This window comes from Peptacetobacter hominis, assembly GCF_006861675.1.
Classification (GTDB): Bacteria; Bacillota; Clostridia; order Peptostreptococcales; family Peptostreptococcaceae; genus Peptacetobacter; species Peptacetobacter hominis.
The window spans coordinates 57,672-115,342 of the sequence record NZ_SGJB01000005.1 but is presented as its reverse complement, the minus strand read 5'-3'; the positions used below and the strand labels follow the sequence as shown (position 1 = coordinate 115,342).

The following is a 57,671-nucleotide window of genomic DNA, read 5'->3' as shown; positions in this document are numbered from 1 at the left end:
GAATCTAAAAAAACAGTTTTTTTCATATCTCTTGGCGGTGATGGCAATATTGCATCAGAGAGAAATATGAGTCTTGCCGGAGAACTTGGAGCTGTAGCTGCAAATGAACTTGGAATATCCATGAAAAATTTTGATACAAGCGAATTTGCAATGGCATTTCTTCTTCCGGAAAACATGATGAGAGACAGACTGAAAAATTCAAATGAAATAGATGAATATCTGAGTATAGCTTCAGAATGGATTGTACCTGTATATGCAGTAGTTACAAGAGCCTTTTCACTTGGGATTATATCGTATAGAAAATATATATTCCTTATGGAAGAAATTGAAAAAAGAAAATGGTCTGAAAAAGATCCTGTATCTGTAATAATAGCTAGACCACCTTATATTTTAAGAGAAGGGATGAATATGCTTTTAAAAGAAGTTTTTACTCCGGAAACTATTATAGAGGCGCTGGAGTCTGATAATATATATATTTATCCAAACGAAATAGAAAAAATAATGGGACTTGATCCAGGAAAGCTGGGTTCTTCGAAGTCTAAAGTTGTAAATATAAATAAATTTAGAGATAAGCAAATGAATAAAACTTCTGAAAAAAATAAAAGAAAATCTGAAAAGAAAAATAAAAAAGGAAAGAGAAAGTAGCATATTTATAAGGAGTGATATATTTGGAAAAACTTTATTATACTGATAAATACTGTAAAAATTTCAGAGCGAAAGTTATGGATATAAAAAATGATGGCGAAAGGTATTATATAGAGTTAGACAAAACGGCATTCTTCCCGGGTGGAGGTGGACAGTTCTGCGATACCGGATATGTAGGAAAAGCGTATGTATCCGATATGATGGAAAAAGATGGAAAAGTTATCCATATAACTGAGAGTATACCTGAAATAGACAATGATGGATATGTAGATTGCAGTATAGAATGGGATAAAAGATTAGATGGTATGCAGCAGCACCTGGGACAACATGTTTTATCAGGATGTTTTTATACTTTATTTGGGAAAAATACATGTGGCTTTCATCTTGGAAGAGAAATAAGCACGGTAGATATAGAAGGTAGTGTAGATGAAGAACAGATTATAAAAGTTGAATCTATGGCAAATGATATAATATCTGATAACATAGAAGTAGAAGTATATACTCCATCAAAGGATGAACTAAAAAATACATGGACAAGAAGAAAGCTTCCGGATACCGATTCCGAAATAAGGATAGTAAAAATCGGAGAATTGGATACCAATGCCTGCTGTGGATGTCATCCTGATTATACTTCAGAGCTTAGGATGATAAAAATTAAAAGAGTTGAAAAACATAAAGGAAATAGCAGAATAGAATTTCTTGCAGGCAAAAGAGCAGTAAACTATTCATTAGAAAGAGATAGAGTTATGTCAGATGTATGTAGACATCTAAGCTGCAGTGAAGAAAATCTCAAAGGATGTGTTGATAATCTTGAATTTAGAATAAAGGAACTATCTGAAAAACGAAAAAATCTTGAAGATAAATTAATGGTATACAGAATAAAGGAATTAAATGATAAAATAGAGAATATAAATGGTATAGATGTAATAAGTAATATCTTTATAGGGGAAGAAATAGAGTATGTTTCCAGAATAGCAAAGGAGATATTGACATCTGAAAATATTATTATTTTATTTGCGTGTATAAACGAGGATAAAGTAAATGTTATCTTTTCTCGTTCTGATATAAAAAATGATATAAATATCTCAGAAGTACTGAAAAAAGTAATGCCGATAGTAGATGGAAAAGGTGGCGGAAATAATAAAATGGCCCAGGGAGGCGGAATTAATTCAGAAAATGCAGAAAAGATGCTTGAAAAAGCAAAGACAATAATAGAAGAAATGCTTTATTAAGTTAAAAGGAAGGTGTGGCAAATGGAAAATCTGACAACTATGATGTATGTATTTCTTGGGATTGATATATTCTCAATAGCAGTTCTGCTTCTTATGAAAAAAGTGGGTTCAAACAAATTTGTATATAATGCAATAGGTGTTTATATGTTTGTTGTATGTATACTTCTGTTCATGGCAACTCCTACAGAAAAATTTGTGCTTAAAGTACTTTCAGGGGTTCTTTTTATACCTGGTATAGTTGCTACTATGAACAGAGAGAAAAACTTTGAGCTTGGAAGAATACTTATGATAGTTACAATTGTACTGGGAACAGCAGGACTTTTTTTACTTGGATAGGATATATTTTTAGAGCAGGTGTAAACCTGCTTTTTTTATTTATGCAGAATTAAAAAAATAGTTATTTATAACAAAAATCAAAGTAAACTTCTTGAAATCGAACATATGTATGGTATAATAATTACAAAAGAACAAATGTTCTAGGAGGAGTGATGTATTATGATGTCTAGAGATAGAAGTATAAAAGATATAACTTTTGCGAATATTGAACATGGTGATGTAACCTTGATAGAACTTGATGAAATATATAGAAAACTTGGTTTTTATTTTGAAGTAGGGGAAGGTAAATTCAGAAGAATAAAAAAAGAAAGAAAGAATTAACCCCAGAATTAGCGATAATAAACAACCTCTGAGATATGGCAAAAAAAATACAAGTGTGATAAAATATAATGACATGATTATAAAACTGCCGTTTAAAGCTTAATATGCAATAAAAGAGGTGAGAGATATATACATGGGTGCAAATAATGACAGAAAAAATAAGATGACTTCAAAGTCAGATAAGTCATCTACATCAAAATTAAAAGAGAAAAAATCGGAATCCATGTCTGTAAAAGACAATATTGATAGAAGAAGAAAAAAGAGAATTTCACGTAAAAAGAAAAAAGAAATGAGAAGGAAAAAGATCATTGCATCTGTTATAGCTGTTCTTGCAGTGATAACACTAATAATACTGATATTCAACAGTATATTTGTATATAATGGAAAAATCGCAAATAATATATATATACAAGGCGTAAATGTATCAGGTATGAGCAGAGATGATGCAATTGAAGAATTGAATAAGAAGTTTAAAGTTGATAATATAACTTTTTCTTATGGAGAAAAAAAATATACAGTGAAATCTGAGGCGGTTGATCTTAAGTATAATATAGAGGATGTAGTAAATGAAGCTTACGACTATACAAGAGAGGGAAGCTATTATACGGATCTTTATCGTTATTTTTCACTTAATAACAAAACTCTGAAAAAGGAAATCTCTGTTGTTTACAACGAGGGAAAAATGAGAGATGAGATAGAAAAAATAGCTAAAGGTATAGATAAAGAACCTGTAGATGCTACTATTTCGATAGACGGTAGTATAAAGACAACAAAATCATCGGATGGTAGAAAGGTCAATATTGATGATACCATTATGCTTTTGAAAAAAAGTATAGATAACAAGAAAAAGGAAACTATCCCATTAAAAGTAGAGGAGTTGAAGGCTGAAGTACAGACTTCTGATGTCGAAAAAATAGATACTGTTTTGGGAGAATATAAAACTTCATTCGAATCATCTAATGAACAAAGATCATATAATGTAAAAAAATCAGCAGGTGTTACAGATAAAATACTTTTAATGCCAGGAGAAACTTTTTCATACAATAGCCTTACAGGTAAAACAAACTTTGAAAATGGATATCAGGAGGCTCCGGTTATAGTAAACGGAGAACTGAAGCCGTCTGCCGGTGGAGGTGTTTGCCAGACATCATCGACAATATTTAATGCAGCGATGTATGCAGGAATGGATATAGTTTCTGTTACAAATCATTCATCTACTCTTACATATGTGCCAAAAGGAAGAGATGCAACTGTAAATGATTCAGGACTTGATTTTAAATTTAAAAATGATTATGAAAATCCGGTATACCTAAGAAACTATATAGAAGGAAAAACATTAAGAACAGTTATATATGGCGCAAAATCAGACAAGAAAAATATAGAAATAAAAGTAGAAGAAACTGATGAAGATAAAAATGATGGAAAAATATCATTTAAAACATATAGAATATATAAAGATTCCAACGGAAAAGAAATAAAAAGAGAATATATTTCTGGGGGAGAATATAAACCTATAAAAAAATAATCAGACTTAATAGAACAGGTAAGGAATATTTAAATTGTAAAATATATTCCGAAAATACCTGTTCTTTTGTTATAATAAGGGTATAGTATTTTTATAGGTGGGATTAAAAATGATAGGGAACAGATATATATTGGATGCTCGGGAAGAATCTATAGATGAGAATAGATTGTATCAGGCTAGAGATGTACTTGAAGAAGAAAAAGTTTTTTTGAAAATTATAAATGCCAACAGGTATATAAAGAAAGATTTCATAGAGAATCTGATCGATATATCAACTACAGTAAATGATCTTGGAAACAGATATATTTTAAAACTTAAAAATATAGGGATTCATTATAAAGATAATGGAGAATATTGTTATTATATGGCTTATGAGTATATAGATGGTGTTGAGCTTTCAGAACTTATAGCAGGCAATTATCTTCATCCTGAAGCGATAATGAATATATCAGTTGAAATATTAAAGGCACTTGAAAGTATACACTCTATAGACTGTGGAATGCATGGTATGTATGATTTTGGTTATCATGGTTCTTTAAAAATGAATGATATAATAGTAGATAAAAATTATAATGTAAAAATAGCTGATTTTGGTATTACAGCTGCTAACAGAGGTGAAAATATAAGAGCAAAAGGTAATTATCAATATATGTCTGCACCGCAGATATGCATTAATTATACCGATAAAGAAAGCGACCTTTTTGCCTTTGGAATAATACTTTATGAGATGATTTTCAAAAGAAGACCTTTTGGAACAGCAAAAAATGAAAAAGATATGCTTTCGAGAATTGACAGAGGGCCGGATTATAGAAATATAAAAGTACAAAAGAGTTATGAAAAACTTGTAGAGATAGATAAAAGGCTTCTCAGCAGAAAAAATAAGTTCAAAGACTGTAAAGAAGCTATCGTGGAGCTTACAGGAGTTCTTTATCAGAATACAGTAGAAACTGAAAGAATTGAGGTTCCTGAAAATACAAGCATAATAGATTTGAGACTTATAGAAAATGAAAATAAACTGATAAAAGAAGAGCAGTTAAGACAAATGAATAGAAAAATAGGAGTTATAAAGAGAAGTGCAGCTGCAATGATAATAGTAGCAGCTATATTATTGGCTGTTGGAATGTACTAAATGCAATAAATATTTATATATATACTTATTAAAATAATTTAAAAAATATATTGAAACAGTATATCTGTTATGATATAATCGTATAGGTGAAAAAATGAATAATCACACACAGAAACGCGATCCTTAAAAGGTGCCTAAAGGGTTTTTTAGGGAGATGACCGTTCTGGAGGAAAACAAAAACCAAGGAGGACAAAAAATGTCAGTAATATCAATGAAACAGTTATTAGAAGCTGGTGTACACTTCGGACATCAGACAAGAAGATGGAACCCTAAAATGGGTAAATATATATTCACAGAGAGAAATGGAATATATATAATAGACCTACAGAAAACAGTTAAGAAAGTAGAAGAAGCTTACAACTTTGTTAAAGAAGTTTCTGAAACTGGAAAACCAATACTTTTCGTAGGAACTAAAAAACAGGCTCAGGAAGCTATAAAAGAAGAAGCTGAAAGATGTGGAATGTTCTATGTTAACGAAAGATGGTTAGGTGGTATGTTAACAAACTACAAAACTATCAAAACTAGAATAAACAAATTAAGAGAATTAGAAAAAATGGAAGAAGACGGAACTTTCGATGTACTTCCAAAGAAAGAAGTTATAAAATTAAGAGCTGAAAAAGAAAAACTTGAGAAAAACCTAGGCGGAATAAAAGAAATGCCTGAACTACCAGCTGCTATGTTCGTAGTTGACCCAAGAAAAGAAAACATAGCTATACAGGAAGCTCACAGATTAGGTATACCAGTAGTTGGTATAGTTGATACAAACTGTGATCCAGAAGAATTAGACTTCCCAATACCAGGAAACGATGACGCTATAAGAGCTGTTAAATTAATAACTGGTGCTATGGCTACTGCTGTTATAGAAGGAAGACAGGGTGCTGAAGAAGCAGTTGTTGAAGAAACAGAAGAAGCTGTTGAAGAAGTAGAAGTATCAGAAGAAAACTAATACTAAAAATTGAATGGTAAGGGATTCCCTTACCATTTATAATATCAAATGCAATAATTAGTAAAAATTAGGAGGAACAAAAAATGGCTATAACTGCTGCAATGGTAAAAGAGTTAAGAGAATCTACAGGTGCAGGTATGATGGACTGCAAAAAAGCTTTAACAGAAGCTGACGGAGATATGGCTAAAGCTGTAGATATATTAAGAGAAAAAGGTTTAGCAAAAGCTGCTAAGAAAGCTGACAGAATAGCTGCAGAAGGTCTTGTTGCTATAGAAATGAATGCTGACAATACAGCTGCTGCATTAGTAGAAGTAAACTCAGAAACAGACTTCGTTGCTAAAAACGACGATTTCAAAGATTTCGTTAAATTAGTTTCTACAATGGCATTAAACACTGAAAAAACTACTGTAGAAGAATTATTAGCAGAAACTGCTGAAGGTGGAGAAGACTTACAGACAGTATTAAACAACAAAGTTGCTAAAATAGGTGAAAAACTTGACTTCAGAAGATTCGTTAAAGTAAACACTAACGGACAGTTAGCAGGATATATACACGGAGCTGGTAAAATAGCAGTTTTAGTAGAAATGGAAACTGAAGGAAGAGACGAAAGAATACTTACATTAGGTAAAGATGTTGCAATGCAGGTTGCAGCTATGAACCCTAAATATGTTTCAAGAGATGATGTTGACGCTGAATACATAGCTCATGAAACAGAAGTATTAACTCAGCAGGCATTAAACGAAGGAAAACCAGCTAACATAGTTGAAAAAATGGTTAAAGGTAGATTAGAAAAAGAATTAAAAGAAGTTTGTCTATTAGAACAGCCTTTCGTTAAAGACCCAGACTTCACAGTTAAGAAATTAGTTGAAAAAGTAGCTAAAGAAGTTGGAACTGAAATAAAAGTTGTAAACGTTGTTAGATTCGAAGTTGGAGAAGGTATAGAGAAGAAAAACGAAAACTTTGCTGAAGAAGTTGCAAAACAGATGCAGTAATTTTTTATAAAAACCAAGAAGAGAACACGTAAGTGTTCTCTTTTTTCAAAAACAGAAGAAACAGAGTAATTATTTTGGGGGGCAAATAAAATGGATAAACCAGTATACAAAAGAGTACTATTAAAACTAAGCGGTGAAGCCTTAGCAGGAGAACAGCAGCGCGGAATAAACAACGACATAGTAAACCAGATAGCAGTAGCTATAAAGGAAATAAATGAACTTGGAGTTGAAGTTGCAGTTGTTGTTGGTGGAGGCAACTTCTGGAGAGGTAGAACAAGCGAAGGAATGGACAGAACTACAGCAGACTATATAGGAATGCTTGCGACTGTAATGAATGCGATGGCACTTCAGGATGCGCTTGAGAATATAGACGTAGCTACAAGAGTTCAGACTGGTATAGAAATGAGACAGGTTGCTGAGCCTTATATAAGAAGAAGAGCTGTAAGACACCTTGAAAAAGGAAGAGTCGTAATATTTGGTGCAGGAACAGGTAACCCATACTTCTCAACAGATACTGCAGCAGCACTTAGAGCACTTGAAATGGAAGCTGAGGTAATACTTCTTGCTAAAAATGTAGATGCAGTATATGACAAAGATCCAAAAGTACACCCTGACGCTCAGAAATTTGAAAAACTTAGCTACATGGATGTTATACGGAAAGAACTAAAGGTAATGGATTCAACTGCAACATCTTTATGTAAAGATAATAACATTCCAATAAAGGTATTTGAGCTATCAACAGAGAATATTATAAATGCGGTTAAAGGTGCCAGATTAGGTACAACAGTAGAATAATAAATTTATTACAATCGAAAAGACGGGAGGCGTAATTATGAGATTAGATGTACACGATCAGTTAGAAAAGAAAATGGACGGGACAATAGATGCCTTAAAATTTGAATTCGGAACAATAAGAGCAGGAAGAGCAAATGCAGCTATGCTTGATAAAGTAAGAGTTGACTATTATGGAACAATGACTCCAATAAACCAGATGGCAGCTATATCAGTTCCAGAACCAAGAACTCTTATGATAACTCCATGGGATAAATCATCTATGCATGAAATAGAAAAAGCCATAGCAAATTCAGATGTAGGACTTACTCCATCAAATGATGGTACAGTTATAAGACTTTCAGTTCCTGCACTTACTGAAGAAAGAAGAAAAGAACTTGCAAAAAAAGCAAGTAAAGCAGCAGAAGATTTCAAAGTAAGAATAAGAAATGAAAGAAGAGAAGCAAACGACAAGCTTAAGAAAATGGAAAAAGCTGGAGAACTTACAGAAGACGAATTAAAAGGAGCTACTGACGAAGTTCAAAAAATAACAGACAAATACATAAAAGAAATAGATGCATTATTAGCTGTAAAAGAAAAAGATATAATGGAGGTATAATATTTTGAATAAATATTATAGTCTTCTTGGACTTCATATAGATGATGTGAAATGCTATTTTGATAATGAAAAAATAGAGTACAGCATAAATTTTATTGAAGGAAAAAAAGATAGAGATAAACTTATCATTCCCAGAGTGATAAAAATATCCGAAAAAGGCGATAGTGTAGAAATTACTGCAACATACTTTTCTGACTCCTTAATCTAAGGAGTCAGAATTAATATGGAGGAAAAAATGAAATACGATATAAATATGGAAAAAATGCCTGCTCACATCGCTATAATAATGGATGGTAATGGAAGATGGGCTAAAGCCAGATTTCTACCTAGAACAGCAGGACATAAAGCAGGTGTGGAAACAATAAGAAAAATTGTAAAGGAAGCTAATAGACTTGGAATAAAATATCTGACTCTTTATGCTTTCTCTACAGAAAACTGGAAAAGACCAAAGCTTGAAGTAGATGCACTTATGAATCTTCTTGTAACATATCTTAGAGGAGAGGTATCAGAACTTGATAAAAACAATGTAAAAATCAATGTTGTAGGTGACTATAAAAAACTTCCTGAGGCATGTGTAAATGAACTTGAAAAAGCGATGAATATAACAGGAGATAATACTGGTGTAAATCTAAATCTTGCTCTTAATTATGGTGGAAGAAATGATATAAAAAATGCAGTTGTAGAAATAGCGGCAATGTGCAGAGATGGAAAACTTAATCCTGAAGATATAACTGAAGATATAATCAAAAATCATCTTAGTACAGCGGAAATACCGGATCCGGATCTTGTTATAAGAACAAGTGGGGAACAAAGACTTAGTAACTTCCTTTTATGGGATGTTGCATATTCAGAGTTTTACTACACAGATATTCATTGGCCGGATTTTGATGAGGAAGAGCTTCAGAAAGCTGTCTACTCATATCAGAATAGGGATAGAAGATTTGGTGGAGTAAAATAGGAGATTAATATGAAAACCAGAATAATATCAGGAATAATACTTCTTCCGCTTTTACTTCTTCTTGTAATAGGTGGAACACCTCTGTATGTAGCTGAGATAATAATGATTTCAATAGCAATGCATGAATTTTATTATGCTTTTGAAGCAAAGGATATAAAACCGATATATCTACTTGGTTATATATTTGCAGCATATCTTGGAGTTAAACATATTCTAGGATTGCCGACTGCAGCCATATATATAATGACATATGTGCTATTTGTAGTGGCAATTATATATATGCTCTCAGGTAAAAAAAATATAATAGATGTCTCTGTAACATTTTCGGGATTTTTCTATGTAGGAATATTCTTTGACTGTGTTATAGCAACAAAGAATGGGCTTGCAAATGGAGATATATACGTATGGCTTATATTTATAATAGCATTTGCAACTGATATATTTGCATATTTTTCAGGGTATTTCTTTGGAAAACATAAGCTTATACCTTCAGTGAGTCCCAAAAAGACAATTGAGGGAAGTATAGGTGGTATACTTGGAAGTACTGTAGGATGTATGATATTTGGACATTTTTTCGGACTTGATATTGTACACATGCTTGTTATAGGTCTTACAGGAAGTGTAATAGCTCAGTTCGGGGATCTGTTTGCATCATCAATAAAAAGATATGTAGGTATAAAAGATTATGGAAAACTTATACCAGGGCATGGTGGAGTGCTTGACAGATTTGACAGTGTTATACTTGTTGCGCCATTTGTCTATAATGCAATAAAGTTATTTGGAATGTAAAATTAAATATAGAATAGATATTGCGTATTCTACATCTGATGTAGGTACGCAATTTTTTTATGAAGTTTTATATGCAGAATGGAAGAATATAAAATTATTTTTATATAACAGTATATAACAGTTGACAACAGTTCAATACTGTTATATACTGTTTGTATAAAGAAGGAGAGGTGATGAGATGAATATAATAATAAATAATTCATCTATGATACCTATATATGAGCAGATAGTAGAGAGAATAAAACTGCTTATAAGAAATGGAGAACTCAAAGAAAATGACGCACTTCCATCAGTGAGAAGTTTATCAAAAGAATTGAGGATAAGTGCACTTACAGTAAAAAAAGCATATGATACACTGGAATCCGAGGGATTCACTGTGACTATACATGGAAAAGGAACATATGTCGCTGCAACAAATAAGGAACTAATATTTGAGGAGCAGAGAAAAGAAATAGAGTCTGACCTTGAAAAAATAATTCAGAAGGGAAGACGATATGATATAAGTAATGAAGATTTGAGGGCAATGTTTGAACTTATTCTTGAGGGATAAAAGTCTGGAGGGATAATTATGATAAGAACAGAAAATCTTAAAAAAGTATACGGGAAATTTGAACTAGACTGTACTATGAGTGTAAAACCTGGATATATAACAGGTCTAATAGGAAAGAACGGTTCAGGAAAGACAACTTTATTTAAGTCAATTCTAGGGCTTATATCTGTAGACGGGGGAAAGGCTGAAATTCTAGGAAAAGATATAAGAAAAATAGGGGAAAATGAAAAACAGAAAATCGGAGTTGCCTTATCTGATTCCGGATTCAGCGGATATCTTACAATAAAAGATATGATAATAGTTTTCAGACATCTGTATAAGGAGTTTGATGAAAAAGAATTTGTATATCAGGTGAATAGATTTTCGCTTCCTATGAATAAAAAAATAAAGGATTTTTCAACAGGAATGAAGGCAAGGCTTAAGGTTATAGCGGCTATGTCGCACAATGCGGATATCCTTATTCTTGACGAGCCTACAGCGGGACTTGATGTTATTGCAAGAGATGAGATAATAGATCTTCTTAGAGACTATATGGAAAAAGATGAAAATAGATCAATTCTTATAAGTTCACATATATCAGGAGATATAGAAAATCTATGTGATGACATATATATGATAGATGATGGGAAAATAATTGTTCATGAGGATACAGATGTACTTTTAAGCGATTATGGAATACTTAAAGTAGATAGTAGTATGTTTGAAAACATAGAAAAAGATTATATTCTTAGATATATAAAAGAAGGATATGGATACAGATGTCTAACAGACCAGAAAATATACTACAAGGAAAATTATCCTGATGTAATTATAGAAAATGCTGGTATAGATGATCTTATGACAATGATGATTAGAGGTGAAAAACTATGATCAAAGGATTATTTATAAAGGATTTAAGATTAATGATGGTACAGAGGTCATTTTTTCTACTTATTGTATTGATGGGACTTTTTATAGGGGTATTTACAGAAAATGTATCCTTTATAATAGGATATCTTACATTCGCAGGGGGAATATTCACTGTAACAACAATGAGTTATGATGAATTTGATAATGGAAACGCATATCTATTTACACTTCCTATTACCAGAAAGGGTTATGTTGTTGAAAAATATATATTTGGTATGACTATAGGTATAACATCGTGGATAATCGCCATGATTATGAGCATAACTATATATATGATAAAGGGTGGAAGTATTTTCAATGAGATTGTAATGTCCGGATTATCAGTTATACCGGCTATGATTTTTATCGTATCAGTTATGATTCCTATACAACTTAAATTTGGCGGAGAAAGAGGAAGAGTAGCGGTTCTTGCACTTCTTGGAGCAATGATGGCAATAGGAATAAGTATAGTAAATATACTTACAAATAGTGGAGTCTCAATCAGTTCAATAAATATATCTGATATAGGTATGAATATGGCAATACTATTATTTACAATTATATCATTTATAATAATGGGTATATCATACATAATAAGCGTTGGTGTAATAAAGAGAAAAGAATTTTAAATGAAGGTGGATCAGATGAAGAATATGCTGAAGGGATTATTTATAAAGGATTTGAAATTTATGAAACTACAGATACCTATTTTAATAATATCAATTGTATGTGCGGTATTTATAGGTGGTACTACCTTTGTAATCCCATATATGACTATATTTTCGGCAATAATAGGACTTTCATCAATCAACTATGATGAGTTTGATAATGGTTATGCATATCTGCTTTCACTTCCTATAACAAGAGAAAAGTATATATTTGAAAAATATCTGTTTTCTTTGTCAATAGGGTTGGCAGGATGGATATTATCTATATTGATTGTTTTATTAAGAGGAGAAATTTTATCTGAAAATGATATGCTGCAATTAATTGATACAGGATGTATATATATTACAATACTATTTGTAATTATCTCAGTTATGATTCCTGTCGAAATAAAATTCGGTAAAGAAAATAAAATTATAAGTATAATTCTTGCAAGTGTTATAGGAGCTCTTATAGGTTTTGTAGTATTTGCAGGCGGTGAATATCCCGGAGGCATATTGCCTGATATGGGAATAGTTGCTACTATAGCAATAAGAGTTTTTAGTATATGTATTATGTTTGCTATATCATATAGGATATCTGTATCTATTATAAAGAAAAAAGATTTCTAGAAAAAATTGAGTAGTTATATAAAAAGGCGGATTTAAATTCCGCCCTTTTTATTTATAAAAGTAACAGCATTGAAACCTCAATATACGAAAAAATTCACTATAAACACCAGAATTAGTGATATAATATCAAGAGGTAGAAACAAAACGAATTGAAGAAGAGAGGAATCGAAATGAAAAATATATCACTGCTTGGATCAACTGGTTCTATAGGAACACAGACTCTTGATGTAATCAGAAAAAATCCAAATGATTTCAGAGCTGTTGCAATAGCAGCAAATAGAAGTGTAGATATGCTTATTGAACAGATAGAAGAATTTAATCCGATATATGCTGTTGTCTATGAAAAGGATGCATATGAAAGTCTTATGAAGAAACTTCCTGAAGGATGCCAGACGGAGGTTCTTTATGGAATGGACGGTCTTGTAAAGATAGCATCTATGGATGAAGCGGATACAGTTTTAACTGCTGTTGTCGGTATGATAGGGCTTGTTCCAACTATGGCTGCAATAGAAAATGGAAAGGATATAGCTCTTGCCAACAAGGAGACTCTTGTAACAGCAGGAAAACTTGTAATGGATACAGCTAATAAAAAAGGAGTAAAAATACTTCCGGTAGACAGCGAACATAGTGCGATATTCCAGAGTCTAAACGGTGAAAATAGAAGAGATGTGGAAAAGATAATTTTAACTGCATCAGGTGGACCTTTTAGAGGAAAGAAAAAAGAGGAACTTGTAAATGTAACTAAAAACGAGGCCCTTAAACATCCAAACTGGGATATGGGAAGAAAAATAAGTATAGACTCTTCTACGCTTATGAATAAAGGACTTGAAGTTATAGAAGCAAAATGGCTTTTTGGAGTAGAGCGGAAAGATATAGATGTCGTTGTACATCCTCAGAGCATAGTTCATTCCATGGTTCAGTACAGAGACAGCTCTGTTATAGCACAGCTTGGATGTCCTGATATGAGACTTCCAATACAGTATGCACTTACTTATCCTGATAGAATGAAAACAGATTTTGAAAGACTTGATTTTATGAAAGCTTCAACTCTTACATTTGAGAAACCTGATATGGAGACTTTCCCATGTCTTAGACTTGCATATGAATGTCTTGAAAAAGGTGGTACATATGCTGCGGTTTTAAATGCAGCGAATGAAGTACTTGTAGGAGAGTTTCTTGATGATAAAATAGGATTTTACGATATTCCTAAATTCATAGAAATGACACTTGATGCACATGAAAGCAAAGAAGATGCTACACTTGAAGAGATACTGGAGATAGATAAATGGGCAAGAACTTATGTAAAAAGTCTTCTTGAAAGTAATATATAAAAATTTTATAAATCATAAAGTATATGAGAAAATAGAATGCAAAGGAGTGAATGTATGAGAATAATACTGATAATACTTTTATTCAGTTTAATAGTACTTTTTCACGAACTTGGACATTTCATATTTGCCAAGAGAAGTGGAATAGGAGTTATAGAGTTTGCTGTAGGGATGGGTCCTAAAGTATTCAGCATTGAAAGAGGTGGAACAGCATATTCTTTCAGACTTATACCAATTGGTGGATTTGTTGCTATGGAAGGTGAAGATGGAGCTGAAGCAGAAGTTGAAGAAAATTCGTTCGGCTCAAAAACTGTATGGCAGAGAATGCAGACAATAGCTGCAGGTCCGATATTTAATATAATACTTACTGTTATACTTCTGATACCAGTATTTTTCTATATGGGAAGTCCTACAAATAAAATCGACAGCGTAATGAACAATATGCCTGCATATGAAGTAGGTATAAAAGCTGGAGATGTTATAGAAAAAGTAAACGGAAAAACTGTTACAAATGGAACGGAAGTAAGTGAGGCAATAACTGCAGCAGGAAATAAAGAAATGAGTATAACTCTGGATAGAGATGGAAAAACAGTTGAAGTAAAGGTTACTCCTAAAGAGCAGGATGGAAGAAATATGGTTGGTATCCAGTATGTTATGGAGAAGAGTATATTTGGATCTATAAAAAGAGCCTTCAGTGCTACATATCAGATGACTGTTCGGATGCTACAGTTTATAGGACAGTTATTCACAGGGAATCTTCCTATGAAAGTTACTGAAGCGGTAAGTGGGCCTGTTGGAGTTATATCAATAGTAAACGATGCAAGTCAGGCAGGTGCTATAAATGTAGTGTACGTTATGGCGGTAATAAGTCTTAATCTTGGTATACTTAACCTTTTACCGATACCTGCGCTTGATGGATTCAGAATTCTTATGCTTATAATAGAGCTTCTAAGAGGTGGAAAGAAATTCAACCCTGAAAAAGAAGGAATGGTGAATTTTATAGGATTTATGCTTCTTATAGGATTTACAATTTTTGTCACATACAATGACGTACTAAAACTTATAAAATAAAATTTTTATAATTGGGAGATGAAAATTTTGAGTTATACAAGAAAGAAAACAAGAGCTGTAAGATGTGGAAATGTCATAGTTGGAGGAGATAATCCTATTTCTGTTCAGTCTATGACAAATACAGATACAAGAGATGCAGAAAAAACCATAGTACAGATAAAAAGACTTGAAGAAGCCGGATGTGATATGGTAAGAGTTGCGGTTCCAGACATGGAGGCAGCTGAAAATATAGGAAAAATAAAAGCGGGTATAAATATCCCGCTTATAGCCGATATACATTTTGATTATAGACTTGCACTGAAAGCAATAGAAGAAGGTATAGATGGTGTAAGAATAAACCCTGGAAACATAGGGGATATAGACAGGGTAAGACAGGTTGTAGAAAAATGTAAAGAAAAAGGCATTGGTATAAGAATAGGTGTAAACGGTGGATCACTTGAAAAACACCTTCTTGAAAAGTACGGAGAACCTACTGCAGAGGCAATGGTTGAGAGTGCAATGGGGCATATAAAAATACTTGAGGATTTAGATTTTCATGATATAGTAATCTCTCTTAAGAACTCTGATATATTCAGAACAGTAGAGGCGTACAGACTAATGTCAGAAAGAGTAGATTATCCTCTACACATAGGAATAACAGAATCTGGAAGTGTAAAAAGAGGAACAATAAAATCCGCAATAGGCGTAGGTTCAATGCTTATGGATGGAATCGGGGATACTCTTAGAATATCTCTTACAGGAGATCCTGTTGAGGAAGTTCATGTAGGAAAGGAAATTCTAAGAAGTCTAGGGCTTTTAAATGATAGAATAAAGATAATATCATGTCCTACATGTGGTAGAACACAGATAAATCTTATAGAAATTGCAGATGAGGTCGAAAAAAGAATCGGAAATATGGAAAAAGATATAACCGTAGCTATTATGGGTTGTGTTGTAAATGGACCAGGAGAAGCTAGAGAAGCTGATATAGGTATAGCTGGTGGAAAAGGAGAAGGTCTTCTTTTCAAAAAAGGAGAAGTAATAAGAAAAATACCGGGAGATATGCTTGTAGAAGAGCTGATAAAAGAAATAGAAATGATGTAAAAATAAAGGACTGATATTTTATCAGTCCTTTTTGATGCAAAATTATTAGCGGAATCTATCTCTGTATTTTTCCATAACGCCAGAGAATATCTCTCCTATTGAAGGAGGAGTGTATGTTATTGCATTTGCTCCGGCGTCTATAGTTTCTATTATGGATTCGGGTGTATTACCACCCGTAGCTATTATAGGGATATATGGATATTCCTTTCTTATTTTTCTTACAACCTTTGGAGTATTTTTACCTGCAGAAACATTTAATATAGATGCTCCGGATTCAATTCTTGAAGATACATCCTCCCGTTCATGACAAACAGTTATTACTATTGGAATATCTATAGTTTCCTTCATGTCCATTATAAGCTCATCTGTTGCAGGTGCATTAAGGACAACGCCGAATGCCCCATGAAGTTCTGCATCAAGAGCTATATCGACAGAACGTCTGCCTGAAGTAAGTCCACCACCTACACCGCAGAATACTGGAGTAGGAGATACATCCATAACAGCATCGTTTATAGACCGCTGGGGAGTGAATGGATATACTGCAAATACTGCATCAGCATTGTTGTTTTTTATTATAGAAATATCTGTAGAAAATATAAGAGATTTTATTTTTTTCCCAAATACAACGATACCGCTGGCTCTATCTATTTCTTTTGGAACATTTACTATTCTCTGTTTAAGCCTGGACTCTATAACAGGTACTACAGTTTCACCGGCGGTATTTATTTTATGTACGACATTGTGTTCATGCTCAAATTTTATTTCTTTCATATAGAGCCCTCCTTAAAGTATAATAAACATAATAAATAAACATCTAAAAAATTTTTCTATGTAAAAGTAATCATATCATAAAACAAAGCTTAAATAAAGATAGTTCACAATAAATTTATAATTTTCGGAAAAAAGGCAAAGATTAAGAAAGATTAAAGAAAATAACAGTTATATACGATAAAAACAAAATTAGTGATATAATAGATACAGCAATATATATTTATGGAGGTAATATGAAAAAATATACGTTAATATCGCCATGTTTCTTTGGTATGGAAAAGATGCTGGCAAGAGAAATAAAAGAACTTGGATTTGAAATAATAAAAACTGAAGATGGAAGAATAACATATAGAACTGATGAAGATGGAATAGCAAAAGCTAATATGTGGCTTAGATGCGCTGAAAGAGTAAATCTTAAAGTTGCAGAGTTTGAGGCAAGAACATTTGACGAGCTTTTTGAAAATACAAAACGAATAAATTGGGCAAAATATATACCTTTTGGTGCACAATTTCCTGTATCAAGAGCATCATCTATAAAATCAAAGCTATATAGTACACCGGATGTACAGTCTATAGTAAAAAAGGCTATAGCAGAAAGTCTGAAAAAGAATTATCTTGAAAGCGGAATGATAAGAGAAGATAAAGAAAAATATCCTATATATGTATTTATACATAAAGATAAGGTTACTATTTCTATAGATACCACAGGTACGCCTTTATATAAGAGAGGATATAAAGAAAAGGCAAACAAGGCACCAATAAGAGAGACACTTGCTGCAGGACTTGTGTATCTTACTCCATGGAAACCTGGAAGAACTCTTGTTGATCCTATGTGTGGTTCAGGGACAATTCTTATAGAGGCTGCGATGATAGGGCTTAATATGGCTCCAGGGCTTAATAGAGAGTTTATATCGGAAAAATGGAGAACAATAGATAAAAAAATATGGTGGGATGTAAGAAGAGATGCATTTGATCAGATAAGAGATGATTTGGAGTTTAAAATCTATGGATACGATATAGATCCGGAATGTGTTGAGATAGCCAGAGAAAATGCTGAAATAGCAGGAGTAGAAGATTATATAGAATTCAATGTGGGTGATGCAACTACATTTTCGAGTGATGAAGAATACGGATTTATAATAACAAATCCTCCATATGGAGAAAGACTTGAAGATCAGGAAACAGTAAAACTTCTATATAAAGAACTTGGATATGCATTTAGAAAGCTTAAAAACTGGTCATATTATCTAATAACTTCATTTGAAGAATTCGAATATGAATTTGGACAGAAGGCTATAAAGAAAAGAAAACTTTATAATGGTATGCTAAAGACATATTTTTACCAGTATCCAGGTCCTAAACCTCCAAAAAACAGAGACGAGAATAATTAATTAAATAGTAATCTGTGAAAATGGAGAGTGATATTATGAAACGAATAGTAGGTATTTTTCTATTGGGTATTTTATCAGCGTTTTTTCTTTCGGGTTGCAGCAGTAGTAGTGCAAAAACACCGGAAAAACTTCTGACAAAACCAAACTATGATGAGGAAAAAGCAATTCTAAGTAGTGGAATAACAAAGGTTATGTTCCAGAATGTTACACTTATTTTTCCAGATAATACAAAGGATGTAGGAAAGATAAACTATGTTGATCTTGATGAGGATGGAGTAAATGAAGTTGTAGCTTTTCAGAAAAAAGACATTACTGGAAAAGATACTGAAGTAGGATTTATGGTTCTTAGGGAAAATGGTGAAAGCTACAATTTCCTGGAATCGGGTGAAACTCTTGAAAAAGGTAAAAAAATAGAATATGCAGGATTTTATGATATAGATTCTGATGGAAATAAAGAGATAATCATGCAGTTTAAGGACAATAACAATCTGTCAAAAATAGGAATATATTCTCTGAATGGGAATGAGATAAAAACAGAAGGTATGATAGAGCCTGAGGATGCGTCTGGAAAACCTAATGAAAAATCTCTTTCAATAAAAATAGGATATATAGATGATGACAATATATATGATATTGTAGTTCTTACATATGATTCTGAAAACAAAAAAATGACAGTAAATCTTGCTGATATGACTGATGGAGAACTGAAAATAAAAGATTCTGTAGTATACGACAACCCAAGAGGACTTTCGGAAACCAGAGTTTCGATAGGTAATATATCGAAGGAGAAAAAGGGTGTTGTCATAGACATGCCTAATGATACTGATCAGGGTATGATGACATCTGTTTTATATGTGGAAAATGATAAATTTGTAAAAATAACATCTGATGATGATCCAAGGATGATAACATCTTATTATATTCCTATTACAGATATAAATAATGATAATGTAATAGATATACCATGTATAGTATCATCTTCAACAGTTGATAAATCATATGCTTTTATAGATTATTATCAATGGTCTGAAGATAGAGGATTCTCGAGAATAAATGAAATATACTATAATTACAGTTATAATTTTAGAGTAAATGTTCCAAAGGAATTGTATGGACTTTTGAGTGTTGAGCAGAATTATATAAACGAGGATATAATATTTACGTTTAGAGTATACTCTGATATGGGTATTCCAGAGGATATATTTACTCTGACTGCAAAACCAAAAACATCTAAAATAGATGACAATCAGAGTCTTAATAAGGAAAAAGCAACTGTAATCGTTATGGAGACGGAAGATTATACATATCAGGTTACAATAAATAATGCTGAAATTCTGGAACAATATAATCTAAATACAAAAAACATAAAAGAAATATTTGCGAGAGCATATGAATAAAAAATCTGTATAGTGAGAGGTGGGATTTATTATGAAAGAAAAAATACTTGTTCTGGAGGACGAGATAGGTATAAGAAGTTTTGTAAGTATAAATCTTAAAAGAGAAGGGTATGAAATTATAGAGGCTGGAACAGGTCAGGAAGCTATAAACAAGATAGATTCAGAAGAGGGAATAACAATAGCGCTTCTAGATGTAATGCTTCCAGATATGAGCGGTATAGAAGTATGTAAGTATATAAGAGAAAAATACGATCAGGTAGGTATAATAATGCTTACAGCAAAATCACAGGAAGAGGACAAAATAGAAGGATTTATGTCAGGTGCTGATGATTATATTGTAAAACCATTTAGTATAAAGGAATTAATGGTAAGAGTCTCTGCTCTTATAAGAAGAGTTAAAAAAGAAGCAGTATCCAACAAACAGTCTGAGATAAATATACCTCCATTCTTACTTGATCTTGACAAGAGAAAACTTTATAAAAATGGTAAAGAGATAGAACTTACGCCTACTGAGTTTTCTATAACAAAATATCTTATGTCAAATGCTATGCAGTCTCTAAGCAGAGAAAAAATACTTGAAGAGGTATGGGGATCAAACTATTTATATGATTTTAAAATAGTAGACGTAAATATAAGAAGAATCAGAAATAAAATAGAGGATGATCCATCTAAACCTAAATACATACGGACAATATGGGGTTATGGATACAGTTTCAGAAAGGAAGAATAGAGTGTTACATTTTGAAGGATTAAGAAAAAAGATAATAAAAAACTACTTTGTAATAATAATACTTGTAGTTGCTCTTTTTGAAGGATTGTTTCTATTCTACATAAGAGGTTATTACTATAATTCTGTAATACAATATCTTGATTCCAAAGTTGAATATGTAAATGGTGCATATAATGCTGTTTCAATGGACTCTGTAAGCTTTGAAAGCAAAATAAACAGTATATATGAAAAACAGATAACAGATAAAAATAGTAAGTATGGTATATCCATTATAGACAAAAACAGAAATATGATTCTGGACCAGTACGGATTTAAGACATATGAAAAGGTGAACTTTGTAGATGTCAACAATGCGTTGAGTAATTCAAAAAACCTTGTGCCATATACATATAGGATAGAATCTACCGGAGAACATGTAATGAGTATATCAGTACCTATAAAAGTAAATAACTCTATAGAGGGTGCAGTCAGATACACAGTATCGCTTGATGATATAGACAGTGAAATCATAAAGCTGATGATATGGATGATTGTTATAGGTATAGCTATTCTTCTGATAGCCATATTGATAAGTCTGAGATTTGCGGAAACTCTGATAACCCCTCTTACAGAATTAAAAAGATTTGCAAATGAACTTTCGCAGGGTAACTACAATGTAAAAATGAGCAGCAGAAACATAGTAGACGATGAAATCGGTGAACTTGCAGAAACTTTTGAAAAGATGGCAATAGAAATAAACAACAATGAAAGATTAAAAAATGAGTTTATATCTTCTGTGTCACATGAGCTTAGAACACCTCTTACATCTATAAAAGGGTGGAGTGAAACTTTAGGATATGACGATATAAGCAGAGATGAACTTAATGTAGGTCTTGGAATAATTCAGGATGAGACAGAGAGGCTTATAAATCTTGTCGAGGAATTGTTAGATTTCTCAAGGCTTTCATCAGAAAGAATAAGACTTACAATAAATACGGTCGATATTGAAAATCTTGTTGTCGGAGTTGTAAATCAGTTAAAGGTAAAAGCAGGAGAAAAGAACATAAAACTTATGTTTGAATTTGAATGTGGAGAAGTGAATGAAATTCAAGGCGATAAAAACAGACTTAGACAGGTACTTATAAATCTTGTTCAGAATTCACTTAAATTTACTGATCCAGGAGGATTTATAAAAATAACTGTGAATCAAAACAGTGAAAATACTTTTATAACAGTTACGGATAATGGTTCTGGAATAGATGAGCAGAATCTTGAGAGAGTATTTGATAAATTCTTCCAGGAGGATTACAATAAAGCAGGAAGTGGTCTGGGGCTTGCAATAAGTAATGAAATAGTCAAACTTCATGGTGGAAAAATGAGTATAGAAAGTATTAAACACAAGGGTACATCTATTGAATTCAGTCTTAAAAACAAGCTTACAGAAAGTATATAAAATATAGTTTGTTTGAAATTTTCAAAAAATAGTGTTGACAAAATAATTCAAATAAATTATTATAAGAACATAAACATTAATAAAGACATTTATCGATGACGAAGAAAGTAGGATGAAGTAAGCCTATAGAGAACAGTGGATGGTGGAAGCACTGTGGTGTAGATCATTTGAAAAGAGCTTCTGAGATTGTCACAGGAAGCCTTATAGGAAAAGTGGCAGGTAATCCCGCCTTAAGGGAAAGAGTGGATAGATTTTCTATCAATAAGAGTGGTACCGCGGATATATTCGTCTCTCAGCTGAATGCTGAGAGACTTTTTTATTTACCAGAAAAGCCATATAGATATACAACAGTGTAAATGGAATATATTTAGGTAAACAGATTACATAAAGTTAAAAAACAGTTCAAAAAAAGGGAGGAAATTTAAAATGAAAGAAAAAGTAGTATTAGCATATTCAGGAGGATTAGATACATCAATAACAATACCATGGCTTAAAGAAAACTATGATTTTGAAGTAATTGCATGCTGTGGAAATGTCGGACAGGACGATAAAATGGAAGATGTATATAATAAAGCACTTGAAAGTGGAGCATCAAAAGCATATGTAGATGATATATCTGAAGAGTTTGTAACAACAACAATATATTCTGCAATAAAAGCTGAGGCAAAATACGAAGGAAAGTACCTTCTAGGAACATCTCTTGCTAGACCTATAATAGCAAAAAAACTTGTTGAGGTTGCTCATAAAGAAGGAGCAAAATATATATGTCATGGATGTACAGGAAAAGGAAATGACCAGGTTAGATTTGAAGCTACAATAGCAGCCCTTGACCCATCTATAAAAGTAATAGCTCCTTGGAGAATCTGGGATATAAAATCAAGAGAAGATGCAATAGACTATGCAAATGAACATGGAATAAAAGTTAAGGCTACAAAAGAAAAAATATATTCTGAAGATGCAAACTTATGGCATGTATCTACAGAAGGTGGAGATATAGAACATCTTGAAAATGAACACAAAGAGGATATATACAAGGAATGTATATCACCTGAACAGGCATGCGATACACCTGAATATATAGAAATATACTTTGAAAAAGGTGTTCCAACAAAAGTTGATGGAAAAGAAATGGCACCGGTTGAACTTGTTCAGTATGTAAATGAAAAAGGTAAAAAACATGGAATAGGAATAATAGATATAGTAGAAAACAGACTTGTTGGTATGAAATCAAGAGGTATATATGAAACTCCTGGTGGAACAATATTATATGAAGCACACAATGTACTTGAAAGTGCATGCATAGATAAAGATACACTTCACTTCAAACAGAGAGTTTCAATAAAATTCGGGGAATTAATATACGATGGTTTATGGTATTCTAAATTAAGAGAAGCTATAGAAGCATTCATGGATGTAACTCAGGAAAATGTAACAGGATCTGTAAAACTTAAACTTTACAAAGGAAATATAAAACCTGCAGGAATATTTGCAGAGACTCCATTATACGATGAAAGTATATCTTCATTTGGAAATAGTGAATATTACGATCATCACGATGCTGAAGGATTTATAAATCTATTTACGCTTCCTCTAAAAATAAGAGCCATGAAAAATGGAAAATAATAGACAAAACTATAGAAGCTACTGTAAATTAAACAGTAGCTTCTATTTATTTTATTTATTATGAAATATTATTAAAAAATAGATGAAAATTAAAATAAAATTCAAATCAGCAGGAAATGAAATTTAACAAAACTGTAAATATTATTACTCTTTATTGTATGGATAATAAGATACTTTTGAGTTATAATAGTATGAGTGAAACGATTTAACATTGTTTTAAAATTCAGGAAGGGAAGGTAGTAGTACATTGTCAGGAAAAAAAGACGTTTTTAAAAATTTATCCGTGAAAAAGACTGCTGCTATAGTGATTGGCTGTTTAGTTATTATATATATAGCATTTTCTCTTTATTTTACAAATCACTTTTACTTTGGAACAAAAATAAATGGAGAAAGTGTATCAGGGAAGACTATAGAGCAGGCCGAGGAGTTATTTGGACGAAGCTCAAAGGAATATTCTCTTACTCTTATAGACAGAAGAGACAACAAATATACTATATCTGCGGATGATATAGACCTTAAGCTTAAAAGTGGAAATGAAATAGAAAAGATAAAAAATCAGCAAAACGCATTTTCATGGCCTATATCTATATGGACAGACAAGTCATATACAGCCGAACTTGTCGAATTCAATCAGGAAAAACTTGAGAAAAAATATAACTCATTTGAATGTTTCAAAAAAGAGTATATTATAGAGCCAAAGAGTGCATATCCTGAATATGTAAGAACAACTAATTCGTATGTTATAAGAAAAGAGGTAAATGGTAACAAGCTTAAGAAAGATGAACTTCTAAAAGGTGTTATTAATGCCATAAATTCAGAAACACCGGAAATAAACCTTGATGAAGCTGGCTATTATGAAAAACCTAAGAACACATCAGATGATAAGAACCTTGCAAAAGCAGTTGAGGAATTAAATAAAAAAGTAAAAATGAAGGTTACATATGACTTTGAAGACAGAAAAGAGGTTCTTGGAGGATATGAACTTTCAAAAATGCTTAAATGTGACTCTGAAGGAGATTACAAGGTATCTATAGACAGAGATGTTATGATTGAATATCTGAGAGGTTTAAGTAGAGAGTATAGTACATATGGTGATGCAAGACCATTTACTACAGCGTCAGGAAAAGAGATAACAATATTTGGTGGATCTTATGGATGGCTTATCGATAAGGAAAAAGAAGCTGACGAACTTACAAAGGTTATAGAAAAAGGTAAAAGTGTTACAAGAGAACCGGTATATTCTCAGAAAGCACTATATCGTACAAAAGATGATATAGGAAAAACATATGTTGAGATAAGTCTTAGCGGTCAGTATTTATGGTACTTTAGAGATGGAAAACTTGTTACAAGCTTCCCTGTAGTTACAGGAAATGTAAGCAAAGGTCATGGAACTCCAGGTGGAATATATCCACTTAACTACAAAGAAAGAGATACTTATCTATCTGGACAGGGATATAACTCTCATGTAAATTACTGGATGCCGTTTAACAGTAATATAGGTCTTCATGATGCTACATGGAGAAGTTCTTTTGGAGGAAGTATATATAAATCAAATGGTTCTCACGGATGTGTAAACTGCCCTTATAGTGGTGCAGCTACAATATATCAGACAATAGAACCTGGAACACCGATAATATTATATTAATAGCATAAAGAGGGAGCAGAAATACTGCTCCCTTTTGAATTATATATAAAAATAAAATGCATTTTTAGTGAACTTTATACGATTCATGTGGTAGAATCTAGATAAGAAGATTAAATATTCACTTAATAGAGGTGAGACGCATGAGAAAAAAATATTACAACGAAGACATAGAAAATGTAAGATTTGCAGAAAGTAAATCAAAAGCAAGTCAGAGATATGACCCTGCAATAGACTATAGTTATGAAAACAAGACCTCTTTTTTTTCAAGAAAGCTGAAAGAAAGAAGGGAAAAGGAGATTATTGAAAGTGGTCATGCTCCTAAAGATGAAAACTCTGAAAGAAATATGCATAATTCATATAAAGAAACACATAATCAGGAGTATGATTATAAGAAAATACAGAAGTCTACAGATAAAAAGAAAACAAAAAATATAATGGAAAAAATCGGAATAAATGAATCTGATATTCAGGGAACCATGAAAAAAATATATAATGGTTTAAATGAAAATGATTTTGAAAAAATATCATCTACAATGTCCTATGCATCAGATAAACTAAAGGAATACGGTTCGTCAAAATCAGGCAAAAAATGTAGTGTGTGTGGAACAGAGATGCCTAAGAATGCAAAAAGATGTCCTAGATGTGGACGGAAAAAGAGAAGTATTAAAAAGATAGTTTTTATAGTTGTGCTGATTGCTATTCTGGCGAATGTAATTCCTGTAATAATAGGATTAATTTCAGTAAAAAAATTTGGAGAACGGATTCCGGAATATGTCGGTGTTGATAATGGAAACTATATAGATTATAGTGAATATTATGAAGCAGTACCGGTTGTTATAAAAGATGGATTTACTGAGGATAATATATTCAAACATGATTCTGAAGGAGAAATACTTGTTGGAAAAGATATTCCGGCAGGAGAATATTTGATAGTTACTGGAGATAATGATTATGGAGTAGTAAGCGTTTATGAAAATGAAGATGATTTTAATGAAGATATGGCGTTTTTCTCATCTTTTGTACAAACAGACTGCTATGTATCTCTAAAAGATGGACAGATTATTGATAAAGAAGACCTTATAATGTACAAAACATCCGAAGTTTCGCTTGATATGAATAGTGAAAGAGCGAGAAAAGGAGGCATGTATAAAATAGGAACTGATGTAGGTAAAAAAGTAAAAATATCAGGGAAAAAGGATACTACAGCCTCTGCAGTTATGGATAAGGATATGAATGTGATTGAATATATAAGTGAATTTAAAAATGGAGAAACAGATATAGATTTAAGCGAAATAGAGGGAGCTTATTATATAGAGATAAGCGATGGAGAATTAATACTTTAACAAAAAACAGTGCAGTATAATCTGCACTGTTTTTTTATCTATAAAGATCAAATACGAAATAGTTCATATCGCCTCTGTATTTAGATATAGAGTATTCTATAATTCTTCCGCCATTTCCATACCCATATGAATGAAAATAAAATACAGGTTCACCGATAGCGATATCAAGGAGATCTGATACAGTCTCATCAGCTTTTATTGTTTCAAGCTTTCTCTTTATTCTGGATACTGGATTTCCCTGACTGGAAAAATAATCATAGAGTCTGTTTTTCTTGAAATCGACGGATTTAAGTTCAGGGAATAATTCATATGGAATGTATGTAGTAACAAGAACATTTGGTTTTTTATCTATGTATCTAAGTCTTACAAGCTTATATACTTTTTCGGATGACTCAATAGACAGTGCCGAGCAGACATCATCCGATGGATATTCAACCTTTAGTGAAATTACATTCGTATCTGTAACAAGTCCTTTTTCAGACATCTCAGTTTCAAAGCTTGATATTTTTTGAGTAAATTCCTGTTCAATCTTTCTTTTACATACGATGGTTCCTCTTTTTTTTCTTTTTTCAAGATATCCATCATCAACAAGTAACTGAACTGCCTGTCTGATTGTAGGTCTACTTACTTTATAGAAATCTGCCAGTTCAAGTTCAGTAGGAATTACATTTCCTTCTTCGTATATACCACTATTTATCTTTTCAAGTATATCATTTTTTATATCGATATACATGGCAGCCATATAAATTCCTCCTCGATTATATAATGATTATATTATATCATTAGAGATAATTGTAAACAACTTATATTACATATAATGCATATAACATTACATAACAAAGAATAAAACATTACATAAATCTAAAAATATATTGACATAAACATTACATAATGATATATTATAATCGAAAGAAACATTATAATATATAAAAAAGGAGATATAAACTATGAAACTTACAAAGGAAACACTTGCGAAATATTTTGATCACACATTCTTAAAGGCTTATGCTGTTGATTCAGACCTTAAAAAACTATGTGATGAGGCAAAAGAAATTGGTGCAGCCATGGTAGCAATAAACACTGAATGGACAGCATTCTGCAAAAAAGAACTTGAAGGAACTGATGTGCATGTAGGTGCAGCAATAGGATTCCCATTAGGGCAGTGTGGACTTGAAACAAAAGTTTTTGAAACAAAATATGCTATAGAACAGGGAGCAGATGAAATAGATTATGTAATAAATATAAGTAAAGCAAAAATGCATGACTGGGATTATATAAAGAATGAAATGGAGTCTATAGTAAAAATATGCAGAGAACAGAATATAATATCAAAAGTCATATTTGAAAACTGCTATCTTGAAAAAGACGAGATAAAGAAACTTTCTGAAATATCAAAAGAAGTAAAACCTGATTTTATAAAAACGAGTACAGGATTCGGAACTGGTGGAGCGACTTTTGAGGATGTAAAGCTTATGATAGATACAGTTGATGGAGAAGTTGCTGTAAAGGCTGCTGGAGGAGTAAGAGATCTTAAAACAGCAAAAGAAATGATAAATCTTGGTGTTAAGAGAATAGGTACAAGTTCTTCTCTAAAAATACTTGATGAACTTGAAAAGGAGATGGATATATAATGTACAGTGGACCGGCAATGAAACCACTTCTTCTTGAAAGCGTAAAAGTGGAAACAATATGGGGAAGTGACAATATAAGTAAAAAAAGAGGTTATGATAAAAGTTATGGATCATGGTGGGAAATTTCAGCACATAAAAAAAGTGCAAATACAATAAAAAACTATGATACAGACAAGAATTTCTATGAATTTGTAATGGAAAATGAAGATGATATACTAGGCCCGGGATATACAATTCATGAAATGCTTAGGCTGGGATTTCTTGACACGAAGGATACATTAAGTATACAGGTGCATCCAGATGATGAATATGCCATGAAAAATTCTGATGACTTCGGTAAAAAGGAAAGCTGGTATATAATAGATGCAAAGCCGGGAGCAAATCTTGTTGCTGGTACTACCATATCAGATTCTGAGCTTATAAGAGATGGATTAGAGGATGGAAGCGTAGAAAAATACCTTCAGAGGTGGGAAGTATCAAAAGGTGATTTTATAACTATACCGATGGGAATGCTTCATTCTCTTGGACGGAATATACTTGCACTTGAAGTGGGAACAAACTCTGATACAACCTACAGATTCTATGATTACAACAGAACCGATAAAAATGGAAAGAAGAGAGCGCTTCAGGTAAAAGAATCATTCGATGTAACAGATTTTTCAAAAGAACCGGAGTTTATTAAGGCAGAGGAAAAAACTCGCAGGTTAATAGAATCAAAAGAATATATAATAGATGAAATATATGCAGATGAAAATATAGAGTTAACTCTTGACAAACATTTCTGTGTAGTATCAAATATAAGTGAGGACAGTACTGTTATAAAATGGAATAATGAAGATATTGAACTTAAATCATATGACAGTATGTTTGTACCATATGCTTCCAAAAGTATAAATATAAAAAAGGGAGCACATTTATTGTTAAGTCAGCCGGGAAAGGAGCTATAAAATGAAAAAAACAATACTTGTAACAGGTGCTGGCGGTTCAGTTGCCAGCCATATATTAAATATTAATAAGGATAATTTTAACTGGATAAAAATGACAAGAAAGGATGCTGACCTTTCAAACCCAGATTCAGTTGAAAAGTTTGTGAGAAGTCAGGATTTTGATATATGTTTTCACACAGCGGCAAGTGCTGCAACCGCAATATGTCAGGATAATCCCGAACTTGCTGAACTTATAAATGTGGAATCTACAAAGCGTATAGTAGATATATGTAAAGAAAAGAATGCAAGACTGATATTCTGTTCTACAGAACAGATTTTCAATGGAAAAGAAAACTTTGGACCGTTTAAAGAAGAGGAAGCAGCAAAAGCTGTAACTGTATATGGACAGAATAAGATTGACTGTGAAAAATATATAGAAGAAAGTGATATAGATGCAGTAGTGCTTAGATTCTCATGGATGATAGGTCTTGATTATCCAGGGGTAAAAGGAAATCCAAATATAATAAAAAATGTAATGAACGCTATAATGTATCAGAAACCAGCTTTATTTACATGTAATGAAAAAAGAGGTATGACATATACAAAACATCTTGCAGAACAGTTTGAAAAGATAACTGAGCTTCCAGCAGGTATATATCATGTATCAAATAGAAATGATATGACAACTTATGAGGCTGCGTGCTTTGTAGCGAAAGAAATGGGAGTATCTGAAGAGTGTATAGAAAAATATATACTTCCAAATAGAGAAAGATACAGTGATAGATTCAGAGATTATAGACTTGATTCATCAAAACTTGAAAAATACGATATAAAATTTGGAACATTTGAAGAAGATGTAAAAGAAGTATTAAAAGATTTCTCAATTTAAAGATAAATTTTATACTGAATAAAAATAAGTGGCCATTCCTTTTTATTAGAATAAGGAATGGCCTTTTTACTAAACTATAAGGTAACCGTCCTGAAGGTGTTCTTCTATTTCCAGAAATTCGGAAACTGATACAAAATCGTCTGCAGATAGTTCATATGATCTGATATAAACTTCTGCAAATTTTTCAACTGATCCAAAAAGAGAGACTGCTTTTTCAGTTTCAAAACTACTCATAGAAGTTATTAGATTTTTTATATTTACAGTATTTTCCATCAATATCACTCCGTTTCTTTTATTTTATAATTAAAGTATAATTTACAACCACGCAGTATATGGTGATGAATATAAAATATTGAAAGAAATTTTATAATAGGTTAATATAGAACTGTATAATTACAGATATAATTTAGGAGAGATATGATATGGGTAAGGTTGGTTCAGCATTAAAAATGATGATGATGCTTCAAAGCAGGGGAAAGATGAAAATAAAAGAAATTGCATCAGAACTTGAAATATCTGAAAGGCAGGTTCAGGAATATAGAAATGAACTGGAACAGGCGGGGGTATTTATAAACTCACAGAGTGGAAAATACGGAGGATATTCTTTAGGTGGAAACTACAGATTATCCCTTCCTATAACCAGCATGGATATGAGTATACTTGATAATGTATCTGAATATCTCGAGTTATCAAATAACATGTATTCAAAGGAATATAAAAGTATACTTGATAAAATAGCATCTAAATGCAATGTGAAACACACAGATGATATGGGAGTAGATTACTTTCATATACAGTCCAGAGGAAGTATAAGTCCCGAGGAAGAAAGAAAAAGATGTTTTAAGATATCCGATGCGTACATAACGAAAAGAAAACTTGTAATAAAATATAGATCTGTAAACTCTGATATGACAGAAAGAACAGTACATCCATATGGACTTTACACATATAATGGGGATACATATATGGTGGCATTCTGTGAATACAGAAATGAAATGAGAGATTTTAAGATATGCAGAATAATAGATATGGATGTAACAGATGAAAAATATGAAAGAGATAAAAAGTTTGATTTCTCAACATATACAAAAAACTCAATCGGTAATTATAAAGGCGATGAATATGATGTACATATTATAGTCAAAGAACCATTTGCAACGATTGTAAGGGAAAGAATTATAACTGAAAATCAGATTATAACAGAACTTGAAAATGGTTCAATAGATTTCAGAGCACGAATAAAGGGATATCCTCAGATAAAAAGCTGGATATTGGGTATGGGTTCATGTGTAAAAGTAATAGAGCCTGAAATTCTTAAAAAAGAGATAATAGAAGAAATTGATACTCTAAAAAACGAATATAGTAAATAGAAAAATGGCAGAGTTAAAAGCTCTGCCATTTCTTTTATATAAGGAATTTTTTACAACATAGATTTTCTACAGCCTTCCAGGCATATTCAGTATCTTTTTTGAAATCACAATCAACCCAGTTTTCAGGTTTTTCACCTAAATAAGGAATAAAACCAAATTTTGAGTATATATTAAGAGCTTTATAACTTGAAACCTGAGATGTTAAATAGATGAATCCTTCAAAACCAAGTTCATTATATAAATCGAGAACTTTTGAAACAAGTGTTTTTGCAAGTCCATATCCCTGATAGTCAGGAGAAACTGCAACCCAGTGTATTCTCTGAAGAGTCTTTCCAAAATGATTCCCATTCCATAAAGATGCTGTTGCAACAGGTATACCATCTGAATTAAGTATAAACAAACACTTTTTATAAACATTATCAGTTCCGTCAAAAAAAGTATCTTTAAAACAATTAACGGCATCATCATAAGATTTAAACTGATTTAAATCTACATGTATTTTGGCCCAGTATTTTTCAAAACCGTCTTTGTATGTAGAAAGAGAAAACCCATCTGGAAGATTGTACTTAGGATACACAGAAGTATCCTCTTTAAACATCAAAACTTTTACGTCCCTAAAATTATTTTCCATATAATATTAAATCTCCATTTCAATATGAGGTATTCCAGCTTCCAGATATTCATCAGAAACTGCATTAAAACCGCATTTTTTATAAAGACCTGCTATGTAGCTCTGTGCAGAAAGAGAAGCGTGTTTTTCACCCAGTTCATCGTTTATAAATTTTACTGAAGCGTTTACCATTTTTTCAGCTAGTCCCTTTCTCCTGAAATCTTTAAGAACTAAGACTCTACCAAGTGCTGTATATTTATAGTGGCTGAATTCCTGTGGAATTATTCTAAGATATGCACATACCCTATTATCAGATTTCATAAAAACATGATATGATACTCTGTCGTCATCATCAAAATCATTTACCTCGAATATATGTTGTTCGCAGGCGAAAACTTCGTATCTTGACTTTGCTATTTCATAAAATTCATCTAAAGTAAGTTCGTCGAATTTCTTTATAGTAAACAAGTTATTTTCCCCCTTTATACTGTATTATAAAATAAATTATATCATATGATGTTGAAAAAAATAAAAAATAATTATACTATTATACTAAAAGACTTCTGGAGGAGAAAGGTATGAATCTTTACGATATAATAACAGATAAAAATTTAAAGGGTGTAAATAAAAGAACAAAAGTTATTGAATATATTGTTTCCAATAATGTAAAAATAGACGAAATTGAAAGCGTGTGTAGTAAAATAAATATTAAACAGACAGCGGTCATTCTGGAGGCGATTGAAGAAATAACAAATAAAAATATTATGGAATTAGATATAGAATATCTGCATTTTGCTGAGAGATACATAATTTCAGAAAATAATTCATGCATAAGAGAATCATCACGTATAATAGGGAATATGGCAAAATATTACCCGGATGAACTTGACAATGCAATAAAATATCTTCTTATAAACACTGAAAATGAAGGCAAGGTGATTAGATGGAGCAGTGCATACGCTCTATCTAATATAATAGTTTTAGATAGATTTTCAACATCTGAAATTGTAGAAAAAATATATGGGATTGCTGAAAAAGAGGAAGACAGCGGTGTAAAAAACAGATACTTAAAAGCATTGAAAAAAATTTCAAAAGATAGAAAATAAGATAATATTAATTATGAAGGGGAAGTAATATGAATAAGACTAGAACACTTACGGAAGCATCACTTCTTACAGCAATTTTTATAGTTGTTACGATGATTTCCATAGGTACTGGAATAGGATACGGAATGTATCTGGATTATATTGTGCCTATATTTTATCTTCTTATATACCTAAGATGTAAAATGAAATACTCTCTTATATCGGCAGTTTCAAGTGTTACAATAATACTTTTTGTACTTGGAAATGTTGGTACAGCAATATGGGCGAGTCAGGGAATTATAATCGGTCTTTCATGCGGATTTTTTATAGATAGAAAAACATCACCTATGAATGATCTTATGATTTGCACCGCAATAGCATCGATAATAATGGTTTTTGTAGATGTATATGCATCGCAACTTATAGGTATAAGCTTTATACAGGAGTTTAAAACATACTCTGCACAGGCTATGGAGATTATGGCAAAGTATGCTACTGTTCCAGCAGGATATGAATCTGTATATAAAGATATGATATTCTATGTATGTATATCTCTTCTTCCAATCGGAACAGTAGTTGTTGTATATGTTGTAGGTCTTCTGGCTGGAAACAGACTTAGAATGCTTTCAAAAGAAGCAAAAGACAAATATATAATGATAAGAAACTTTAGACTGACAGGAAGAATGCTTTATTCTTCAGGAAGAATGTTTTATTCGGTTTTATTATTTACAGTATTATTTGGAATATTTAAAAGGACAGGGCACAAAATTCCGATACTTTATCTGGATGTAATATTGAACTGTATATACTACAATGGAATTTATTTTATGCTTAGAGAAGGAATATCTGGTATACAGGGATTTATGATGATATCAGGAAAAAGTTCCGGAACAATAAGAATGCTTACAATATTTATGCTGATTTTACTTTTAATGGCATATCCGGTGGTTATACCTGTAATTATAATTTATTTTGTATATATAGATATATCATACAAACTAAGAATCAGATTTACAGAAAGACTTCATGAAATAGTAGAGGATAAAAACTCTGAAATTATGAAAACATATATGAAAAAGTAGATATTGACATGGAAAAGGATGTATTATATATTAATTATTAGATATAAAAGTCATATAATAAAAACTTTGAAGGGAATAGTAGGATATATGAAGCTTACAGAGAGCTCTGGGTTGGTGTGACAGAGTAGCAAAGTATTTCTGAATACATCCCGGAGTTTCGTATCTGAAACAAGTAGGATGCGACGTGAGCACACGTTATAGTGCAGAGTTTCAGACTCGATGAGGTCTGTATTGAAAAATACAGATAAAATAAGGTGGTAACACGTGAGATATCTCCCGTCCTTTGTCAAGGGCGGGATTTTTTATTGTATGAAAATATTAAAAACAGGAGGTAAAATATGAGCGTATCAAAAATATCTGTAGATGAGCAGATGAGAATCATAATGAAAGGTGTGGACAGTCTTATAGATGAAAAAGATCTTAAGGCAAAACTTGAAAAAGCACAGAAGGAAGACAAACCACTTGTTGTAAAACTTGGACTTGACCCTAGTGCTCCAGATATACATCTTGGACATACAGTTGTTCTTAGAAAAATGAAACAGCTTCAGGATTTAGGACATCAGGTAGTTATAATAATAGGAGATTTCACAGGAAAAATAGGTGACCCTACAGGAAAATCAAAAACAAGAAAAGCTCTTACAACTGAGCAGGTTCTTGAAAATGCAAAAACTTATCAGGAACAGATATTCAAGGTTCTTGATCCAGAAAAAACTATAGTAAAATACAACAGCGAATGGCTTGGAAAACTTAACTTTGAAGAAGTTATAAAACTTGCTGCTACAATAACAGTTGCAAGAATGCTTGAAAGAGAAGACTTCAAGAAGAGATATGAGGGACAGATGCCTATATCTGTACACGAATTCTTCTACCCACTTATGCAGGCATATGACTCTATAGCAATAGAAGCTGATATAGAGCTTGGAGGAACTGACCAGAGATTCAACCTTTTAATGGGAAGATCTCTTCAGAAGGAATTCGATATGGAATCACAGGTTGTTATAATGATGCCTCTTATAGAAGGTCTTGACGGTGTAAACAAAATGTCAAAATCTCTAGGAAACTATATAGGAGTAGACGAAGAAGCTGGTCTAATGTATCAGAAATCTATGGAGATACCAGATGAGCTTATAATAAAATACTACAACCTTGTAACAGATGTTCACCCTGACGATGTTGCAAAAATAAAAGAAAGACTTGAAAACGGTGAAAACCCTAGAGATATAAAAATGGAGCTTGCAAAAGAAATAGTAAGACTTTACCACGGTGAAGAAAAAGCATTAGAAGCTGAAAACAGATTCAAAAGTGTATTCCAGAAAGGAAATATACCAGATGATATACTTACAGTAGAAGTTTCAGCTGATGCATTTGATATAGCAGGAATAGCAGTTGAGAATAAACTTGTTCCAAGTAAGAGTGAAATAAGAAGACTTGCAAAACAGGGTGGAGTAAAAATAAACGGAGAAAAAACTGAAAATCTTGCTGAAGTAAAAGCTGAAGGTGAAATAGTTGTACAGATAGGTAAGAAGAAGTTTATAAAGATAGTTGTAAAATAATGTAAAAATAAAAAAATATCTCCCTTATACAGGGAGATATTTTTTATACGAATTATACTAGTAAAGAAATTGGACATTGTCTTATTCTATTTAAGAAATCTTCATTATCTGAGAACTTCTTCCGCATTTCTTCATCATTTGCTTTATATATTCTACATAGTATTCTAGACATCTCTATTGAGAAATCAAGAGAAGATTTGAAAGCATCTTTGTTCTTTAGATAGAAAAGAGTAAATTCCTTTCTCATACCTATATCAGCAAGGTATATAAGTCTTCCTTCTCTTTCAGAATCTGACTTAAAAAGAGCTTTGTAGCTGAAAGTAAATTCTTCTGGATCCATTTTCAGGAATATCTCATCAAATAATGAACCGTTAAGGATTATACCTTTTGTGAATTCAGCTGTTTTAGGATCGTTAAGTATCTTATAATTGTATATAAATACAGAAATAAGGAATTTATCGAAAAAATCCGGATACTCATCAGTATTCTCTAAAACAAATTTATCAAGAGCTTTTATATAATCTGAATATATCTTGCTTAGAAGCTCCCGTTTTGTATTGAAATAATATGTGAAGTTACCTAATGTAATATTAGCACTATCGCATATCTCCTGAATAGTGGTCTTAGAATAGCCCTTTTCATAGAACAGTTCTTTGGCACACTCAACAATAGTATTAAGCGTATGCTGACCTTTTGGATATCTGCTCATAATTACCTCCTAAAGAATAGTTCTGATTTTGAGAACAACTCTTATTTTTACGTTTATGTAATTATATCAAAATTAAACGATAATAAGTAGTAAAAAATAATAAGTTGGAAAATTCTGAATAATAATTGTATATGAAAAACATATAAATTTATCGCGATAATACCTTATATAATAATATATCAGAGGTAAAAAAATATTATTAAAAAACAATTTTACAAAATATTTTAAATATAAAAAATATACAACGTAATATATGTAGAGATGAAAAATATATATTATTATGATATACTTTTATATGTGATTAAACAGAAAAAACTATTTTATTTAAGCAAGGAGGGATATATTGAAAAAGTATATCGGAGAAATCGGTCTTTTTCTTGTGGCTATAATATGGGGTGGAGGATTTGTTGCAACACGGGCAGCTCTTGATGGTGGACTTACTACATCTCAGATTATGACACTTAGATTTTTTCTTTCAGCTCTTGTAATGAATATAATTTTCTTTAAACCAATTAAAGAAAATTTTACACCTGGACTTATAAAATCAGGAATAATACTTGGAATATGTCTTTTTGCGGGATTTTTCCTTCAGACTATGGGGCTTAACTATACAACACCATCAAAAAATGCATTTCTTACATCTGTAAATGTTGTAATTGTACCTTTTATAGGAGTTGTTTTATACAAGAGAAAAATAGATAAATTTGGTATTATAAGTAGTTTCATGGCTATAATAGGTATAGCTATATTATCATTAAGTGCAGATTTTTCTGTAAACAAAGGTGATATACTTACACTTCTTTGTGCGTTTGGTTTTGCTTTTCAGATTTTCTTTACAAGCGAATTTGTAAAAAACCAGAATCCAATGGCACTTACTGCAATGCAGTTTACAGTTGCATTTGTTTTATCATTCATAGTTCAGATTTTTATGGGAGAAGTACGTCTTGAATCTACTATCGGCGGTTATATGGGAATTGTTTATCTGGCGCTATTTAGTACAGCATTATGTTTTCTTCTTCAGACTATATGTTCAAAAATGGTCGATGGGACACGTGTTGCCATAATACTTTCGACAGAGGCTGTATTTGGTACAATATTTTCGATAATAATTTTATCAGAGCCTATAACTGCAAGAATGATAATAGGAAGTATAATAATATTTGCATCAGTTATAACAGCAGAAACCAAGCTTTCTTTTCTTAGAAAAAAAGCATAAATTCAAATTTCAGATACATAAAATATTTCTGATATAGAATATCGTATGAGAGTGAATAAAAAATGAAAAAATATTTATAAAAAATTTTTAAAATATGTTTTAAAGATTACTCATAGGGTATATAATAGTCGTAAAGGTTAATAAAGATTAGAAAACAAGGTCTTAAAGGCTAATTAAATTTCAGGAGGTATTTTTACAATGAAAAAATGGGTTTGTACAGTATGTGGATATATACATGAAGGAGAAACTGCTCCAGCAGAGTGTCCAGTATGTAAAGTAGGTGCAGATAAATTCGAAGAAATGGCTGGAGAAAGAGTTTGGGCTGACGAGCACAGAATAGGTGTTGCAAAAGGTGTTGACGAGGAAGTTGTTGAAGGATTAAGAGCAAACTTCACTGGTGAATGTACAGAAGTTGGTATGTATCTTGCAATGTCTAGACAGGCAGATAGAGAAGGATACCCAGAAGTAGCAGAAGCTTACAAAAGAATAGCTTTCGAAGAAGCTGAGCATGCTGCAAAATTTGCTGAATTACTAGGAGAAGTTGTTGAGACTTCAACTAAGAAAAACCTTGAATTAAGAGTTGACGCTGAGTACGGAGCTACTGATGGAAAATTAAAATTAGCTAAGAGAGCTAAAGAACTAGGATTAGATGCTATACATGATACAGTTCATGAAATGTGTAAAGACGAAGCTAGACACGGTAAAGCATTCCTAGGATTATTAAACAGATACTTTGGTAAATAATAAATCTAAATTATAGATATTTAGGGACTGTATACACTATGTATACAGTCCTTTTGCTTATCTTGAAATAAACTTCTCAATAAAGTATTATAAATATAAGAAATATATTGTTATAGAAAGGGAAGAAAGGAAAAATATTATGCTTATAAAAAACGGTAGACTTATAAACCCGGCTACAAATACAGATGAAGTTGTAGATATAGCCATAAAAGAGGGTAAAATAGAAAAAATAGGAAAAATAGATGAAAATGGGTACGAAAAAATAATAGATGCAGAGGGAATGATAGTTGCACCAGGTCTTATAGATGTACATGTTCATTTCAGAGATCCGGGATTTGAATATAAGGAAGATATAATGACAGGTGCTGCATCAGCTGCAAAAGGTGGTTTTACAACTGTTGTATGTATGGCGAATACTAAACCTGTTGTGGACAACGAGGAAGTGCTTAGATATGTCCAGAATAAGGCTGAAAATGCTCCTATAAATGTACTTCAGGCAGCTGCAATAACAAAAGGATTTATGGGAAAAGAGCTTGTAGATATGAAAGCTCTTAAAGAAGCCGGTGCACCTGGATTTACAGATGATGGACTTCCTATAAATGATACAGCACTTGTTATGAAAGCTATGGAAATGGCGAAAGAGCTTGATGTGCCACTTAGTTTCCATGAGGAGGACCCTTCTCTTATAGGAAATCCTGGAGTAAATGCAGGAAAAGTATCTGAAGAAATGGGGCTTCCAGGAGCTTCAAATGCAGCAGAAGATGTTATGGTTGCAAGAGACTGCATGATGGCTATAAAAACAGGCGCAAAAGTAGATATACAACATATAAGTTCAGGTGTATCTGTAGATATGGTGAGATTTGCAAAATCACATGGAGCAAGGGTTTATGCAGAAGCATCTCCTCACCATTTTACACTAACAGAAGAAGCAGTCAGAGAACACGGTACATTTGCAAAGATGAATCCACCTCTTAGAACTGAATGGGATAGAGAAAAAATAATAGAAGGTCTAAAAGATGATACAATAGAGATAATAGCTACAGATCATGCACCTCATACAAATGAAGAAAAGAATGTGGAATTCAGAAATGCTCCAAGTGGAATAATAGGGCTTGAAACATCTCTTGCACTTGGAATAACATCTCTTGTAAAACCAGGACACCTTTCATATATGAAACTTATGGAGAAAATGTCTGTAAAACCGGCGGAACTTTATAATCTTAAAACTGCATCCATAGAACCTGATATGCCTGCAGATATAGTTATTTTCAATCCGGATGAAAAATGGACAGCAGGAGATTATGCTTCAAAAGCTGAAAATACTCCTTTTACAGGAATGGAACTTACAGGTAAGGTAAAATACACAATATGTGCGGGAAATATAGCATATATGGATAAATAAAGAGTACTGGATATTTGGGAGGTATGGATATGTTTTTCAGAAAAGATATTGATCCTGTCAAAAGAGAACTTACAATACTGGAATCAAAAGAAAGAAAGTTGGTTCAGAAAAGAACAAATGTAAAAGAATCATACATTAATCGTCTACTGGAGGATAAAGTACCTGAAAAACTTCGGAACACACTTGAGCGTGCTTTTGAAAAAGCATTTGAACTTGTTTTCACAAAGGGAAATATTATAATAGAAAAGACATATAACAAAGATGATTATATGTATGAATATGAAAATAATGAGTACATACACTCTGAACAGAACAACAGAAAAAGTCTAAAGCAGTTTTCCAGAAAATCAGGAGAATCAAAAAAGAAAAATATGATTATATCGGGAATAGAAGGAGCTGGTATGGGAGCTCTTGGAATAGGAATACCAGATATACCTGTATTTACAGGAGTGCTTTTAAAAAGTATATATGAAATAGCGATGAGTTATGGATACGAATATGAAAGTAAGTATGAAAGATTTTTTATCCTGAAACTAATAGAGACTGCTATGGACGAGGGAGAATCATTTATTTCCAATAATAATGGTATAAATATATTTATGGAGTCTGATGTTTATGTATCAGATGATGATATAAGCTCTCAGATTAAGCGTACAGCTATGTCTGTATCAAAGGGAATGCTTTATATGAAATTTATACAGGGGATACCTGTAGTTGGTATAGCCGGTGGAATTACAAACACTGTATATTTGAAGAAAATTTCAGAGTATGCTGATATGAAGTACAAAAGAAGATTCTTAATTAATAAAAGCAGATAAAAAAAGTGTACCCTTTAGGGTACACTTTTTTTATTATTTATCTTCTTCTATATTTCCGTCAACGTCCGGTATTTTAAGATCTTCAGAATCTACTTTTGTAGATTTATCTTTAAGAGCTTCTTTAGGGATTGTATCCCCTTCTTTCATAGTCTTGTCCGGAGCTTTAAGTATCTGGTCTCCAGGTTCAAGGTTTGCGGAAATTGTAACTGTATTTTTAGCTTCTTTAACAATTGTTACAGTCTGTTTTTTAAGTATTCCGTCAAGATTTTTCATTACATATGCTTCGCTGCCGTTTTTTATTACAGCAGTTGAAGGTACAGTATATTCATTTGAAACTATTTCTAAATCTGCAGCTACATGATAGCCGTTTACAAGATTTTCCTGTTTTTCAAATGTTACATAAACATCATAGTATGAAAGATTTTCTTTCATATCTTTTGTTTTGTCTGATGTAGGTCTGTCAGATACAAAGCTTACTCTACCAGTCATTTTTTCAGAAGTAGGACCAACTTTAAGACTTACAGTCTGGTCTATCTGAATTTTAGAAAGATCATTTTCACTTACATATCCCTTCATATAGAACTCATTGCTTACAAGAGATATAAATGATTTTGACATATCTTCTGAATTCTGGTCATTTATATAAACTTTTCCAGCAAAAGGAGCTGTATTCTTAACATAGGCTCTGCTGTTCAGAGAAGATATCTGAGATTCAACAGAAGATATCTGAGAGTTTATAGATGCTATTACAGAAGCATCAGAGTTGTTCTTGCTTGCAGTGACCTTCTGAGAATTAAGGCTTGAAAGCTGAGATTTAAGACTGTTTATCTGATCTACAACTGAATTGTCCTTAGTTGTAAAAAGTAAATCTCCGGCATTTACTTCCTGGCCGTTTTCTACACTTACATCACTAAGTGAATTATCTTCAGGATATGCATACTGCTTACTTTCTTTTGGAGTAACCATACCACTTATATCTACCTTCTGATATTCAGGTACCTTATAAAGTTCGTATTTCTTCCGAACTTCCTCCGCCTCTTTGTTTCTTCTAATATAATCAGTACCAAACATAAAACCAAGTACGATTACCACTACAAGAAATGCAAAACAACCTTTTTTGTGTTCAGCACAAAATGCAGCAAATCGTTTAAATGGATTTTTTGAGGTAGAAAAATCCTTTTTATCTAAATCCGCCATATTATCCTCCTTTCAAAAAATATCAATAAATATATAGCCACAATCTTATTATAATGAAAAAGGATGGTATAAGTCAAAGGAATTTAATTAAATATTATCAAATAATTATAATATTGATTAAGTTTTAAGTATGCGTATAAAAGGATATTATAAATAAGTTATAGAATACTAAAATAAATATGTGTAAAGAGGTGAAAGTGATGAATTTTAATGTACTTGAAAATAGATATCCTTCAATCAGGAATGTTATGTATGCTCCAAGAGGTGCTGTGGCAACATCAAATCCGCTCGCAGCTCAGGCAGGGCTTGATATGATAAAAAAAGGAGGAAATGCAGTAGATGCAGCGGTTGCTACTGCTGCTGCACTTTCAGTTGTAGAGCCTACTAGTAATGGCATAGGTGGAGATGCATATTCACAGGTATGGATAGAAAGTGAAAAGAAACTTTATGCTCTTAATTCAAGTGGATTTGCTCCTGAGCTTATGAAGTCCGAAAACTATAAAGATATGGATAAAATGCCTCTTTATGGTTTTGATGCAGTAACAGTTCCAGGAATTCCGGCATCGTGGGGGGAATTGAATAGAAAATTTGGAAAGCTGAGTCTTGAAGAATGTCTGAAACCTGCAATTGACTATGCTGAAAACGGATATATAATATATCCGAATGTAGCCAAGCTTTGGAGAGAATCATTTGACATATATAGTAAAGAATTTAAGACTGAAGAATTTGAAGAATGGTTCAGAGTATTTGCTCCAGATGGAAAATGTCCAGAGGCTGGAGATATGTTTAAATGTAAAGAACAGGCTGAAACTCTTAGAGAACTTGCAAAAACAAACTGTGAAAGTTTTTATAGAGGAGACTTGGCTGATAAGATAGATTCTTTCAGTAGAAGATACAACGGAGCGATAAGAAAGTCAGATCTTGAAAAATTCAGACCTGAATGGGTTGAACCTATAAAAACAGATTATAGAGGCTATACTATATCAGAACTTCCTCCAAATGGACATGGGATAACAGTTCTTATGGCTCTTAATATAATGGAGGGTTTTGAAACCGGAAATGAAAGAGATACTGATATAAATATACATAGAATGATAGAGTCAATGAAACTGGCTTTTTCTGATTCTAAAAAATATGTAACAGATAAGAATGAAATGACTGTGTCAGTAGAGGCAATGCTCAATAAAAATTATGCATCAGAGAGAAGAAAACTTATATCTGAAAATGCGATATATCCTAAATCTGGAGAACCTTTCTGCGGTGGAACAGTGTATCTATGTACAGCAGACAAAGACGGAAATATGGTATCACACATACAGAGCAACTATATGAATTTTGGATCAGGACTTGTAGTTCCGGAAACTGGAATAGCTCTTCACAACAGGGCAAATAATTTCAGCACAGATCCTGAACACGACAATTTTGTAAAGCCGTTTAAAAAGCCATATCACACAATAATACCGGGATTTATACTTAAAGATGGTGAGGCTATCGGGCCTTTTGGAGTAATGGGTGCATTTATGCAGCCACAGGGACAGTTCCAGGTAATTACAAATTTAATCGACTACAATATGAATCCACAGGAAGCTTTGGATGCTCCTAGATGGCAATGGATAGATGGTATGAGAATCGAGGTTGAAAGCGATATGCCTCAGAATGTTATAGATGGACTTATAAAAAGAAATCATGATGTAAAAGTTGTAGAAAATAAAATTACAATGGGAAGAGGACAAATTATAATGAAGAATAAAAATGGCGGGTATATTTGTGCTACAGAAAAAAGATGTGATGGACATGTAGCAGTATGGTAAAATAAATTTATTGAGAAAATTAAACAATAAAATTATTTGACTATATAAGGAGGAAATCAGATGAATCAAAATTATAAAATTCTGGATAAAGTAGATTATCCATCGGATTTAAAGAAACTTTCTATTGAAGATATGAATATACTTTCGGAAGAAATAAGAGATGTACTTATAGATAAATTAAGTAAAACAGGTGGACATGTAGGGCCAAACCTTGGGATAGTTGAAGCTACAATAGCGATGCATTATGTTTTTAATTCACCAAAAGACAAGATAGTATTTGATGTATCTCATCAGTGCTATACTCATAAGATACTTACAGGAAGAAAATATGGATTTACAGACCCAGAAAAATACAATAGCATAAGTGGATTTACTTCAAAATATGAGAGCAATCACGATATATTTTCAGTTGGACATACTTCAACATCTGTAAGTCTTGCCTGTGGACTTGTAAAAGCAAGGGATTTAAAGGGCGAAAAACACAATGTAATTGCTGTTATTGGAGATGGTTCACTTAGTGGAGGAGAAGCGCTTGAGGGTCTTAACAATGCAGCTGAGCTAAATAGTAATCTTATAATAATATTCAATGATAACGATATGAGTATAGCTGAAAACCAGGGTGGAATATATAAAAATCTGAAGATGCTTAGAGAAACCGATGGGAAATCAGAGTGCAATATATTTAAATCATTCGGACTTGATTATACATTTGTAAAAGATGGAAATGATATAGAAAGCATGATAAATGTTTTAGAAAAAGTGAAGGATACTGATAGACCTGTTGTTGTACATATATGTACACAGAAAGGAAAAGGTCTTGAATTTGCAGAAGTTGAAAAGGAAAAATGGCATTTTAATTCTCCGTTTGATAGAAAAACAGGAAAACCTCTGAATATTTCAAATGAGGAAAATTATGCGTCTATAACAGAGAAATATATACTTGAAAAAATGAAAAATGATAGTTCAGTAATAGCAATAACTCCGGCAACACCTATGACAAGCGGGTTTACAAAGAAAGTAAGAAGTTTTGAAAATCAGTTCACTGACACGGGTATAGCAGAGGAGCATGCAGTCGCATACGCGTCAGGACTTGCATCTGCAGGAGCAAAACCGGTTCTTGGAATACATAGTTCATTTATACAAAGAGCATATGATCAGATATCACAGGATCTTGCACTCAATAGAAATCCGGCTGTAATACTGGTATTTGGTGGAGGAATAAGTGGTGCTGACAAGACACATCTTGGAATATTTGATATTGCACTTTTAGGAAGTATACCGGAGATTGTCCATATGGCACCGGCAACTGTAGAGGAATATATTTCAATGTGTGATTGGGCGATAGAACAGGATAAATATCCGGTTGTTATAAGAGTTCCTTCAAAAGTTATACATATGGAAGATTCAGAATTTGTATTTACTGGGATAAATAAATCAAAAGTTATCAAAGAAGGAAATAAAGTATGCATAGTTGCAGTTGGCAGTACTATCGAACTTGGAGAAAAAATAAGTGAAGAACTCGATAGAAGATACAATATGTCGACAACTATTGTAAATCCAGTATATATAAATGGAATAGATAACGAGTTAATGAATTGTATAAAAGAAAATCATGAACTTGTGGTGACACTTGAAGAAGGTGTACTTGAGGGAGGATATGGAGAAAAAGTAGCTGCATATTTTTCAAAAGATAATATAAAAGTACTTAACTTTGGAGCGAAGAGAAGATTTACAGATAGAGTTCCTGCAGAAAAACTATATCAGGAATATCATATGACTCCAGAACTTACAGCAAATGATATAGCTGAAATATTAAATCTTAAATAAAAAATAAGCGATTCCGAGAAGGAGTCGCTTATTTTTTATTATAATTATATATTCACAACAAATATTGTACTAAGTATTACAAAATTTATTACGAAACTTATTCTTCACCAGTCATTATTTCATTTTCATCATAGCTTATCCAGTCAGAGAAACTTCCAGGATATATTTTATGAGGAACACCAAGCTGTTTAAGTGCAAGTCCATTTACACATGCAGCTATACCTGAACCACATGAAAGTATAATCTCTTTATCTGTATCTATAAGGTCTTTAAAATGATCTTTTAAAAATTCAATATCTTTGTATGAACCATTACTGAAATCACTGTTAAGTATATCATTGAAAAAATAATTTTTTGCACTTGGTATATGCCCAGCTTTTTTATATGCAGGCTCTACAATACCCTGATATCTTTCATTTGATCTTGAGTCTATTATTATAGTATCTGGGCTGTAAAGTCTTTTCTTTACATATTCCATATCTACCATCATATCTTCATCTAAATCAAGAACAATTTTCTTATCAGTATAGTCTTCGGCAGGAATTTCTGTTACAAGTGTTCCACCGGCTTTTATAAAAGCAGGTAATCCGCCATCGAGAACATCTACATTTTTGATTCCCATATACATAAGCTGATACATAAGTTTTGATGCGCCATTTAAATCGCCCTCATCGTATGTAACGATATACGAATCGTTGTCTATTCCCATTTTTTCAAGTTTTTTAGAAAGTATCTCAGGATCGGCAAGAGGGTTGAATCCACCATGTTCTGTTATAGGAGCAGATAAATCCTTATCAACATCTATTAGATGAGCTCCTATTATATGACCTCTTCTGTATGCAAGAGCACCATATCCCCTGTCCATAAGATTGAATCTACAGTCAAGAAGTACAACAGGTTCTCCAGACTGTATTTTTGAAATAAGATTTTCAGCTGAAATAAGATTTTTCAATAAAATCGCCTCCCAGAAAGTTTTTATTATAATTTAATATTATTACAAAATTAACGATGTGTAAATTGAAGAGAGTATATAAATTAAATTTTTTGAAAATTTATATATTTTTCGGTGGATTCTATTGACAGTATGGAGAGTGTATGATATATAATAGTTAAGAGGTTAATTACTCAACTAACTAACTACTAAACTAGAAAACCTCTATCAACAGAAAGGAGGTAGAAGTATGAAATTCACTTTGAATGGAGATGAACCGATATTTCTTCAGATAGCAAAAGCAATAGAAGATGAAATAATATGTAACCGAATTTCAGAAGGTGAGCAGGTACCGTCAACTACAGAAATATCCAAACGGTACAGTATAAATCCAGCAACGGTACTAAAGGGAATGAATCTTCTTGTAGATAGAAATATATTGTATAAAAGGAGAGGACTTGGAATGTTTGTACAGGAGGGAGCTGTAGAGATTATAAGAAAAGATAGAAAAGAACAGTTTATCAATGAAAAAATAGGAAATCTTCTGGATGAAGCGGAAAAAATAGGTATAACCAGAGATGAACTTATAGAGCTTATACAGAAATATAAGGGGTGAAAAAAATGAGAGAAGCTATCAGAGTTGAAAATATATCACATAGATTTGGAAAGAAAAATGTTCTTGAAGATATATCTGTAACATTTGAAGAGGGAAAAATATACGGATTACTTGGAAGAAATGGATCTGGAAAAAGCACACTTATAAGTATAATGGCAAATCAGTTGATACCAGATAGTGGAAAAGTATTTGTAAATGGAGAATATATAGGCAAAAATATGGACCTTCTTGAAAATATCTGCACAGTAAAGGAAAAAGAGACGTTTTCTTCTGATTCAAGAGTAAAGGATATATTCAATGTATACAGCCTATTCTTCGATTCATATGATAAAGAGTACGAAAAATATCTTACAAAGAAATTCAATATAAATATTAAAAAAGGTTATACTGGTCTTTCAAGAGGTCAGAAATCGGCAGTTGCAATCATAACTGCGCTTTCAGCAAATGCACCTATAACAGTACTTGACGAACCAACAGTCGGACTTGATGAAGCAAATAGAAAAATATTCTATGACGAGCTTATAGATAGGTATTCTGAAACAGGAAATACATACATAATAGCTACTCATATGATAGGTGAAATGGAAAATATCATCGAACATGCTGTTATTATAGACGAAAATAAGGTTGTGCTGGATGAAGATATTTCGGATACCCTTGAAAAAAGTTATATAGTTTCAGGAAATGAGGAAGATATCAGAAAGCTTGAATTTTTCGATGATATGAAACATATATCGAAGGTAGGAAATACGGATACATATTTTATATATAGAAATATGAATGACGATGATATAAAAAATATCAGAGAAAATAATATAGCTATTGAACATACAGATTACAGAACAGTATTTCTTAATGTAACTGGAGGTGGACAGATATGAAAAAACTTTTACCATATTTAGGATATTACAAAAGATTTTTTAAACTTTACATATTAGTAATGTTTTTTATGTATGTTTTTTCTATAATTGCGATGGTTATAGCATCAAAGTTTTTTGGAACAGATATGTTTTTGGGAGTAGGACCGATAGAATCAGGCATGAGCGGATCTATATTAGGGGTATCCGGAGCATATGGAGCTGTTATGGCATATCAGATGTTCAATGAGCTTATGAATATAAGAGCAGATAGAAAAAGAGTTATAGAATCGATAATAATAACATCTATAATATTCACTATTATATCAACAATTATATGTTACATAATGACAGGATTATATGCTGCAGTTGCAAGTGGACTATCAGGTGGGAATATGATGGAGAGCTTTATAAAAGCAGTTGCATCTTCATCAGCAATTGATAATACAAAGAATACACTTATTGTAATCGCGGTAGCAGTTTCACTAGGAAACTTTATAGGAAGCCTTATTTATAGAGTAGGTATTATCAGACTAATAATTGCATGTCTTTTAATAGCTGCAGTTGTGGCAAGTATGTGGGCTGTCTATAGTGAAGCATTGTTATATATGTTTATGAAAGTAATGATGTTTATGCGGGTTGAATCAAATGTAATGGTTGTGTGTATAATACGGATTTTAGTTATGGAAGTTTTATTTATACTTCTTATGAGAAAAGCTCCGGTTCTTCAATATGCAAAAACTTGGACTGGGAAAGTATTTCATAGATAATAAAAATATTATTTGAGGAAAATAATTACAAAAATATTGTATGAAGTAAAAGTATAATAGATAAAAATAAAATATAGTATGATATAGAAAATAGACAGTTTTATTTTAAATATGACTGTCTATTTTATTATTATATAGAGATAAAAAATTAACATAATAAATTTTTTGAAAATATAATTTTGTATAATAAAAATATCTTTTGAGAAGTAAAAAAATATTTCTAGAAATCGTATTTATATTACTAGGATGAATATAAATACCATATTATTAAATAACGAGACTTTTGTGAAGGATTTATAAAATGAATAATCATGAAACTTTTTAATGCATATAAAAATGATGATTAAAAAAAATAATCGGATAAATAATACTTTATATAAAATTTAACAATAACAAATCTTCTGTAAATAATAATAAACGTGAATATTCCAGTATTTCTGATGTTTAAACAGAACAAAATTATATATGGAAAGAAAATTATTCCTCTAAAAAATAAAGTCAAATATTTATAAATAATGAAAAAGTATTTATACAAACGTTATTTTATAATCTACCATAAATAACTGAAATATAGTATAATTTGAGATATGGAGCAATTATAAAGTTATGCGCCAGAAATTTATTTTACTCTTTAAGAGAATGGAGAATGTGATATGAGTTTTAGAATTGCCAAAAAAGAACTTTTAACTGACAAGATTTATTCTATGGACATAGTAGCTCCAAGAGTAGCTAAGTCAGCAAAACCAGGACAGTTCATAATAATCAAGCTTGATGAAAAAGGAGAAAGAGTACCTTTAACAATAGCTGATTATAATGCAGAAGAAGGAACTGTAAATATAGTATTCCAGGTAGTTGGTGCCACTACTATGAAACTTGCAAGACTTGAAGAAAACGATTTTGTAAGTGATTTCGTAGGTCCTTTAGGACATCCGAGTGATTTTGTAGAGGAAGATATCGAAGACCTTAAGAAGACAAATATGATATTTGTTGCAGGTGGGGTTGGAGCTGCACCGGTTTATCCACAGGTAAAATGGTTAAAAGAGCATGGTGTAGATGTAGATGTTATTATAGGTGCAAGATGCAAAGACCTTATAATACTTGAAGATGAAATGAGAAAAGTTGCTAAAAATGTTTATATATCAACAGATGACGGTTCTTACGGATTTAACGGTAGAGTTACAGACTGTCTAAAAGACCTTGTAGAAAATCAGGGTAAAAAATATGACAAGGCTATAGTCATAGGACCAATGATAATGATGAAATTCATGTGCATGATGACAAAAGAACTTGAAATACCAACAATAGTAAGTTTAAATACACTTATGGTTGATGGAACAGGTATGTGTGGAGCATGTCGTGTAAGTGTAGGAAATGAAATAAAATTCGCATGCTGCGATGGTCCTGAGTTTGACGGACATCTTGTAAACTTCGATGAAGCTATGAGAAGACAGACTATGTACAAAACAGCAGAAGGTAGAGCTATATTAAAACTTGAAGAAGGGGATACACATCACAGTGGAAGATGTGGATGTGGAGGTGACAAATAATGGCTATAAAAGCAGAAAGAGTACCAGTAAGAGAGCAGGATCCTAAAGTAAGAGCTACAAACTTTGATGAGGTTTGTTTAGGATATAATAAAGAAGAAGCTATGGAAGAGGCTACAAGATGCCTTAACTGTAAAAACCCTAAATGTGTAAAAGGATGTCCAGTTGGAATAAATATACCAGGATTTATAGCAAAGGTTAAAGAAGGAGATATAGAAGGAGCAGCTCAGGTTATATCACTGGCAAGTTCACTTCCTTCAGTATGTGGTAGAGTATGTCCACAGGAAAGCCAGTGTGAAGGTCAGTGTATAGTTGGTATAAAAAATGATCCGGTTTCAATAGGTAAACTTGAAAGATTTGTTGGAGACTGGTCAAGAGAAAATGGAGTAAACTGCTGTGAGAAAGAAGAAGCAAACGGAATAAAAGTTGCAGTAGTTGGTTCTGGACCATCAGGACTTGCATGTGCAGGAGACCTTGCAAGAAAAGGATACGATGTAACAATATTTGAAGCATTCCATGAAGCTGGTGGAGTTTTAACTTACGGAATACCTGAATTCAGACTTCCAAAGAAAGAAGTAGTTCAGTCAGAAATAAACAACATAAAAAATCTTGGCGTTAAAATAGAAACTAACGTAGTTATAGGTAGAACAATAACTATAGATGAACTTATAGATGAAGAAGGATTTGAAGCAATATTCATAGGTTCAGGTGCTGGTCTTCCATCATTTATGGGAATACCTGGAGAAAATGCAAATGGTGTTGTTTCAGCAAACGAATACCTTACAAGAGTAAACCTTATGAAAGCATATGATGATTCATACGATACTCCTATAAATATAGGTAAAAAAGCGGCTATAATAGGTGGAGGAAACGTTGCAATGGACGCAGCGAGAACTGCACTTAGACTTGGTTCAGAGTCATATATAGTATACAGAAGAAGTGAAAAAGAACTTCCAGCAAGGGTAGAAGAAGTACACCACGCAAAAGAAGAAGGAATAGTATTCCACACTCTTACAAATCCAAAGGAAATACTTGTAGATGAAAATGGTAATGTAAGAGGTATGGTATGCGTTAAGATGGAACTTGGTGAGCCTGATGAGTCAGGAAGAAGAAGACCTATCGAAATACCAGGATCAGAATTTGAAATGGAAGTGGATACTGTTATAATGTCTCTTGGAACAAGACCAAATCCATTAATAGCAGATACTACTAAAGGACTTGAAGTAAACAAGAGAAGATGCCTTGTTGTTGACGAAGGTGGACTTACATCTAAAGAAGCTGTATACGCAGGTGGAGATGCTGTTACAGGTGCTGCAACAGTTATATCAGCTATGGGTGCAGGAAAAACAGCTGCTGCTTCAATAGATGCATATCTTAAAGAAAAACATTCAAAATAATAAAATAAATATTATATAGTTATATGTAATATTATCTATGGTGCTGCTGTATTACTATACAATGTAAACAGCAGCACTTTCATATTTTTAAATAATATAAAATTTGAAAAAATTCTGTTATAATGAATAATAAAGGAGTATAATATAGATAAGATATACCTATATGAAGACAAATACTGTATATAGTGGGATAGAAAAATCGAATTAGTATATATAGGGTAATATATATAAGTCGGGCAAATAGTCAAAAAAATAAAAAGTTAGTATAAAATATTTACTTTTTAGTGAAATTAAGGTAAGCTTTATTCTATAGGAAGTGTATTGACATAATGTAGTTAATTTAAAGTATGATATATACATTGGTTAATTTAAAGTATGATATATACATTTTCAAATTTTGTGGTTTGATGGAAAGGAGAACGCTATGTTAAAAAAAGAAGATGTAATAAGATTCTCGGCAGGAATACATTTTTCTCAGGAAAGACTTTTTAATGCCTTTTTAAGAGAGAAAGGAATAAAAAATATTTCAATATCAAAATTCAGAGTACTAGAAGTCTTATGGAAAAACAAAGAAACTGGAATAGTGTTCAGTGGGATATGCCAGGAAACAGATCTTGCAAAATCTACTGTGTCTATAATGCTTTCAAACATGGAAGAACAGGGGCTTATATATAGAGTTGCAAACGGAACTGACATACAGAATGTTTTATTCTATCCAACAGAAGAAGGATGTAGATATAAAAACGAATACTATGAAATAATGGACAAAATATATGAAATAATATATGAGGGAGTTTCAGACGAAGAAAAAGAAGTATACGAAAAAGTTCTTTCAACTATAACAGAAAATTATAAGAAAAGAATATACAAGAAAAAAAGAAAATAGATATTAGTTTTAAGGTATATACTGTATTAGGTTTGCTTTATATACACTATGGTTATGTGTTTAGTATTTGCCGAAATATAATAGATAGATACTTAGCTATAGCAGTAAAAGTTCATTTTTCAAAAGCAGATATTGGTTATAACATGTATAAATATATTGAAAAATATATTTTTAGTGTATATAATTATATAGGGTTTCTTTGAATGGGGGGTCGATGACCTCCTTAGTTTTTTTAAGAGGGAGTGAAATTATGGGCGAACAGATTCTTGGTACAGAAAGAATAAGAAATCTTCTTATAAAATATTCTATACCCGCAATAATAGGAATGCTTGTAAATAGTCTTTATAATATAGTAGATAGAATTTTTATAGGAAATATTGAAGGTGTAGGTCCGCTTGCAATAACAGGACTTGGAATAACACTACCTATAATGACTGTAATACTTGCATTTGGTATGCTTGTAGGTATAGGAACAACAACGAATATATCTATAAGACTTGGCGAAGGAAGAAGAGATCTCGCCGAAAAACTAATAGGAAATGCTGTTACACTTGCTGTAATAATCGGATTTCTCATAATGGTTATAGGACTTATATTTATTGATAAAATTTTAGTTATATTTGGAGCAAGTGAAACAACTCTTATATATGCAAAGGCATACATAAGAATAATTCTTTTAGGGGCTATACCAAATATGTTATCTTTTTCTCTTAACCATTCAATAAGAGGAGATGGTAGTCCCAAGACATCGGCAGGAATTATGATTGCAGGGTGTCTTACAAACATAGTTCTTGATGCACTTTTAATCTTTGGATTAGGTATGGGGATAGAAGGTGCTGCAATAGCAACTGTAATATCTCAGTGTCTTACTATGGTTCTTACATTAAAATACTATCTGGGTGGAAAATCAAACCTTAAACTGAAAAAAGAGAATCTTAAACTTAACCCTAAATTTGTAAAAATGGTTTTTGCAATAGGTGTATCTCCGTTTGCTATGCAGCTTGCTGCAAGTATGGTTCAGGTTATATCAAACAATTCTCTGAAAATGTATGGTGGAGACCTTGCAATAGGGGCTATGACAACTATAAACTCAATATCAATGCTTTTCCTTATGCCTATATTTGGAATAAATCAAGGTTCTCAGCCTATAATAGGTTTCAACTACGGTGCTGAAAAATATGATAGAGTTAGAAAAACATATATTGCATCTCTCGGTGCAGCTACTATAATACTTGTAATAGGACGGGCTGTTATAATGATATGTCCGGAACCTATAATAGCAGTATTTAACAGGGATAAGGAGCTTATGGATATAACTGTTCACGGAATAAGACTACAGCTTATGATGATGCCTATAGTTGGACTTTCAATAACAGGTACAAACTTTATACAGTCTATAGGTAAGGCTAAAAAAGCCATGGTCTTAAGTCTTTTAAGACAGGTTATTCTTCTTGTTCCGGCAATTTTAATTCTGCCAAGAATAGGTAATCTTGCACTTACAGGTGTGTGGATTGCACAGCCGTTTTCAGATCTTATATCTACTGTCATAACAGGAGTTATTGTATTCAGAGAAATAAAATCGTATAAAAACATTGCATAATACTATATAGAAAATATAAAAAAGACCTATGAATATATCATAGGTCTTTTTATATATAAAATCAGTCCTGAAGTCCAGTTATATACTTTTCATTTACAACATAAAGTTTGAATTTATGAACAATAACAACGTCTTCAAGATTATCAAGAACGCTGACAACACGAACGCATTTGCCACGTATTTCAATAGGTAGTTCCACAGAATCTGCTAAATTTACATAATCGTCATACTGATACATAAAATCATCCCCTATATTATATAATATAATAATTATACTACAAAGAATGATTAATTTCTACAAAAAAACGTAATTCTGAATAGAAAATATTGAAATATCTGAATTGATTGAAATTTATGTGTAATTAGATTGATAAACTTATATTATTTATTGAAATATTAAATATAGTAGTATAAACATATAATAATTATTCAAATATATTACAATATGGTTACAGATTTACAAATACACCTGTCACACTATCAATGTTAAAACTATTTGTAGTATAATAGTATAAGTCAAATGAATACGATTACCGTTGAAAGGAGATAAGTTTATATGGAACAGAAAAGAAAAAATGAAAATGTTAAACGAAAGAAGAAAGTTCGCAAAAGAAAACAGAAAAAAACAAGGTATAATAAAAAGAAAATATTTGCACGGATAGTTTTAGTTTGTTTGTTTTTCTCTGGGATTTCATTTGCATTCAATAAATTCAGTTCTGCCAATGCAGTAGAAATCAGAAATGAACGGCTTTCAGTGGAAACATTATCTGGAATGGTTGAAAAAACATCAAAAGAGGCATCAAAAGGACCATTAAAGACATCTGGTAAAACAGTATATATAACAATAGATGACGGTCCATCAAAATATACGGATCAGATGCTTAAAATTCTTGAAAAATATAATGCCAAGGCGACATTTTTTATGATAGACGGCAATATGAAACGGTATCCACAGCAGGTGAAAAATGTTGCAAACAGTACGAGTACAGCTGGATTTCACAGCGTAAGTCACGATGTACACAAACTTTATCGGAGTGCTGATTCAGCGAAAAAAGAATTTGATCAGTGCAGTAAAACATATACAGAAATAACAGGAAAAACATCAAAAGTTATAAGAATACCGTATGGAAGCAAGCCATATACTACAAAAGCATCTTATGATACGATGGTCTCTGCAGGTTATAAAATATGGGACTGGAATGTAGACACAAATGACTGGAAAAACAGTTCAGCAGGTATAATGGACGTTGTAAAAACATATGGTAATGGCCAGAATGTAATACTTCTTATGCATGAAAAACCACAGACTATTGAAGCATTTGAACAGATAATAAAATACTATTCAGATCAGGGATATGAATTTGCTGCAGCAGGACAGAATGAAAATCCTAAAAATTTCTGGTTACAGAATCTGAGTCTTAACTAAGGAGAGTATTTATGAAAAAAAGAGTTATACCAGCTATATTTCTGGCAGCCTGTATAATTTTTACAGGATGTTCAAATAAAAATGTAGCAAAAGTGAATGATACAGAAATCAGTAAGGATGATTTTGAAACAACAAAAAACATCGTAGCTGTAATAAACGAATATAATACAGGAAAATCACTTGAAGATATGAGTGAGGAAGAGCTTTCTGATTTTGACAGTGAAATAATCACATTTATGATTGATAGACGGTTAATATCGCAAAAGGCTATAGAAAATGGGATAAATGTATCCTCAGAAGAAAGTTCAACAAGAGCCGGTTCAATAAAGGAAGGGCTGGAATCGAATACTATACTAAAAGAAAAGCTTTCTAAAAAAGGAATAACTGAGCAGGAACTTGAAAATTTTGCAACAGAGGATATACTATCTGAAAAATACAGAGAGGCCTTTGATAATTCGCAGAATGTAAAGGAATCAGATATAAGTGAATATTACAATACCCATTCAGAAGAGTTTGAGCAGGAATATGTAGAAGCATCTCATATACTTATATCGACTATAAATAATGATGGAACAGCGATGTCTGAGGAACAGAAAAAGGAAAAAAGAGAACTTGCAAATCAGATAGCTGAAAAAGCAAAAAATGGTGAAGATTTTTCAACACTTGCAAAACAGTATTCTGACGACAAAAAAACAGGTGCAAATGGTGGGAATCTTGGATTTTTTAAAAAGAGCGATAAAGATTCCGCATTTACGGGAAAAGTTTTCGAACTTAAAAAAGGAGAAATATCTGACGTAATAGAAACAAACAGTGGATATGAAATTGTAAAAGTTACAAATAGAAAAACAGAAAAATCCGCTTTGAATAAAGAAAAGGAAAATATCAAGAAATCTATACTTGATGACAGATATATAAAGCATCTTGAAGAACTTGAAAAGGATGCTGATATAAAAATATTTTAACTGATGAGAAGGTGTTTTTATGGATATCAGAGAATTTACTTTCGAAGGTGCAGATAAAAAACCGATTTTTGCAAGAAGATGGGAAAGTAAAACAGATATGCCAACAAAAGGAGTAATTCAGATTGCTCATGGAATGACAGAAACAGGGAAAAGATATGAAAGGTTTGCAAAATTCCTTACAGAAAGAGGATATATTGTATATATAAATGATCATAGGGGTCATGGAGAAACAGAACAGGATATGGAGGGACTTGGATTTTTTGCAGAAAATGAAGGGTTTGATCTTCTTGTTAAAGACATGAAAATACTTACAGATATAATAAAAAAAGAAAATCAGGGGCTTCCAGTATACCTTTTTGGTCATAGTATGGGATCATTTGCATCTCAGAAATATCTTATAGATTATCCAGATGAGGTAAGAGCAGTTGTTCTTGCAGGATCAAATGGAGATTTTGGTCCTTTGATAAAACTGGCGCTTCCACTATTGCATGTTATAGAAAAGATAAAAGGAGCAAGGTACAGAAGTGCATTTATTGAAAATGCAGTATTTGGAGCAAATAATAAAAAGTTTAAAGAAAAAAGAACCAAATATGATTGGCTTTCACGAGACGAAGAAGAAGTAGATAAATATATAAAAGATGAAAAATGTGGTTTTATGTGTACAGTTGAATTTTATAGAGACTTTGTAAAAGGTCTTATATACATAGAATCAGATAAAAATCTGAAAAAACTTTCAAAAAGTGTGCCAATAATGATTATATCGGGTGATGCAGATCCGATAGGTAAAAATGGAGAAGGAGTAAAGAATCTTTACAGAAGATATAAAAAATATGGGGTAAAGGATGTAACTATGAAACTTTATCCAGATGCAAGACACGAGCTTTTAAATGAGATAAACAGAGACGAAATCATGTATGATATAGTTCGGTGGTTTAACTCAAAATAGTATATTTTGATAGGGTATTTTACATAATAACTAATGATGTAAAATGCCCTATTTTTATGGTAGAATATAATTAT

59 protein-coding genes and 2 other annotated features (1 of these 61 only partly in view) are annotated in these 57,671 nt (G+C 32.0%); of the genes, 50 read left to right on the top strand and 9 right to left on the bottom strand.

The window, feature by feature from the left end:
• From EXD82_RS04045 to ispG, 20 genes are all read left to right on the top strand, one after another.
• Positions 1–645, top strand: partial view of an XRE family transcriptional regulator gene (locus tag EXD82_RS04045; protein WP_142535631.1) — the 3' portion only. Its footprint begins 573 nt before the window's first position; only the last 645 of its 1,218 coding nucleotides appear in the window; its start codon lies beyond the left edge, outside the window; its stop codon occupies positions 643–645.
• Between the two features lie 23 nt (positions 646–668).
• The gene (locus EXD82_RS04040) at positions 669–1,877 is read left to right on the top strand and encodes an alanyl-tRNA editing protein (protein WP_142535630.1); all 1,209 of its coding nucleotides are present in this window, start codon (positions 669–671) and stop codon (positions 1,875–1,877) included.
• Positions 1,878–1,898: 21 nt separating this feature from the next.
• The gene (locus tag EXD82_RS04035; protein ID WP_142535629.1) at positions 1,899–2,213 is read left to right on the top strand and encodes a hypothetical protein; all 315 of its coding nucleotides are present in this window, start codon (positions 1,899–1,901) and stop codon (positions 2,211–2,213) included.
• Between the two features lie 159 nt (positions 2,214–2,372).
• On the top strand, positions 2,373–2,534 hold the full coding sequence (locus tag EXD82_RS10285; RefSeq protein ID WP_174919152.1) for a hypothetical protein: 162 nt from the start codon (positions 2,373–2,375) through the stop codon (positions 2,532–2,534).
• Positions 2,535–2,667: 133 nt separating this feature from the next.
• Positions 2,668–4,059, top strand: coding sequence for a VanW family protein (locus EXD82_RS04030; protein ID WP_142535628.1), 1,392 nt, complete (start codon positions 2,668–2,670; stop codon positions 4,057–4,059).
• A 109-nt stretch (positions 4,060–4,168) separates the two neighbouring features.
• On the top strand, positions 4,169–5,188 hold the full coding sequence (locus tag EXD82_RS04025; RefSeq protein ID WP_142535627.1) for a protein kinase domain-containing protein: 1,020 nt from the start codon (positions 4,169–4,171) through the stop codon (positions 5,186–5,188).
• A gap of 196 nt (positions 5,189–5,384) precedes the next feature.
• A complete protein-coding gene (gene rpsB / locus EXD82_RS04020) occupies positions 5,385–6,134 on the top strand; it encodes a 30S ribosomal protein S2 (RefSeq protein ID WP_142535626.1) in 750 nt (249 codons plus the stop codon).
• Positions 6,135–6,217: 83 nt separating this feature from the next.
• A complete protein-coding gene (tsf, locus tag EXD82_RS04015) occupies positions 6,218–7,126 on the top strand; it encodes a translation elongation factor Ts (RefSeq protein ID WP_142535625.1) in 909 nt (302 codons plus the stop codon).
• 90 nt (positions 7,127–7,216) lie between these two features.
• Positions 7,217–7,921: a UMP kinase gene (gene pyrH, locus EXD82_RS04010; RefSeq protein WP_142535624.1), complete on the top strand. Its 705-nt coding sequence runs from the start codon at positions 7,217–7,219 to the stop codon at positions 7,919–7,921.
• A gap of 37 nt (positions 7,922–7,958) precedes the next feature.
• Positions 7,959–8,516 (top strand): ribosome recycling factor, encoded by a 558-nt coding sequence (gene frr, locus EXD82_RS04005; protein WP_142535623.1) that lies wholly within the window; start codon positions 7,959–7,961, stop codon positions 8,514–8,516.
• A gap of 4 nt (positions 8,517–8,520) precedes the next feature.
• Positions 8,521–8,724 carry a hypothetical protein gene (locus EXD82_RS04000; RefSeq protein ID WP_142535622.1) on the top strand — a complete coding sequence of 68 codons (204 nt, stop codon included), beginning with the start codon at positions 8,521–8,523 and terminating at the stop codon, positions 8,722–8,724.
• Between the two features lie 15 nt (positions 8,725–8,739).
• On the top strand, positions 8,740–9,474 hold the full coding sequence (locus EXD82_RS03995; protein ID WP_142535621.1) for an isoprenyl transferase: 735 nt from the start codon (positions 8,740–8,742) through the stop codon (positions 9,472–9,474).
• Between the two features lie 9 nt (positions 9,475–9,483).
• Positions 9,484–10,263 (top strand): phosphatidate cytidylyltransferase, encoded by a 780-nt coding sequence (locus tag EXD82_RS03990; protein WP_142535620.1) that lies wholly within the window; start codon positions 9,484–9,486, stop codon positions 10,261–10,263.
• A gap of 178 nt (positions 10,264–10,441) precedes the next feature.
• Positions 10,442–10,813 (top strand): GntR family transcriptional regulator, encoded by a 372-nt coding sequence (locus EXD82_RS03985; protein ID WP_142535619.1) that lies wholly within the window; start codon positions 10,442–10,444, stop codon positions 10,811–10,813.
• 18 nt (positions 10,814–10,831) lie between these two features.
• Complete coding sequence (locus EXD82_RS03980; RefSeq protein ID WP_142535618.1) at positions 10,832–11,683, top strand: ABC transporter ATP-binding protein; 852 nt, start codon at positions 10,832–10,834, stop codon at positions 11,681–11,683.
• Positions 11,680–12,330: an ABC-2 transporter permease gene (locus EXD82_RS03975; RefSeq protein WP_142535617.1), complete on the top strand. Its 651-nt coding sequence runs from the start codon at positions 11,680–11,682 to the stop codon at positions 12,328–12,330. The genes EXD82_RS03980 and EXD82_RS03975 overlap by 4 nt, the downstream gene beginning before the upstream one ends.
• Positions 12,331–12,345: 15 nt before the next feature.
• Positions 12,346–12,978, top strand: a complete 633-nt coding sequence (locus tag EXD82_RS03970; RefSeq protein WP_174919151.1) for an ABC-2 transporter permease — start codon at positions 12,346–12,348, stop codon at positions 12,976–12,978.
• A 170-nt stretch (positions 12,979–13,148) separates the two neighbouring features.
• The gene (locus EXD82_RS03965) at positions 13,149–14,309 is read left to right on the top strand and encodes a 1-deoxy-D-xylulose-5-phosphate reductoisomerase (RefSeq protein ID WP_142535615.1); all 1,161 of its coding nucleotides are present in this window, start codon (positions 13,149–13,151) and stop codon (positions 14,307–14,309) included.
• A 54-nt stretch (positions 14,310–14,363) separates the two neighbouring features.
• Positions 14,364–15,377, top strand: coding sequence for an RIP metalloprotease RseP (gene rseP, locus EXD82_RS03960; protein WP_142535614.1), 1,014 nt, complete (start codon positions 14,364–14,366; stop codon positions 15,375–15,377).
• 27 nt (positions 15,378–15,404) lie between these two features.
• Positions 15,405–16,460, top strand: a complete 1,056-nt coding sequence (gene ispG, locus EXD82_RS03955) for a flavodoxin-dependent (E)-4-hydroxy-3-methylbut-2-enyl-diphosphate synthase (RefSeq protein ID WP_142535613.1) — start codon at positions 15,405–15,407, stop codon at positions 16,458–16,460.
• 45 nt (positions 16,461–16,505) lie between these two features.
• Here the strand turns inward: ispG and EXD82_RS03950 are convergent, their stop codons facing one another.
• Positions 16,506–17,231, bottom strand: a complete 726-nt coding sequence (locus EXD82_RS03950; protein ID WP_142535612.1) for a beta/alpha barrel domain-containing protein — start codon at positions 17,229–17,231, stop codon at positions 16,506–16,508.
• A gap of 233 nt (positions 17,232–17,464) precedes the next feature.
• Between EXD82_RS03950 and EXD82_RS03945 the strand changes: the two genes are divergently transcribed.
• The 7 genes from EXD82_RS03945 (at position 17,465) to EXD82_RS03915 (ending at position 26,792) form a co-directional block, all read left to right on the top strand.
• On the top strand, positions 17,465–18,622 hold the full coding sequence (locus tag EXD82_RS03945; protein ID WP_142535611.1) for a THUMP domain-containing class I SAM-dependent RNA methyltransferase: 1,158 nt from the start codon (positions 17,465–17,467) through the stop codon (positions 18,620–18,622).
• A gap of 35 nt (positions 18,623–18,657) precedes the next feature.
• Positions 18,658–20,019 (top strand): hypothetical protein, encoded by a 1,362-nt coding sequence (locus tag EXD82_RS03940; protein WP_142535610.1) that lies wholly within the window; start codon positions 18,658–18,660, stop codon positions 20,017–20,019.
• A gap of 31 nt (positions 20,020–20,050) precedes the next feature.
• Positions 20,051–20,749 carry a cell wall metabolism DNA-binding response regulator WalR gene (gene walR / locus EXD82_RS03935; RefSeq protein ID WP_142535609.1) on the top strand — a complete coding sequence of 233 codons (699 nt, stop codon included), beginning with the start codon at positions 20,051–20,053 and terminating at the stop codon, positions 20,747–20,749.
• A 1-nt stretch (position 20,750) separates the two neighbouring features.
• A complete protein-coding gene (locus EXD82_RS03930) occupies positions 20,751–22,181 on the top strand; it encodes a sensor histidine kinase (RefSeq protein WP_142535608.1) in 1,431 nt (476 codons plus the stop codon).
• Positions 22,182–22,267: 86 nt separating this feature from the next.
• Positions 22,268–22,477, top strand: a binding site (T-box leader).
• A gap of 130 nt (positions 22,478–22,607) precedes the next feature.
• Positions 22,608–23,804, top strand: coding sequence for an argininosuccinate synthase (locus tag EXD82_RS03925; protein WP_142535607.1), 1,197 nt, complete (start codon positions 22,608–22,610; stop codon positions 23,802–23,804).
• A gap of 247 nt (positions 23,805–24,051) precedes the next feature.
• Entirely contained in the window at positions 24,052–25,449 is a 1,398-nt protein-coding gene (locus EXD82_RS03920) for a L,D-transpeptidase family protein (RefSeq protein ID WP_142535606.1), read from the top strand.
• A gap of 140 nt (positions 25,450–25,589) precedes the next feature.
• Entirely contained in the window at positions 25,590–26,792 is a 1,203-nt protein-coding gene (locus EXD82_RS03915; RefSeq protein WP_142535605.1) for a zinc ribbon domain-containing protein, read from the top strand.
• A gap of 34 nt (positions 26,793–26,826) precedes the next feature.
• Here EXD82_RS03915 and EXD82_RS03910 read toward each other — a convergent pair whose 3' ends face one another.
• Positions 26,827–27,534 (bottom strand): GntR family transcriptional regulator, encoded by a 708-nt coding sequence (locus tag EXD82_RS03910; RefSeq protein ID WP_142535604.1) that lies wholly within the window; start codon positions 27,532–27,534, stop codon positions 26,827–26,829.
• Between the two features lie 205 nt (positions 27,535–27,739).
• On the opposite strand from EXD82_RS03910, the gene deoC reads away from it, so the two are divergent.
• The 3 genes from deoC to EXD82_RS03895 are packed head-to-tail and all read left to right on the top strand — an operon-like array spanning position 27,740 to position 30,238.
• The gene (gene deoC / locus EXD82_RS03905; protein WP_142535603.1) at positions 27,740–28,423 is read left to right on the top strand and encodes a deoxyribose-phosphate aldolase; all 684 of its coding nucleotides are present in this window, start codon (positions 27,740–27,742) and stop codon (positions 28,421–28,423) included.
• Positions 28,423–29,370, top strand: a complete 948-nt coding sequence (locus EXD82_RS03900) for a type I phosphomannose isomerase catalytic subunit (protein WP_142535602.1) — start codon at positions 28,423–28,425, stop codon at positions 29,368–29,370. The genes deoC and EXD82_RS03900 overlap by 1 nt, the downstream gene beginning before the upstream one ends.
• Position 29,371: 1 nt before the next feature.
• Positions 29,372–30,238, top strand: a complete 867-nt coding sequence (locus EXD82_RS03895; protein WP_142535601.1) for an SDR family oxidoreductase — start codon at positions 29,372–29,374, stop codon at positions 30,236–30,238.
• Between the two features lie 69 nt (positions 30,239–30,307).
• Here the strand turns inward: EXD82_RS03895 and EXD82_RS03890 are convergent, their stop codons facing one another.
• Entirely contained in the window at positions 30,308–30,511 is a 204-nt protein-coding gene (locus EXD82_RS03890) for a hypothetical protein (protein ID WP_142535600.1), read from the bottom strand.
• 149 nt (positions 30,512–30,660) lie between these two features.
• Between EXD82_RS03890 and EXD82_RS03885 the strand changes: the two genes are divergently transcribed.
• Positions 30,661–31,608, top strand: a complete 948-nt coding sequence (locus EXD82_RS03885; RefSeq protein WP_142535599.1) for a helix-turn-helix transcriptional regulator — start codon at positions 30,661–30,663, stop codon at positions 31,606–31,608.
• Positions 31,609–31,642: 34 nt separating this feature from the next.
• Here EXD82_RS03885 and EXD82_RS03880 read toward each other — a convergent pair whose 3' ends face one another.
• Both EXD82_RS03880 and EXD82_RS03875 read right to left on the bottom strand, forming a co-directional pair.
• Complete coding sequence (locus EXD82_RS03880) at positions 31,643–32,239, bottom strand: GNAT family N-acetyltransferase (protein ID WP_142535598.1); 597 nt, start codon at positions 32,237–32,239, stop codon at positions 31,643–31,645.
• A gap of 6 nt (positions 32,240–32,245) precedes the next feature.
• Positions 32,246–32,686, bottom strand: coding sequence for a GNAT family N-acetyltransferase (locus EXD82_RS03875; protein ID WP_142535597.1), 441 nt, complete (start codon positions 32,684–32,686; stop codon positions 32,246–32,248).
• A gap of 110 nt (positions 32,687–32,796) precedes the next feature.
• Here EXD82_RS03875 and EXD82_RS03870 point away from each other — a divergent pair, with 110 nt between their 5' ends.
• The 3 genes from EXD82_RS03870 (at position 32,797) to tyrS (ending at position 35,938) form a co-directional block, all read left to right on the top strand.
• Positions 32,797–33,324, top strand: coding sequence for a hypothetical protein (locus EXD82_RS03870; protein WP_142535596.1), 528 nt, complete (start codon positions 32,797–32,799; stop codon positions 33,322–33,324).
• A gap of 29 nt (positions 33,325–33,353) precedes the next feature.
• Positions 33,354–34,385, top strand: coding sequence for a DUF2232 domain-containing protein (locus tag EXD82_RS03865; RefSeq protein ID WP_142535595.1), 1,032 nt, complete (start codon positions 33,354–33,356; stop codon positions 34,383–34,385).
• Positions 34,386–34,442: 57 nt separating this feature from the next.
• Positions 34,443–34,672 (top strand) — a binding site (T-box leader).
• Positions 34,673–34,723: 51 nt separating this feature from the next.
• Positions 34,724–35,938 (top strand): tyrosine--tRNA ligase, encoded by a 1,215-nt coding sequence (gene tyrS, locus EXD82_RS03860; RefSeq protein ID WP_142535594.1) that lies wholly within the window; start codon positions 34,724–34,726, stop codon positions 35,936–35,938.
• A 52-nt stretch (positions 35,939–35,990) separates the two neighbouring features.
• Here tyrS and EXD82_RS03855 read toward each other — a convergent pair whose 3' ends face one another.
• Positions 35,991–36,647 (bottom strand): TetR/AcrR family transcriptional regulator, encoded by a 657-nt coding sequence (locus EXD82_RS03855; protein WP_142535593.1) that lies wholly within the window; start codon positions 36,645–36,647, stop codon positions 35,991–35,993.
• A gap of 343 nt (positions 36,648–36,990) precedes the next feature.
• Between EXD82_RS03855 and EXD82_RS03850 the strand changes: the two genes are divergently transcribed.
• The 4 genes from EXD82_RS03850 (at position 36,991) to EXD82_RS03835 (ending at position 40,827) form a co-directional block, all read left to right on the top strand.
• Positions 36,991–37,863, top strand: coding sequence for a DMT family transporter (locus tag EXD82_RS03850; RefSeq protein WP_142535592.1), 873 nt, complete (start codon positions 36,991–36,993; stop codon positions 37,861–37,863).
• Positions 37,864–38,061: 198 nt separating this feature from the next.
• Positions 38,062–38,607 (top strand): NADH peroxidase, encoded by a 546-nt coding sequence (locus EXD82_RS03845; protein WP_142535591.1) that lies wholly within the window; start codon positions 38,062–38,064, stop codon positions 38,605–38,607.
• Between the two features lie 136 nt (positions 38,608–38,743).
• Positions 38,744–40,009, top strand: coding sequence for a dihydroorotase (locus EXD82_RS03840; protein WP_142535590.1), 1,266 nt, complete (start codon positions 38,744–38,746; stop codon positions 40,007–40,009).
• Positions 40,010–40,038: 29 nt separating this feature from the next.
• A complete protein-coding gene (locus EXD82_RS03835; RefSeq protein WP_142535589.1) occupies positions 40,039–40,827 on the top strand; it encodes an EcsC family protein in 789 nt (262 codons plus the stop codon).
• Positions 40,828–40,860: 33 nt separating this feature from the next.
• On the opposite strand, the gene EXD82_RS03830 is transcribed toward EXD82_RS03835, so the two are convergent.
• Positions 40,861–42,024, bottom strand: coding sequence for an efflux RND transporter periplasmic adaptor subunit (locus EXD82_RS03830; protein WP_142535588.1), 1,164 nt, complete (start codon positions 42,022–42,024; stop codon positions 40,861–40,863).
• A gap of 200 nt (positions 42,025–42,224) precedes the next feature.
• On the opposite strand from EXD82_RS03830, the gene ggt reads away from it, so the two are divergent.
• Both ggt and EXD82_RS03820 read left to right on the top strand, forming a co-directional pair.
• Positions 42,225–43,835 carry a gamma-glutamyltransferase gene (gene ggt, locus EXD82_RS03825; RefSeq protein ID WP_142535587.1) on the top strand — a complete coding sequence of 537 codons (1,611 nt, stop codon included), beginning with the start codon at positions 42,225–42,227 and terminating at the stop codon, positions 43,833–43,835.
• 60 nt (positions 43,836–43,895) lie between these two features.
• Positions 43,896–45,662, top strand: coding sequence for a 1-deoxy-D-xylulose-5-phosphate synthase (locus tag EXD82_RS03820; protein WP_142535586.1), 1,767 nt, complete (start codon positions 43,896–43,898; stop codon positions 45,660–45,662).
• Positions 45,663–45,759: 97 nt separating this feature from the next.
• On the opposite strand, the gene EXD82_RS03815 is transcribed toward EXD82_RS03820, so the two are convergent.
• The gene (locus tag EXD82_RS03815; protein WP_142535585.1) at positions 45,760–46,614 is read right to left on the bottom strand and encodes a sulfurtransferase; all 855 of its coding nucleotides are present in this window, start codon (positions 46,612–46,614) and stop codon (positions 45,760–45,762) included.
• A gap of 229 nt (positions 46,615–46,843) precedes the next feature.
• Here EXD82_RS03815 and EXD82_RS03810 point away from each other — a divergent pair, with 229 nt between their 5' ends.
• From EXD82_RS03810 to EXD82_RS03780, 7 genes are all read left to right on the top strand, one after another.
• On the top strand, positions 46,844–47,209 hold the full coding sequence (locus EXD82_RS03810) for a GntR family transcriptional regulator (protein ID WP_142535584.1): 366 nt from the start codon (positions 46,844–46,846) through the stop codon (positions 47,207–47,209).
• A gap of 5 nt (positions 47,210–47,214) precedes the next feature.
• On the top strand, positions 47,215–48,090 hold the full coding sequence (locus EXD82_RS03805) for an ATP-binding cassette domain-containing protein (RefSeq protein WP_142535583.1): 876 nt from the start codon (positions 47,215–47,217) through the stop codon (positions 48,088–48,090).
• Positions 48,087–48,836, top strand: a complete 750-nt coding sequence (locus tag EXD82_RS03800) for a hypothetical protein (RefSeq protein ID WP_142535582.1) — start codon at positions 48,087–48,089, stop codon at positions 48,834–48,836. The genes EXD82_RS03805 and EXD82_RS03800 overlap by 4 nt, the downstream gene beginning before the upstream one ends.
• A gap of 653 nt (positions 48,837–49,489) precedes the next feature.
• The gene (locus EXD82_RS03795) at positions 49,490–50,383 is read left to right on the top strand and encodes a sulfide/dihydroorotate dehydrogenase-like FAD/NAD-binding protein (RefSeq protein ID WP_142535581.1); all 894 of its coding nucleotides are present in this window, start codon (positions 49,490–49,492) and stop codon (positions 50,381–50,383) included.
• Entirely contained in the window at positions 50,383–51,777 is a 1,395-nt protein-coding gene (gene gltA / locus EXD82_RS03790; RefSeq protein WP_142535580.1) for an NADPH-dependent glutamate synthase, read from the top strand. Before EXD82_RS03795 ends, gltA begins: the two co-directional genes overlap by 1 nt.
• A gap of 424 nt (positions 51,778–52,201) precedes the next feature.
• Positions 52,202–52,663, top strand: coding sequence for a MarR family winged helix-turn-helix transcriptional regulator (locus tag EXD82_RS03785; RefSeq protein ID WP_142535579.1), 462 nt, complete (start codon positions 52,202–52,204; stop codon positions 52,661–52,663).
• Between the two features lie 250 nt (positions 52,664–52,913).
• Complete coding sequence (locus EXD82_RS03780; protein ID WP_174919149.1) at positions 52,914–54,263, top strand: MATE family efflux transporter; 1,350 nt, start codon at positions 52,914–52,916, stop codon at positions 54,261–54,263.
• Between the two features lie 61 nt (positions 54,264–54,324).
• Here EXD82_RS03780 and EXD82_RS10280 read toward each other — a convergent pair whose 3' ends face one another.
• The gene (locus tag EXD82_RS10280) at positions 54,325–54,501 is read right to left on the bottom strand and encodes a hypothetical protein (protein WP_174919148.1); all 177 of its coding nucleotides are present in this window, start codon (positions 54,499–54,501) and stop codon (positions 54,325–54,327) included.
• Positions 54,502–54,819: 318 nt separating this feature from the next.
• Here EXD82_RS10280 and EXD82_RS03775 point away from each other — a divergent pair, with 318 nt between their 5' ends.
• From EXD82_RS03775 to EXD82_RS03765, 3 genes are read left to right on the top strand one after another with little or no spacing between them, the layout of a single operon-like run.
• Complete coding sequence (locus EXD82_RS03775) at positions 54,820–55,689, top strand: polysaccharide deacetylase family protein (RefSeq protein WP_142535578.1); 870 nt, start codon at positions 54,820–54,822, stop codon at positions 55,687–55,689.
• 11 nt (positions 55,690–55,700) lie between these two features.
• Positions 55,701–56,651 carry a peptidylprolyl isomerase gene (locus tag EXD82_RS03770; protein WP_142535577.1) on the top strand — a complete coding sequence of 317 codons (951 nt, stop codon included), beginning with the start codon at positions 55,701–55,703 and terminating at the stop codon, positions 56,649–56,651.
• A 19-nt stretch (positions 56,652–56,670) separates the two neighbouring features.
• Positions 56,671–57,597, top strand: coding sequence for an alpha/beta hydrolase (locus EXD82_RS03765; RefSeq protein ID WP_142535576.1), 927 nt, complete (start codon positions 56,671–56,673; stop codon positions 57,595–57,597).
• Positions 57,598–57,671 lie beyond the last annotated feature (74 nt).

Coding starts and splice junctions, on each gene's coding strand:
- EXD82_RS03945 (WP_142535611.1), top strand. CDS start 17,465: ATGAAAAAATATACGTTAATATCGCCATGTTTCTTTGGTATGGAAAAG.
- walR (WP_142535609.1), top strand. CDS start 20,051: ATGAAAGAAAAAATACTTGTTCTGGAGGACGAGATAGGTATAAGAAGT.
- EXD82_RS03835 (WP_142535589.1), top strand. CDS start 40,039: ATGTTTTTCAGAAAAGATATTGATCCTGTCAAAAGAGAACTTACAATA.
- EXD82_RS03970 (WP_174919151.1), top strand. CDS start 12,346: ATGAAGAATATGCTGAAGGGATTATTTATAAAGGATTTGAAATTTATG.
- EXD82_RS03770 (WP_142535577.1), top strand. CDS start 55,701: ATGAAAAAAAGAGTTATACCAGCTATATTTCTGGCAGCCTGTATAATT.
- EXD82_RS10285 (WP_174919152.1), top strand. CDS start 2,373: ATGATGTCTAGAGATAGAAGTATAAAAGATATAACTTTTGCGAATATT.
- deoC (WP_142535603.1), top strand. CDS start 27,740: ATGAAACTTACAAAGGAAACACTTGCGAAATATTTTGATCACACATTC.
- EXD82_RS03950 (WP_142535612.1), bottom strand. CDS start 17,231: ATGAAAGAAATAAAATTTGAGCATGAACACAATGTCGTACATAAAATA.
- EXD82_RS03870 (WP_142535596.1), top strand. CDS start 32,797: ATGAATCTTTACGATATAATAACAGATAAAAATTTAAAGGGTGTAAAT.
- EXD82_RS03865 (WP_142535595.1), top strand. CDS start 33,354: ATGAATAAGACTAGAACACTTACGGAAGCATCACTTCTTACAGCAATT.
- rpsB (WP_142535626.1), top strand. CDS start 5,385: ATGTCAGTAATATCAATGAAACAGTTATTAGAAGCTGGTGTACACTTC.
- EXD82_RS03855 (WP_142535593.1), bottom strand. CDS start 36,647: ATGAGCAGATATCCAAAAGGTCAGCATACGCTTAATACTATTGTTGAG.
- EXD82_RS04035 (WP_142535629.1), top strand. CDS start 1,899: ATGGAAAATCTGACAACTATGATGTATGTATTTCTTGGGATTGATATA.
- ggt (WP_142535587.1), top strand. CDS start 42,225: ATGAATTTTAATGTACTTGAAAATAGATATCCTTCAATCAGGAATGTT.
- frr (WP_142535623.1), top strand. CDS start 7,959: ATGAGATTAGATGTACACGATCAGTTAGAAAAGAAAATGGACGGGACA.
- rseP (WP_142535614.1), top strand. CDS start 14,364: ATGAGAATAATACTGATAATACTTTTATTCAGTTTAATAGTACTTTTT.
- EXD82_RS03895 (WP_142535601.1), top strand. CDS start 29,372: ATGAAAAAAACAATACTTGTAACAGGTGCTGGCGGTTCAGTTGCCAGC.
- gltA (WP_142535580.1), top strand. CDS start 50,383: ATGGCTATAAAAGCAGAAAGAGTACCAGTAAGAGAGCAGGATCCTAAA.
- EXD82_RS03805 (WP_142535583.1), top strand. CDS start 47,215: ATGAGAGAAGCTATCAGAGTTGAAAATATATCACATAGATTTGGAAAG.
- EXD82_RS03975 (WP_142535617.1), top strand. CDS start 11,680: ATGATCAAAGGATTATTTATAAAGGATTTAAGATTAATGATGGTACAG.
- EXD82_RS03780 (WP_174919149.1), top strand. CDS start 52,914: ATGGGCGAACAGATTCTTGGTACAGAAAGAATAAGAAATCTTCTTATA.
- EXD82_RS03980 (WP_142535618.1), top strand. CDS start 10,832: ATGATAAGAACAGAAAATCTTAAAAAAGTATACGGGAAATTTGAACTA.
- EXD82_RS03940 (WP_142535610.1), top strand. CDS start 18,658: ATGAAACGAATAGTAGGTATTTTTCTATTGGGTATTTTATCAGCGTTT.
- pyrH (WP_142535624.1), top strand. CDS start 7,217: ATGGATAAACCAGTATACAAAAGAGTACTATTAAAACTAAGCGGTGAA.
- EXD82_RS03990 (WP_142535620.1), top strand. CDS start 9,484: ATGAAAACCAGAATAATATCAGGAATAATACTTCTTCCGCTTTTACTT.
- EXD82_RS03880 (WP_142535598.1), bottom strand. CDS start 32,239: ATGGAAAATAATTTTAGGGACGTAAAAGTTTTGATGTTTAAAGAGGAT.
- EXD82_RS03985 (WP_142535619.1), top strand. CDS start 10,442: ATGAATATAATAATAAATAATTCATCTATGATACCTATATATGAGCAG.
- EXD82_RS03800 (WP_142535582.1), top strand. CDS start 48,087: ATGAAAAAACTTTTACCATATTTAGGATATTACAAAAGATTTTTTAAA.
- EXD82_RS03795 (WP_142535581.1), top strand. CDS start 49,490: ATGAGTTTTAGAATTGCCAAAAAAGAACTTTTAACTGACAAGATTTAT.
- EXD82_RS03785 (WP_142535579.1), top strand. CDS start 52,202: ATGTTAAAAAAAGAAGATGTAATAAGATTCTCGGCAGGAATACATTTT.
- EXD82_RS03885 (WP_142535599.1), top strand. CDS start 30,661: ATGGGTAAGGTTGGTTCAGCATTAAAAATGATGATGATGCTTCAAAGC.
- tsf (WP_142535625.1), top strand. CDS start 6,218: ATGGCTATAACTGCTGCAATGGTAAAAGAGTTAAGAGAATCTACAGGT.
- EXD82_RS10280 (WP_174919148.1), bottom strand. CDS start 54,501: ATGTATCAGTATGACGATTATGTAAATTTAGCAGATTCTGTGGAACTA.
- EXD82_RS03830 (WP_142535588.1), bottom strand. CDS start 42,024: ATGGCGGATTTAGATAAAAAGGATTTTTCTACCTCAAAAAATCCATTT.
- tyrS (WP_142535594.1), top strand. CDS start 34,724: ATGAGCGTATCAAAAATATCTGTAGATGAGCAGATGAGAATCATAATG.
- EXD82_RS03925 (WP_142535607.1), top strand. CDS start 22,608: ATGAAAGAAAAAGTAGTATTAGCATATTCAGGAGGATTAGATACATCA.
- EXD82_RS03845 (WP_142535591.1), top strand. CDS start 38,062: ATGAAAAAATGGGTTTGTACAGTATGTGGATATATACATGAAGGAGAA.
- EXD82_RS03775 (WP_142535578.1), top strand. CDS start 54,820: ATGGAACAGAAAAGAAAAAATGAAAATGTTAAACGAAAGAAGAAAGTT.
- EXD82_RS04030 (WP_142535628.1), top strand. CDS start 2,668: ATGGGTGCAAATAATGACAGAAAAAATAAGATGACTTCAAAGTCAGAT.
- EXD82_RS03890 (WP_142535600.1), bottom strand. CDS start 30,511: ATGGAAAATACTGTAAATATAAAAAATCTAATAACTTCTATGAGTAGT.
- EXD82_RS03810 (WP_142535584.1), top strand. CDS start 46,844: ATGAAATTCACTTTGAATGGAGATGAACCGATATTTCTTCAGATAGCA.
- EXD82_RS03915 (WP_142535605.1), top strand. CDS start 25,590: ATGAGAAAAAAATATTACAACGAAGACATAGAAAATGTAAGATTTGCA.
- EXD82_RS03910 (WP_142535604.1), bottom strand. CDS start 27,534: ATGGCTGCCATGTATATCGATATAAAAAATGATATACTTGAAAAGATA.
- EXD82_RS03820 (WP_142535586.1), top strand. CDS start 43,896: ATGAATCAAAATTATAAAATTCTGGATAAAGTAGATTATCCATCGGAT.
- EXD82_RS03965 (WP_142535615.1), top strand. CDS start 13,149: ATGAAAAATATATCACTGCTTGGATCAACTGGTTCTATAGGAACACAG.
- EXD82_RS03765 (WP_142535576.1), top strand. CDS start 56,671: ATGGATATCAGAGAATTTACTTTCGAAGGTGCAGATAAAAAACCGATT.
- EXD82_RS03900 (WP_142535602.1), top strand. CDS start 28,423: ATGTACAGTGGACCGGCAATGAAACCACTTCTTCTTGAAAGCGTAAAA.
- EXD82_RS03995 (WP_142535621.1), top strand. CDS start 8,740: ATGGAGGAAAAAATGAAATACGATATAAATATGGAAAAAATGCCTGCT.
- EXD82_RS04025 (WP_142535627.1), top strand. CDS start 4,169: ATGATAGGGAACAGATATATATTGGATGCTCGGGAAGAATCTATAGAT.